This window comes from Corynebacterium nuruki S6-4 (assembly GCF_007970465.1).
GTDB classification, from domain to species: Bacteria; Actinomycetota; Actinomycetes; order Mycobacteriales; family Mycobacteriaceae; genus Corynebacterium; species Corynebacterium nuruki.
Window position 1 is genome coordinate 1730148 of record NZ_CP042429.1, and the last position, 57671, is coordinate 1787818.

44 protein-coding genes, 1 tRNA gene, 1 other RNA gene and 1 pseudogene (2 of these 47 cut by a window edge) are annotated in these 57671 nt (G+C 70.6%); 14 read left to right on the forward strand and 33 right to left on the reverse strand.

Going from position 1 to position 57671, the window contains the following annotated elements; translation table 11 throughout:
• Nucleotides 1-1274, forward strand: the 3' portion of a protein-coding gene (gene betT / locus FSW06_RS07775; RefSeq protein WP_010121095.1) for a choline BCCT transporter BetT. It extends 931 nt beyond the left edge of the window; 1274 of the gene's 2205 nt are visible here — the last part of the coding sequence; the start codon falls outside the window, past its left edge; it ends in the stop codon at nucleotides 1272-1274.
• Between the two features lie 196 nt (nucleotides 1275-1470).
• Entirely contained in the window at nucleotides 1471-2571 is a 1101-nt protein-coding gene (trpS, locus tag FSW06_RS07780; protein WP_010121097.1) for a tryptophan--tRNA ligase, read from the forward strand.
• Between the two features lie 23 nt (nucleotides 2572-2594).
• On the opposite strand, the gene FSW06_RS07785 is transcribed toward trpS, so the two are convergent.
• Nucleotides 2595-2843, reverse strand: a complete 249-nt coding sequence (locus FSW06_RS07785; RefSeq protein WP_010121099.1) for a hypothetical protein — start codon at nucleotides 2841-2843, stop codon at nucleotides 2595-2597.
• Entirely contained in the window at nucleotides 2840-3640 is an 801-nt protein-coding gene (locus FSW06_RS07790; protein WP_010121100.1) for a nucleotidyltransferase family protein, read from the reverse strand. The genes FSW06_RS07785 and FSW06_RS07790 overlap by 4 nt, the downstream gene beginning before the upstream one ends.
• A 388-nt stretch (nucleotides 3641-4028) precedes the next feature.
• Here FSW06_RS07790 and FSW06_RS07795 point away from each other — a divergent pair, with 388 nt between their 5' ends.
• A complete protein-coding gene (locus FSW06_RS07795) occupies nucleotides 4029-4430 on the forward strand; it encodes a hypothetical protein (RefSeq protein ID WP_010121101.1) in 402 nt (133 codons plus the stop codon).
• A 155-nt stretch (nucleotides 4431-4585) separates the two neighbouring features.
• On the opposite strand, the gene acpS is transcribed toward FSW06_RS07795, so the two are convergent.
• The 12 genes from acpS to ffs all read right to left on the reverse strand — a co-directional run bounded on the left by acpS (nucleotide 4586) and on the right by ffs (nucleotide 26938).
• On the reverse strand, nucleotides 4586-5098 hold the full coding sequence (gene acpS / locus FSW06_RS07800; protein ID WP_010121102.1) for a holo-ACP synthase AcpS: 513 nt from the start codon (nucleotides 5096-5098) through the stop codon (nucleotides 4586-4588).
• Nucleotides 5095-14472: a type I polyketide synthase gene (locus FSW06_RS07805; protein WP_010121104.1), complete on the reverse strand. Its 9378-nt coding sequence runs from the start codon at nucleotides 14470-14472 to the stop codon at nucleotides 5095-5097. Before FSW06_RS07805 ends, acpS begins: the two co-directional genes overlap by 4 nt.
• A 71-nt stretch (nucleotides 14473-14543) precedes the next feature.
• On the reverse strand, nucleotides 14544-16082 hold the full coding sequence (locus FSW06_RS07810) for an acyl-CoA carboxylase subunit beta (RefSeq protein WP_010121106.1): 1539 nt from the start codon (nucleotides 16080-16082) through the stop codon (nucleotides 14544-14546).
• Nucleotides 16083-18050: an acetyl/propionyl/methylcrotonyl-CoA carboxylase subunit alpha gene (locus FSW06_RS07815; RefSeq protein WP_010121108.1), complete on the reverse strand. Its 1968-nt coding sequence runs from the start codon at nucleotides 18048-18050 to the stop codon at nucleotides 16083-16085.
• 351 nt (nucleotides 18051-18401) lie between these two features.
• Nucleotides 18402-20015, reverse strand: a complete 1614-nt coding sequence (locus FSW06_RS07820) for a GMC oxidoreductase (protein ID WP_476580424.1) — start codon at nucleotides 20013-20015, stop codon at nucleotides 18402-18404.
• A 189-nt stretch (nucleotides 20016-20204) separates the two neighbouring features.
• Complete coding sequence (locus FSW06_RS07825) at nucleotides 20205-20762, reverse strand: HutD/Ves family protein (RefSeq protein ID WP_238525976.1); 558 nt, start codon at nucleotides 20760-20762, stop codon at nucleotides 20205-20207.
• 234 nt (nucleotides 20763-20996) lie between these two features.
• A complete protein-coding gene (gene recR, locus FSW06_RS07830) occupies nucleotides 20997-21641 on the reverse strand; it encodes a recombination mediator RecR (RefSeq protein ID WP_010121113.1) in 645 nt (214 codons plus the stop codon).
• A 10-nt stretch (nucleotides 21642-21651) separates the two neighbouring features.
• Nucleotides 21652-21966, reverse strand: coding sequence for a YbaB/EbfC family nucleoid-associated protein (locus tag FSW06_RS07835; protein ID WP_029449712.1), 315 nt, complete (start codon nucleotides 21964-21966; stop codon nucleotides 21652-21654).
• 47 nt (nucleotides 21967-22013) lie between these two features.
• Complete coding sequence (locus FSW06_RS07840) at nucleotides 22014-24692, reverse strand: DNA polymerase III subunit gamma and tau (RefSeq protein WP_029449713.1); 2679 nt, start codon at nucleotides 24690-24692, stop codon at nucleotides 22014-22016.
• A gap of 30 nt (nucleotides 24693-24722) precedes the next feature.
• Nucleotides 24723-25352, reverse strand: coding sequence for a hypothetical protein (locus tag FSW06_RS07845; protein WP_010121116.1), 630 nt, complete (start codon nucleotides 25350-25352; stop codon nucleotides 24723-24725).
• 16 nt (nucleotides 25353-25368) lie between these two features.
• Nucleotides 25369-26637 carry an aspartate aminotransferase type Ic gene (locus FSW06_RS07850; protein WP_010121118.1) on the reverse strand — a complete coding sequence of 423 codons (1269 nt, stop codon included), beginning with the start codon at nucleotides 26635-26637 and terminating at the stop codon, nucleotides 25369-25371.
• A gap of 206 nt (nucleotides 26638-26843) precedes the next feature.
• Nucleotides 26844-26938, reverse strand: an RNA gene (gene ffs / locus FSW06_RS07855) — signal recognition particle sRNA small type.
• A 238-nt stretch (nucleotides 26939-27176) separates the two neighbouring features.
• On the opposite strand from ffs, the gene FSW06_RS07860 reads away from it, so the two are divergent.
• Together FSW06_RS07860 and FSW06_RS07865 are read left to right on the forward strand one after the other, a co-directional pair.
• Nucleotides 27177-27265: transfer RNA gene (locus tag FSW06_RS07860), tRNA-Ser, on the forward strand.
• Nucleotides 27266-27622: 357 nt separating this feature from the next.
• Nucleotides 27623-28528, forward strand: a complete 906-nt coding sequence (locus tag FSW06_RS07865) for a GDSL-type esterase/lipase family protein (protein ID WP_010121119.1) — start codon at nucleotides 27623-27625, stop codon at nucleotides 28526-28528.
• Between the two features lie 22 nt (nucleotides 28529-28550).
• On the opposite strand, the gene FSW06_RS07870 is transcribed toward FSW06_RS07865, so the two are convergent.
• Nucleotides 28551-30617 (reverse strand): NAD(+) synthase, encoded by a 2067-nt coding sequence (locus FSW06_RS07870; RefSeq protein WP_029449714.1) that lies wholly within the window; start codon nucleotides 30615-30617, stop codon nucleotides 28551-28553.
• Nucleotides 30618-30789: 172 nt separating this feature from the next.
• Nucleotides 30790-31170 (reverse strand): type II toxin-antitoxin system HicB family antitoxin, encoded by a 381-nt coding sequence (locus FSW06_RS07875; RefSeq protein WP_010121121.1) that lies wholly within the window; start codon nucleotides 31168-31170, stop codon nucleotides 30790-30792.
• A 467-nt stretch (nucleotides 31171-31637) separates the two neighbouring features.
• Between FSW06_RS07875 and FSW06_RS07885 the strand changes: the two genes are divergently transcribed.
• On the forward strand, nucleotides 31638-32348 hold the full coding sequence (locus FSW06_RS07885; RefSeq protein WP_010121122.1) for an NADPH-dependent F420 reductase: 711 nt from the start codon (nucleotides 31638-31640) through the stop codon (nucleotides 32346-32348).
• A gap of 72 nt (nucleotides 32349-32420) precedes the next feature.
• Here the strand turns inward: FSW06_RS07885 and FSW06_RS07890 are convergent, their stop codons facing one another.
• The gene (locus tag FSW06_RS07890; protein ID WP_010121123.1) at nucleotides 32421-33923 is read right to left on the reverse strand and encodes a carboxylesterase/lipase family protein; all 1503 of its coding nucleotides are present in this window, start codon (nucleotides 33921-33923) and stop codon (nucleotides 32421-32423) included.
• Nucleotides 33924-33971: 48 nt separating this feature from the next.
• Nucleotides 33972-34610 (reverse strand): cyclase family protein, encoded by a 639-nt coding sequence (locus FSW06_RS07895; RefSeq protein ID WP_010121125.1) that lies wholly within the window; start codon nucleotides 34608-34610, stop codon nucleotides 33972-33974.
• Between the two features lie 283 nt (nucleotides 34611-34893).
• Here FSW06_RS07895 and FSW06_RS07900 point away from each other — a divergent pair, with 283 nt between their 5' ends.
• On the forward strand, nucleotides 34894-35223 hold the full coding sequence (locus FSW06_RS07900; RefSeq protein ID WP_158005221.1) for a DUF805 domain-containing protein: 330 nt from the start codon (nucleotides 34894-34896) through the stop codon (nucleotides 35221-35223).
• A gap of 74 nt (nucleotides 35224-35297) precedes the next feature.
• On the opposite strand, the gene FSW06_RS07905 is transcribed toward FSW06_RS07900, so the two are convergent.
• The gene (locus FSW06_RS07905) at nucleotides 35298-36020 is read right to left on the reverse strand and encodes a TetR/AcrR family transcriptional regulator (RefSeq protein WP_010121127.1); all 723 of its coding nucleotides are present in this window, start codon (nucleotides 36018-36020) and stop codon (nucleotides 35298-35300) included.
• 362 nt (nucleotides 36021-36382) lie between these two features.
• Nucleotides 36383-36817, reverse strand: coding sequence for a hypothetical protein (locus FSW06_RS07910; protein ID WP_040430369.1), 435 nt, complete (start codon nucleotides 36815-36817; stop codon nucleotides 36383-36385).
• A gap of 247 nt (nucleotides 36818-37064) precedes the next feature.
• On the opposite strand from FSW06_RS07910, the gene FSW06_RS07915 reads away from it, so the two are divergent.
• Nucleotides 37065-38276, forward strand: a complete 1212-nt coding sequence (locus FSW06_RS07915) for a cation:proton antiporter domain-containing protein (RefSeq protein ID WP_010121129.1) — start codon at nucleotides 37065-37067, stop codon at nucleotides 38274-38276.
• Nucleotides 38277-38306: 30 nt separating this feature from the next.
• On the opposite strand, the gene FSW06_RS07920 is transcribed toward FSW06_RS07915, so the two are convergent.
• From FSW06_RS07920 to FSW06_RS07945, 6 genes are all read right to left on the reverse strand, one after another.
• Nucleotides 38307-39107, reverse strand: coding sequence for an ABC transporter ATP-binding protein (locus FSW06_RS07920; RefSeq protein WP_010121130.1), 801 nt, complete (start codon nucleotides 39105-39107; stop codon nucleotides 38307-38309).
• On the reverse strand, nucleotides 39104-39865 hold the full coding sequence (locus tag FSW06_RS07925) for a FecCD family ABC transporter permease (protein ID WP_029449716.1): 762 nt from the start codon (nucleotides 39863-39865) through the stop codon (nucleotides 39104-39106). The genes FSW06_RS07920 and FSW06_RS07925 overlap by 4 nt, the downstream gene beginning before the upstream one ends.
• Nucleotides 39866-39951: 86 nt before the next feature.
• A complete protein-coding gene (locus FSW06_RS07930) occupies nucleotides 39952-41046 on the reverse strand; it encodes a FecCD family ABC transporter permease (RefSeq protein ID WP_010121133.1) in 1095 nt (364 codons plus the stop codon).
• A 9-nt stretch (nucleotides 41047-41055) separates the two neighbouring features.
• A complete protein-coding gene (locus FSW06_RS07935; protein WP_010121135.1) occupies nucleotides 41056-42105 on the reverse strand; it encodes an iron-siderophore ABC transporter substrate-binding protein in 1050 nt (349 codons plus the stop codon).
• Nucleotides 42106-42233: 128 nt separating this feature from the next.
• On the reverse strand, nucleotides 42234-43034 hold the full coding sequence (locus FSW06_RS07940; RefSeq protein ID WP_010121137.1) for a helix-turn-helix transcriptional regulator: 801 nt from the start codon (nucleotides 43032-43034) through the stop codon (nucleotides 42234-42236).
• Nucleotides 43035-43265: 231 nt separating this feature from the next.
• Entirely contained in the window at nucleotides 43266-44312 is a 1047-nt protein-coding gene (locus FSW06_RS07945; protein WP_010121139.1) for an MsnO8 family LLM class oxidoreductase, read from the reverse strand.
• A 120-nt stretch (nucleotides 44313-44432) separates the two neighbouring features.
• On the opposite strand from FSW06_RS07945, the gene FSW06_RS07950 reads away from it, so the two are divergent.
• Complete coding sequence (locus FSW06_RS07950) at nucleotides 44433-45455, forward strand: ABC transporter substrate-binding protein (protein WP_010121141.1); 1023 nt, start codon at nucleotides 44433-44435, stop codon at nucleotides 45453-45455.
• An 8-nt stretch (nucleotides 45456-45463) separates the two neighbouring features.
• Here the strand turns inward: FSW06_RS07950 and FSW06_RS07955 are convergent, their stop codons facing one another.
• On the reverse strand, nucleotides 45464-46273 hold the full coding sequence (locus FSW06_RS07955) for an SDR family NAD(P)-dependent oxidoreductase (protein WP_010121143.1): 810 nt from the start codon (nucleotides 46271-46273) through the stop codon (nucleotides 45464-45466).
• Nucleotides 46273-48756 (reverse strand): alpha/beta fold hydrolase, encoded by a 2484-nt coding sequence (locus tag FSW06_RS07960; protein WP_010121144.1) that lies wholly within the window; start codon nucleotides 48754-48756, stop codon nucleotides 46273-46275. Before FSW06_RS07960 ends, FSW06_RS07955 begins: the two co-directional genes overlap by 1 nt.
• A gap of 103 nt (nucleotides 48757-48859) precedes the next feature.
• On the opposite strand from FSW06_RS07960, the gene FSW06_RS07965 reads away from it, so the two are divergent.
• Both FSW06_RS07965 and FSW06_RS07970 read left to right on the forward strand, forming a co-directional pair.
• Nucleotides 48860-49753, forward strand: coding sequence for a crotonase/enoyl-CoA hydratase family protein (locus tag FSW06_RS07965; RefSeq protein ID WP_010121145.1), 894 nt, complete (start codon nucleotides 48860-48862; stop codon nucleotides 49751-49753).
• A gap of 35 nt (nucleotides 49754-49788) precedes the next feature.
• Nucleotides 49789-50388, forward strand: coding sequence for a TetR/AcrR family transcriptional regulator (locus tag FSW06_RS07970; RefSeq protein ID WP_139024506.1), 600 nt, complete (start codon nucleotides 49789-49791; stop codon nucleotides 50386-50388).
• Between the two features lie 29 nt (nucleotides 50389-50417).
• Here the strand turns inward: FSW06_RS07970 and gluQRS are convergent, their stop codons facing one another.
• Nucleotides 50418-51374 carry a tRNA glutamyl-Q(34) synthetase GluQRS gene (gene gluQRS, locus FSW06_RS07975; protein ID WP_010121147.1) on the reverse strand — a complete coding sequence of 319 codons (957 nt, stop codon included), beginning with the start codon at nucleotides 51372-51374 and terminating at the stop codon, nucleotides 50418-50420.
• Between the two features lie 104 nt (nucleotides 51375-51478).
• Here gluQRS and FSW06_RS07980 point away from each other — a divergent pair, with 104 nt between their 5' ends.
• Both FSW06_RS07980 and FSW06_RS07985 read left to right on the forward strand, forming a co-directional pair.
• Nucleotides 51479-52159: a PadR family transcriptional regulator gene (locus tag FSW06_RS07980; protein ID WP_010121148.1), complete on the forward strand. Its 681-nt coding sequence runs from the start codon at nucleotides 51479-51481 to the stop codon at nucleotides 52157-52159.
• Nucleotides 52156-53925 (forward strand): ABC1 kinase family protein, encoded by a 1770-nt coding sequence (locus tag FSW06_RS07985; protein ID WP_010121150.1) that lies wholly within the window; start codon nucleotides 52156-52158, stop codon nucleotides 53923-53925. The genes FSW06_RS07980 and FSW06_RS07985 overlap by 4 nt, the downstream gene beginning before the upstream one ends.
• A gap of 79 nt (nucleotides 53926-54004) precedes the next feature.
• Here the strand turns inward: FSW06_RS07985 and FSW06_RS07990 are convergent, their stop codons facing one another.
• From FSW06_RS07990 to FSW06_RS08000, 3 genes are all read right to left on the reverse strand, one after another.
• Nucleotides 54005-54442 (reverse strand): MOSC domain-containing protein, encoded by a 438-nt coding sequence (locus FSW06_RS07990; RefSeq protein WP_010121152.1) that lies wholly within the window; start codon nucleotides 54440-54442, stop codon nucleotides 54005-54007.
• Between the two features lie 5 nt (nucleotides 54443-54447).
• Nucleotides 54448-55458 carry an NADP-dependent oxidoreductase gene (locus FSW06_RS07995; protein WP_010121154.1) on the reverse strand — a complete coding sequence of 337 codons (1011 nt, stop codon included), beginning with the start codon at nucleotides 55456-55458 and terminating at the stop codon, nucleotides 54448-54450.
• A gap of 231 nt (nucleotides 55459-55689) precedes the next feature.
• Entirely contained in the window at nucleotides 55690-55986 is a 297-nt protein-coding gene (locus FSW06_RS08000; RefSeq protein WP_010121155.1) for a hypothetical protein, read from the reverse strand.
• Between the two features lie 212 nt (nucleotides 55987-56198).
• Here FSW06_RS08000 and tgt point away from each other — a divergent pair, with 212 nt between their 5' ends.
• A complete protein-coding gene (gene tgt / locus FSW06_RS08005; protein WP_010121156.1) occupies nucleotides 56199-57497 on the forward strand; it encodes a tRNA guanosine(34) transglycosylase Tgt in 1299 nt (432 codons plus the stop codon).
• Between the two features lie 25 nt (nucleotides 57498-57522).
• On the opposite strand, the pseudogene FSW06_RS08010 reads toward tgt, so the two are convergent.
• Nucleotides 57523-57671, reverse strand: a pseudogene (locus FSW06_RS08010) (MMPL family transporter) (it continues 2331 nt past the right edge of the window).

Below are 57671 nucleotides of genomic sequence, written 5' to 3' on the forward strand. Positions count from 1 at the left end.
GGGTCGCCGGCGCGATGATCCTCTACATCATCATCGCCGGGAAGACGTCCTTCCTGCTCAACACGATGGTCGCCAATGTCGGCCGGTTCGTGAACACCCTGCCGGAACGCACGATGGAGACCATGGGCTACCAGCCCGACGGTGCCGAGTGGATGGGCGGCTGGACCCTGTTCTTCTGGGCCTTCTGGCTGGCCTGGGGGCCGTTCGTCGGCGTCTTCCTCGCCCGCATCTCCCGCGGCCGGACGCTGCGCGAGTTCATCATCGCCGCCATCACCGTCCCCGTCATCTGCGACTTCCTCATCGTCACGACGTTCGGCAACTCGGCGATGTACGAGGTCCTGCACGGCAACACCTCCTTCGCCGAGGAGGCGATGGATTCGCCGGAGCAGGGCTGGTACTCACTGCTCGAGATGTTCCCCGGCGCGACGTTCATCATCGGCCTGGCGACCCTGTCCGGCCTGCTGTTCTACCTGACCAGCGCGAACTCGGGGGCGATGGTGATGAGCACCTTCTCCGCCTCCATCCCCGACCCCTCCCAGGACGGGCCGAAGTGGCTGCGCATCTTCTGGGCGCTGGTCACCGCGGTGCTCACCGTCGCCATGCTCATCGCCGGCGGCGTCTCCACGATGGAGCACGCCACCCTCATCTTCGCGCTGCCGGTCACGGTGATCGCCTACCTCGTCATGGCGTCCTTCTCGAAGGCGCTGCGCATGGAACGGGTGCAGATGGACGGCACCGTCGCACCCCGGCGCGGCGCCGGCGGCGGCCGGGAACGCACCTGGCGGCAGCGGCTGGCGGGGATGCGCCATTACCCGGACGCCGCGGAGGCCCGCCGGTTCGCCGAGGAGACCGTCGGCCCGGCGATGGCGGAGGTACACCGCGAGTTCACCCGGCTCGGCTACGAGACCTCCCTCACCGAGGGGCAGGACGCCGCCACGGGGCTGCCGACCCACACCCTGCTGGTCGCACTGGAACACCACCGGGGTTTCCAGTATCTCGTGGCCCCGGTCGCCACCCCGGTGCCGTCGTTCGGCGGGCGACGGGCCCAGCCCGAGGAGACCTACTACCGGATGGAGGTCTTCGACCAGACCGGGACGCAGGGCTACGACCTCATGGGTCTGACCGCCCAGCAGGTCGTCGACGACATCATCGACCGCTACGAGTCGCACCTGTCGTTCCTCACCGCCTCGACGGACACGGACACGAAGTCGCGGCTTACCCCGCCCGCCCCGCCGGTCGCCGAGCCGGCCCTCGTCACCGACGGGGAGGAGTAGGTCTACACTCGTCACCGTGAGTTCATCCGGATCCCCTGTCGCGCATCGCGCATGGTGGTGGCTGTCCTAGAGGCAGCCGCCGGATGACCTGAACCCAGATACCGGACGCCGCCTCCCCGCGAGGCGGCGTCCCTCTTCTTTTCCGGTGGGCGCGACTCGTCGGGGCGGGCGGCCCCACGACGAAAGAAGACCCACCATGACGAACACCTCCTCCCTGGCCACCGCACGCCGGCGCAGTGACCGGCTCCGGAACCTCATCGACCACCCGGACTCCACCGATCCGGCGGTCGCCGCCGAGCGGGCGCAGCTGCGCGTCCTCACCGGCGACCGGCCCACCGGACCACTGCACATCGGCCACTACCTGGGGACCGTCCGCAACCGGGTGGAGCTGCAGGACAAGGGTGTGGAGACCTTCCTGCTCATCGCCGACTACCAGGTCATCACCGACCGCGACGCACTCGGCGACATCCGCGGCAATGTCCTCGGACTGCTGGCCGACTATCTCGCCGCCGGGATCGACCCGGCGCGCAGCACCGTGTTCGCCCACTCCGCGGTGCCGGCGGCGAACCAGCTGATGCTGCCGTTCCTGTCGTTGGTCACCGAGGCGGAGCTGCACCGCAATCCGACGGTGAAGGACGAGCTCGCGGCGAGCATGGCGAAGAACGGTCGGCCGATGTCCGGGCTGCTGCTGACCTACCCGGTGCACCAGGCCTGCGACATCCTGTTCTGCCACGGCAATGTGGTGCCGGTGGGTCAGGACCAGCTGCCGCACATCGAGCAGGCGCGGGTCATCGCCCGCCGGTTCAACGAGCGGTACGCCGGCGGGGAGCAGGTCTTCACCGAGCCGGAGGCGTTGCTGACCTCCTCGCCGATGATCACCGGCACCGACGGGCGGAAGATGAGCAAGTCGCGGGGCAACACGGTGCCGCTGGGCGCGACCGCCGACGAGACGGCGAAGATCTTCCGGAAGGCCGTGACCGACGGGGAGCGGCGGATCACCTTCGACCCGGAGCGGCGTCCCGAGGTGGCGAACCTGCTGACGATCGCGGCGGAGTTCACCGGACGCCCCGCCGCGGAGATCGCGGAGAGCATCGGGGACGCCGGTGCCGGGGAGCTGAAGCGGGTGGTGACCGAGGCGGTCAACGACGGTCTGGCGGGGCACCGTGCGCGGCGCGCGGAGCTCATCGCCGATCCGGGGTACCTGCTGTCGGTGCTGCGGGAGGGCAACGCCCGGGCCAACGAGGTCGCGGACGCCACGCTGGCCCGGGTGCGGGAGGCGATGGGGACGGTGTACTGAGGAGTGCTCCCCCTGCCGGATGCCTACTTCACGTGGGAGACAGCCTGGATGTCGCGGTTTCTTCCGGCGAAGTAGCGGCTGTGGGTCCGCTTGACGGCGTCGAGGTTCTCGGCGCTGATCGTGGCGACCTCCACATCATCGTCTCCCCGGTGCTCGTCCTCCAGCTCGAACTGGCGCTGGATCGCCTCCCGTGGTTCCCCGAACTCCTCGACCGACAGTGCACCGTTACTGCGCCGGTACTCCATGACGTACACCAGGTCAGTCACAGTCATCGCTGTGCCTCCTTCAGTCTCCGGAAGTGGTCTTCCGCATAGGACAGCAAGTCTACCAGGGCGTTTCTGTGCCTCACGATGAATTCCCGGTAAGCCTTCACCCCGCCGAACACCTGGAGCCCGGGGTCGACCGGTACCACGGACTCACGCTGAGCGTCCTCCCAAACCTGGACCGACTTTTCCCATTCATACGTCGAGTCCGAGGTCATCTGCATCCAGGTGACGACGCCCGCCATCGGCCCACTCAGCGAGTTCTCCCCGTACCGCACCTCCCGGCCGGTGAGGTCGGCGAGCAGCTCATAGGCGTTGGCCCACTGTGCCTGTGTCTCGGTCCGGAGCTGCACCTCGGTGCGTCCTGCCTCCGCCGTGACATGCAGGTGGACCGCCCGGTATCCGCTGTGCGGCACGTCGAGGATCTCCTTCACCCTGACACTTCTCGCGCCGGCCTTTTCGAATGCCTCCACCACTGCGGCGACGGCGTCCGCCTGTTCGCGGAGTCCACCGCGCAGCGTGACCCGCGCACCCGCGAAGTCCTGCATCTGCGACAGCTTCATGGACTGCCGCTGCAGCTTCTGCCGGGTCGAGATCTCCGTCTTCACCCGCTTGGTGATGCTGAAGTACCCGATATCCGCTCCGGACAGGGCAGACTCCAGGATTCCCTTGACCTCGTCGAGCAGGTGGAAATGCCAGGCCCTGATGTCAGTCGCCAGTTCCCTGTCGAACTCCGTCCCGTCACGGATCGAGCGGCCGTACCTGTCCATGTCTCCCCTGGACCACGGGTGCTTCTCGGTGAGCATCGGGGTTCTCCTCCCCCACTGCGCCGAACCCTTCGGCGCTCCGGGTGGTACGCACCCTATCTCCCCCGGCGGACAGGAGCGCGCCGGCTATACGGGACGCCGGACGCTGCGCCACCGGCCGGTCGCCACCGGCTCGGCGACGAACATGCTGCGGTGGACAGGGGCGACAACAGGACGGGACCCGGCAGGGGAACTCACCGGGCGGGCGGGTCGGCGGAAACGGTTGCGGAGATGGCGGGGCACGGGTCGGGTCCTCTCTGATGGGGGTCGTTTGGGGGTCGTTCTCGGTGACGGCCCCCAGTGTCGGCGTCGCGGCTGACACCTCCCCGACGGAAACCCACGATGTGCCGGACGGTCCGCTGCCGGTTCGCTGGCAGCACCGGTCACCGTGCGTTTCAGCACCGACCCCGCCACCGGCGACACGACCGCGACGGTGAACCCCCGGTACTTCACCGGGATCATCCTCCCCCTTCCACAGGTCGCCGACCACCAGTACCGGACGGCGGTCATGGTGCAGGACGCCCTGTCGACCGCCTCCCCCGCACACCCCACCCTGGTCACGCGCATCCAGGCGTCCCGACGGGAGCACGACCGGAGCTGGCTGTCGTCCTTCACCGTCTTCACCGTCACGATGCTGGTCGTGCTGGGAATCATCGGGTTCTTCACCGGATGGCCCGTGTGGACGACAGCCGTCGCAGCGTTCGCCGGCGGGCTCGTCGGCAGCGGATTGCGCGGACTCTCCAACCGGCCGGCGAAGGACCGGCAGCCCCCGGTCATCACACTGTCCTAGGTGTACTTCCCGGGGAGGTCGGTGGAACGAACCCAGGTGCTGCTCCGGGGCGGATTTTTCGACCTGCCGGTTCGTGATCTCGACATGGGGCCGGGCCGTCGACCTGTCGGTTCGTTCCGCGGACATCCGGGGCGGCCGGCGGGACGCCGTCGGCGTCAGTCCAGCCGCCACTCCCCGACCACGAAGGCCTGGGCCACCGGCCCGTCGTGCGACAGGCTCAGGTGCCACACCGCATGACCGGCGGCACCGAACCGGTTGGCCAGTGCCCCTGCGACCCGGGCCTCCAGCGCCGGAGCCAGCCGGATGAACGGCCGACCCCAGCGGTCCTTGACCACCTCGATCTGTGACCAGTCCATCTGTGCACCCGGGATCTCGTCCCCGGCGTCGGCGAGGGTCCAGGCCTTGTAGAAGGCCTCCTTCGCCGCCCACCGGGCCGCCAGGTGCTGCGCGAGGTGTCCACTGGTTTCAGCCAGCCTCCGGCACTCCCGCCGCTCCGCCCCGGTGAAGGACGACGCGAACTTCGACCCGGGCAGCTCCAGCTGCTCGGCGAAGGACGGGATGTCTACGACATCCACGCCCACGCCCAGCGTGAACGGCCGCGACGGCACCGGATCCACCGGGTCCACCGGACCACGCACACTCAGCGGGTCGTTCACCGGGTCAGTCACCGGAACAGTCCGTCCTCACCGGCGCGGGTCGCCGGGTCGAGCAGCATCGCCGGCTCGACCTCGTCGATGTCCACACCGTCGGCGAACCGTCGGTGGTCGATCTCCTCGAACAGTGCCTTGTGGCCGAGCATGCCCGCCTCGCGGCGGCGCACACCGGCACGCAGCCGTGCGGACGCCCGCTCGACCCACTGCGCGGCGGCGTCCTCACCGAGCTGGGACGCCACGGCGACCCGGAACGCCTCCGGGTGGACCAGGGCGAGCAGCGCGGAGACGTGACCGAAGCCCAGCGAGGTGAGCAGACCGGCCTTCACCGTGCGGTGCAGCTGCATCGGCTCGCGCAGCCACACCAGGTCCGGCGAGGCCGCCATCTCCGGGTCCACACAGTCCAGCGACCGGTTGGCGGGGATCCGCGCGGTGCGGAACATGTCGCCGAGCCCGGCGGTCTGGAAGACCGCGGCGCCACCCTTGGCGTGGCCGGTGAGCGTCTTCTGGGACACGACGTAGAGCGGGTTGCCCTTCGTGCGTTCCAGCGCGCGGGCCAGGCGGGTGTGCAGCTTCGACTCGTTCGGGTCGTTGGCGTTGGTGGAGGTGTCGTGCTTGGAGACGACGGCGATGTCGTCGGCGCTGACACCCAGCGTCGCCAGGGTGCGGGCCAGACGGGAGTCCGTCCCACCGCGGCCGGCGGCCAGCGCACCCATGCCCGGGGCGGGGATGGAGGTGTGCGCACCGTCGGCGTAGGAGGCGGCGAAACCGACCACGGACTGCACCGGCAGACCCATCTTCGCGGCGACGGAGCCGCGGGCCAGCAGGATGGTGCCGCCACCCTGGGCCTCGACGAAGCCGCCGCGGCGGCGGTCGTTGGCCCGGGAGTAGAAGCGCTCGTTGAGGCCCTTGCCCGCCATCTTGTCGGAGTCCGCGGTGGCGTTCATGTTGGCGAAGCCGGTGATGGACTCCACCGAGATGTCGTCGGTGGCGCCGGCGACGACGAAGTCGGCCTTACCGCAGTGGATCTTGTCCACGCCCTCCTCGACGGAGACCGCGGCGGTGGCGCAGGCGCCGACCGGGTGGATCATCGCACCGTAGCCGCCGACGTAGGACTGCATGGTGTGGGCGGCGACGACGTTGGGCAGCGTCTCCTGGAGGATGTCGGACGGGATGTCCTCCTCGAGGAAGCGGTCGAGGAAGAGCTTGCGCATGGAGCTCATCCCGCCGAAGCCGGTGCCCTGGGTCATGGCGACGTCGGCCGGGTGGACGTACTGCAGGATCTCGGCCGGGGTGAAGCCGGCGGAGAGGTAGGCGTCCACCGCGGTGACGAGGTTCCAGATCGCGATGCGGTCCACGGCCTCGACCATGGCGGCCGGGATGCCCCAGCGCTGCGGGTCGAAGTCGGTCGGGAACTGGCCGCCGACCTTGCGGGCCAGCGTCGCGCGGCGCGGCACCCGGGTGCGGGCGCCCGGCAGCCGGGTGACGGACCATTCGCCGGTCTCCTCGTCCTGCGTGGCGCGGGTGAACGCCGGGTCGTTGTCGACGAAGGAGGCGGCGTCCTCGGCGGAGTCGACGGCGAAGGTGACCTCGCGGTCGAGGAAGATCTCGACCTCCTGCGGGGTGTGGAGGTCCTCGAGCGCGTTGTCGTCGACGAAGGTGCGCACGCCGGCGCGGGCGGCGACCTCGTCGCGGTAGCGGGTGAAGATCTCCTCTTCGGGGACGATGTCACCGTCGGTGTTGTACCAGCCGGCGACGGGGGTGTCCTTCCAGGTCAGCAGGCCGGTCATCCAGGCGAGTTCGAGCACGCCGGCGGCGGTCAGGTCGACCGAGCCGTCGGAGCGGATGCCGTACTCGGCCTCGAAGCGGGTGCGCCCGGAGCCCCAGGCACTGATCTCGCCGAGGCCGACGATGACGACCATGTCCTCGAGGGACTGGGTGACGGTGCCCCACCTGTCACCGGAGGCGTCGGCGCCGGCGACCGGCTGGCTGACGCGCACCGGGTTCGGCAGGGCGTCGACGGTGACCGGGGCCGTGCCGGACGCCGCGGCGGCACCGGTGGTGCCGTCGGTGGCGGCGGCGTCGGCGAGGGCCTTCTCCCGCAGGGCGGGCAGGTCGATGGCGCCGAGTCCGCCGGTGAGGTCGGCGTCGACCGGGCCGGCCAGCGCCTTGTCCCGGGTCTGCGCGGAGCACAGGTCGACGAGCTCGCCGGCGATCTCCGCCGGGGTCCAGACGTGCACGCCGGCCTCGGTGGCGGCGCCGACGAGCGGGTCGTTGCCGCCCATCAGACCGGTGCCGGAGACCCAGCCGATGCGCGGGTGCGCGATGGTGACGCGTCCGCCGGCACCGCCCCAGGGCTCGTTGTGCCACTTGTTGCAGATGGCGTCGAAGGCGGCCTTGGCCTCGCCGTAGGCGCCGTCGCCGCCGAAGGTGCCGCGGTTCGGGGAGCCGGGCAGCACGACGTGCAGGCGGTGGGCGAGGTCGGCCTCGTGGCCGATGCGGGACAGGGCGGTGAAGGACCGCTCCACGCTCCACAGCAGCAGGCGGGCCTGGGTCTCGGCGTTCGCGCCGGCGTCCTCGACGGTGCCGGTGACGGACGGGGCGGCGAAGGGCAGGAACAGGTCCGGCACGAGGGCGGGCTTGATCTGCTTCTTCTCGGAGCCGACGGTCTCGGTCTGCTCGGTGCCGATCCACTCCACCAGCGCGTCGATGTCGCGGTAGGAGGAGAGGTTGGCGGGCACGAGCCAGATCTGTGCGGCGGCGGACGCGCGCTCGCGGTAGAGCTGCTTGACGAAGGCCAGCCGGGCGGCGCTGATGCGGGAGGCGGTCATGACGACCGTGGCACCCTCGGCGAGCAGGTCGCCGACCACACCGCCGGCGATGGAGGCGGGCGTGACGCCGGTGACGACGGCGACCTGGCCGTCGAACCGGCCCGGGGTCGTGTCGCGTGCCTCCTCGGCGATGGCGCGGAAGCGGGCGGCCAGGGACGTGTCGCCGGCCGCGTCGGCGTGCGCGGCGCGGAACTCGGCGTGCTTCGCGACGGTCTCGCCGGTGCCGGCGAAGGTGACGGTCCCGGCCAGTTCCTCACCGTTGGCGATGCGGGCGATGTCCTCGCGGGCGGTGGCCCACCGGTCGTCGACGAGGACGGCGCGTGCCGGGTCGAAGACCGGGGCGACCAGCTGCGGCCAGTTCGAGCCGAGTTCCTCGCTGACGGCCTGGATGACCGTGGCGTTCTCCTCGGCCTCCGGGTCGGTGAACGGGGTGGCCTCGGGGACGTCGAGGTCGAGGTCGTGGAGCAGGTGGCGGGCCAGGTTGGCGAGCACACCCTCGTCGCCGGTGACCTCGGACGCGAAGGCGTCGAGGGCGGCGGAGTCCACGGTGCCGCCGCCGGCGGCGCCACCGGCGGCCGGCATGGCGACCGGGATGCCGTGGGCGGCACCGACCTGGGCGACGGCCTCGTCGATGAGGGCGGTGACGTCGGCCATGGAGGTGGCGGCGGTCGGCAGGGTGGCCAGGTCGCCGCCGCGGGAGGACGCCCCGTCGCGGGATCCCAGCAGGATCTGCGCGGTGGTGTGGTCGACCCAGCCGGGGCCGAGCTCCCAGGTGCCGGTGACGCGCTCGGCGATGGCGGAGGCCTTCGCCCCGGCGGCGCCGAACAGCTTGCGCAGCCGGTCCTTGACGGCCTCGCCCAGCACCGGCCCGAAGGCGGAGTAGTTGTGGGCGGCGGCGTCGACGGTGACGGAGAGTGTGTCGACGTCGGCCTCGGCGGCACCCTCGACGCTGGACAGGCCCAGCTCGGCGGAGATGTCCATGAGCAGCTGGTTCAGCCGCGAGGACACCCCGTTGGTGAGGGTTCCGGTGGTGTCGGCGCCGCCGATCTGCTCCGGGCGCAGCTTGTTGGCGTAGGCCAGCAGCGTCTTGATCGCGTCGGAGGCGTGGTACGGCAGGTCGGCGGGGCGCTCGACCGAGCCGGCCGGCGCGTGGACGGTCTGCGCGGCGGCGGTCGGGACCGGCTCCTGCACCGGCTCGGGGACCGAGGAGGACGGGGCGGAGGTGTCCGCCTCGGCCTCGGCGACGGCCTGGTCGCCGACCGGCACGGCGGTCGGCTCGGCGACGGTCTCGTCGGCCGGGGCCTCGATGGTCTGGACGTCCTCGTGGTACACGAGCTTCTCGTCGCGCTGGACGTTGCGCACGGCGACGTCGGCGGCGGTGAAGCGCGGCAGCTTCAGGGTCTTGGTCGCCAGGTTGGCCAGCGTCGGCGAGGCGCCGAGGCCGACCTCGACGACCTCGTCGACGTCGAGGCGGTCGGGGGCGAACAGCAGGTCCTGGGTCTCGATCCAGCGGACCGGGGAGGCGAACTGCCAGCACAGCAGCTCGATGAACAGCGTCCGGGCGGTCGTCGCGACGGCGGCGTCGTCGGCGGTGGCGGCGTCCCAGTTGTCGAGCAGGGCCTGGGCCGGCTCGGAGGGGACGACGTCGAGGATCGAGGACACGAACTCACGGCTCAGCTCGAAGGGCCGGGCGACGAGGTTCGGGATGTAGCGGCCGATGAGCATCTCGTGGTTGATGCGCGCGGGCAGCAGGTCGTCGAGCTTCTCCCGGAAGTCCGGCACACCGGGGTGCAGGACGCGGGAGTGGAAGGGCACGTCGATGCCCGGGACCATCATGAACGAACCCTTGCCACCGAAGTCGGCGGTGCGCTTCTTCGCGTCCTTCTCCAGGGCGGCGAGGCCGGCGACGGTGCCGGCGATGGAGTACTGCTCACCGGCGAGGTTGAAGTTCACGATCTCCAGGAACTCGCCGGAGGCCTCGGCGACGGAGTTGACGTACTCGACGACGTGGTCGTCGTCGACACCGAACTGGTTGGGGCGCAGGGCACCCATCCGGTAGTCGGAGCGGCCGTTCTCGTCGCGCGGGATGAGGTGGTGCATCGTGGAACCGCGGTGGAAGACGACCTCCAGCACGGTCTCCAGGTCGATGGTCCCGGCGTAGGCGGACAGGGCGGTGTACTCACCGAGCGAGTGGCCGGCGTAGTAGGCGTCGGAGACCAGGGCATCGGCCTCACGCAGCCGCGCGGTCTGGGCGAGCGCCAGGGTAGCCAGCGCCACCTGGGTGAACTGGGTGAGGTACAGGACGCCGTCCGGGTGGTGGTAGGTCACACCCTTGGCCGTCAGGGAGGTGGGGTTGTCGCGCACGACGGTGAGGATGGAGAAGTCCAGTGCCGCACGGGTGTGGGCATCGGCCCGCTCCCAGACCTCGGCGGTCGCCTTCGAGGCGGCACGCTCGTCGAGGCCCATGCCCTTGGCCTGGATGCCCTGGCCGGGGTAGACGTAGGCGGTGACCGGGGCAGCGGTGACGGCGGTGCCCTGGGAGACCAGCTCGTCGCCGATGCGGCAGGTGACCTCCAGCAGCAGACCGCCGCCGGCGACCCGGCCGGCGCGCTCGACCTGGATGTCCACCGGGTCGCCGAGCTGGACGAGCCCGAACATGCGGTAGGTCCAGCCGAGGATGGTGTGCCCGGCACCGGCCGCGGACGCGGCGTGCTGGGCGGTGGCCGACAGCCACATGCCGTGGACCAGCGGTGCCTGCAGTCCGGCGACGCGGGCGGCGACATGGCTGGTGTGGATCGGGTTGAAGTCACCGGAGACCCAGGCGAACGGGGTCATCTCGGCCGGGGCGTTCACCCGGGTGCGCAGCAGGGTGGAGCGCGGGGTGTCGGTGATACCGCCGTCGACGGCCGCGGCGATGCCGCCGGCGGGTGCCGGGTCGGCCGGCGGGGTGGTGCCGAAGGCGCGACCGCGGATGGCGAAGCGCTCGGTCTGGATACCCAGGTAGGTGCCGTCGGCGTCCCGCATCTCGTGGTGGACGGTGACGACGCGGCCGGAGGAGGATTCCTCGATACCGGCGGCCCAGCTGGTGATCTCGACCGCCAGGCCCGGCTTCCCCGCCTTCTCGGCGGCGGCGGCGCGGGCGGCGAGGTCCTCGGCGGACACCTCGAGGGCGGCCGAGTGGTCGAGGTGGACCGCGTTGAGCAGGCCCTCGATGACCGGGAAGTCGTCGACGTTCGCCGAGCCCAGGGCGGCGTAGATCGCCGGCCAGCAGGTACCGAGCAGGGCGTCCGGCACGATGGTGGCGCGGTGGTCGCCGGCGCCGCGGCCGGTGAGGTCACCGAGGGCGGCACCGGTGACCCCGGCGTGCTCGGCGCCGAGCGCGGACGTCAGGTGGTAGGTGTAGCTGAACCGGCCGAAGGGGGCGTCGGCGGACTCGGAGCCGTCGATCCGGGCGGGCATCCGGTCGATGACGTCACCGGTGACGGCCGTGTTGCCGACACCGGCGGTGCCGGCGAGCAGACCGTACATGGTCGCCGGCAGGCGCTCCTCGTCGACGACGGGCAGGGCGCCGGTGGTGACGGAGTCCGACAGCAGCAGCGGGATCGGCAGGCGGCGCACGGCGTGGACGCGGTCGGCGCCCTCACCGGCGGCGGTGCCGTCCCAGGCGGTGTCGAGGTGCAGGTCGATGGTGACCTTCACCGGGCTGCCGGCAGCGGCGTCCCCGGCAGGCTCCTCGATGATGAGCTCGTACTTCTCCGCGTCGATGACGTGGGCGGGGTTGTCCATGAGGTGCCCGGTCCAGGAGATGTACGGGGTGGCCTGCAGGTAGGAGGCCACATCCGTGGCGTCCGCGGTGCGCGACCAGGCGGTCACGACCGGGGCGTCCTCGACGTGGTGGCGGCCGGAGCCGGCGACGCGCTCCCGGCAGGCGTCCTCGAAGCGGCCGAGGATGGAGGCGACGGGCTCGTCGACGGTGGTGATGCCGGAGACCGAGACCGGTCCCGGGATGATGCGCACCTGGTCGGCGGTGTAGCGGTCGTCCTGGGCCTGCCACAGGCCGTCCTTGCCCCACCAGCTCAGCAGGTCCTCGTCGATGGCGGGGACAAAGCCCATCGGCTTCGGGTACTTGCGGCACAGCGCGACGAACCAGGCGGTGTCCAGCGGGGTGAGCGTGTCGACCTCGGCCGAGGGGTAGGCCTCGACGAGGGCGGCGATGGCGGCCGCCGGGTCCTCGGCGGACTCCACCGTCGGGAAGAGGGTCTCGACCGGGCCGTACTCGGCCGGGGTGAGGCGCGCCTCGACACGCTGCAGCAGCTCCTGGAAGCGCTGCAGCCAGGACGGGTCGACCCAGGGGAAGGACAGGTCGGCGAAACGGCGGACGACCTGGGCGTAGGTCATCTCCTCCAGCTCACCGAAGTAGGGCTTGGCGGTCTTGTCCAGCGCGGCGATGATCTCGTCGCGGCGGGCGTTGACGGCCTCGAGGTTCGACCCGATCTCCTGGATCAGCCGCATGCACTTCGCGGCGGAGTTGTCGATCTCGTGGATGTCGGCACGCAGGTGCGACAGGCCGGAGGTAGCGCCGCCGGCGGTGTGACCGGGGGCGATCCAGCCGCCGTTGGGGGCGGTGAGGGCGGCGCCGGTCTCGTCGGCGACACCGGGGGTGTCCACCAGCAGCTGCTTGATCTCCGGGGTGGTCTTCGCCTCCTTCGCGGTCATCGCGGCGGTGCCGACCATCACGCCGTCGACCGGCATGGCGGGCAGGCCGAGGGCACGCGACCAGTCACCGGACAGGTAGTCCGCGGCGCGCTCCGGGGTGCCGATGCCGCCGCCGACGCACAGCACGACGTTGGGCTGACGGCGGATCTCCGCGTAGGTGGCGGTGAGCAGGTCGTCGAGGTTCTCCCAGGAGTGGTGGCCACCGGCGTGACCGTCCTCGACCTGGAGGATGAGGCTGGCGCCGGTGTCCTCGATCTGGCGGGCGATGCCCAGGCCGGCGCGGATCTGCGCGACGGTGCCGGGCTTCACGGCGATGTGGGAGAAGCCGGAGGCGCGCAGCGAGGCGATGAGCTCCGGGGCCTCGTCGGGCTCCGGGATGCCGGCGGAGATGACCACGCCGTCGATCGGGGCACCGGACTCGCGGGCCTTGGAGACCACGCGCTGGCCGCCGAAGTGGAGGTTCCACAGGTAGCGGTCCATGAACATGGCGTTGAACTCGGCGGCCCGGCCCGGCTCGAGCAGGCTCTTGAGCTTGGTGAGGTTGTGGTCGAAGACCTCGGCGGTGACCTGGCCGCCACCGGCCATCTCGGCCCAGTACCCGGCGTTCGCCGCGGCGGCGACGATCTCCGGGTCGACGGTGGTCGGGGTCATGCCGGCGAGCAGCACCGGGGACCGGCCGGTCAGCCGGGTGAAGGCGGTCTCCACCGAGCGGCCGCCCGGCAGATCCAGCAGGCGCGGGGCGAAGGCGGACCAGTCGACGGTGCGGGCCGGGTCCTCCCCCGGCGCCGCGAGGGCGTCCACGTCGGTGAGGGTGCCGGCGACGGCGACTCCGGCGCCGGTGCCCTCGATGAGGTCGGCGGAGAGCTTCGAGACGACCCGGCCGGGGCCGAGGTCGAGGAACCAGGCGGCGCCGGCGTCATGGGCGGCGGTGATCTCCCCGACCCAGTCGACATGGTCGGTGAGCACGGCACGGGCCAGGGACTCCACCCCGGCGAGGTCGTCGAGGCCGCAGGTGCGGGCCCAGGCGGTGACCTGGGCGACGGCGTCCTCCATGAGGGTGTGGTGGAACGGGACGGTGACGTCCAGGTACTCCATCACCGGGTTCAGCGGGGCACCGCCGCGGGCCTTGGCGGCCAGCTCGGCGGCGTCCTTCTCGCCGAGGACGCTGATGGTCTTCTCGACCACACCGAGGTCCTCCGGCGTGCCGGAGAGGATGAAGCGACGGTGGCCGTTGCGGATCGCGACCTGCACGTCATTGCCGGACGCACCGCCGGCCTCCTCGCGCACCTCGGCGAGGACGCGGTCGAGGGTGGCGCGGTCGAGGCCGCGGACCGAGAGCATCGGGGTGGCGGCCCCGCCGCCGAGACCCAGGCTGCGGGTCGCGCGGGAGGCGGCGGCACCGATGAGCCGGGCGACGGCGAGGACGCGGGCGGCGTCCCCCTCGGTGACCAGTGCGGCGCCGAGCACGCCCTGGGAGTGGCCGAGGGCGCTCGCGCGACCGTCGGCGACGGCCGTGGTGGCGTCGAAACCGGCGTTCTTCAGCGCGGTGAGCAGGGCGAACTGTGCCAGCGTGATGCCGGGGACCGAGAGGGCGGCGTCCGCGCTGGTGGTGGCGGTGAGGCGCTCGAGGGTGAGCGGGCCGGCCGCGGCGGCGGTGACCTGGGCGGCGACGGGCGCGAGGCGGGCGTCGGTGGCGCTCAGCAGGTCCCGGGCGGCGGCGGCGAGCGCCGGGTCATCGGCGATCTCACCGAGTGCGGGGATCCACGGGGTCGCCTGACCGCCGAAGAGCAGCGCGACATGGTCGGTGCCCGCGGTCAGGCGGGACAGGAAGCTGGTGTGGGGCATGGTTACCTTGGTGTCCTTTACAGGGGAACGGTGACGGGAGGAGGAGTCGGGGGTGTCGCTCGCGGAACCCGTCACAGGGGCCCGTTGGAGTGGTACTTGAACCGGTTGAGGTCGCGGTGCTTGGTGCGCAGCGCGCGCAGGGCGGCGGCGATCGTGTCGCGGGTGTCGATCGGCTGGACGATGCCGTCGAGCTCACCCATCTCGACGGAGAAGTTCGGGTTGATGTTCTTCGCGGCGTATTCGTCGGAGAGCTGCTTGGCCACGGCGGCCTGCTCGTCCTCCGGCGCAGCCTTGATGTCGCGGCGGTTGAGGATCTGCACGGCGCCGTCGGCGCCCATGACGGCGATCTCCGCGTTCGGCCAGGCGTAGGCGTAGTCCGCGCCGATGCCCTTGGAACCCATGACGATGTAGGCGCCGCCGTAGGCCTTCCGGGTGATGACGGTGATCATCGGGACCGTGGCGTTGCCGTAGGCGTAGATGACCTTCGCGCCGCGGCGGATGATGCCGGCCCGCTCCTGTTCGGCGCCCGGCAGGTAGCCGGGGACGTCGACGAGGGTGATGACGGGCAGGCCGAAGGCGTCGCAGCAGCGCACGAAGCGGGCGGTCTTCTCGGAGGACTCGACGTCGAGGGTGCCGGCGTTGTGCATCGGCTGGTCGGCGACGATGCCGACCGGGGTGCCCTCGAGGCAGGCGAAGCCGATGACCATCGACTTCGCCCAGTGCTCCTGGACCTCGACGAACTCGCCGTGGTCGACGAGGGCCTCGATGACGTCGACGACGTCGTAGGGCATCCGCGGGTCGGCGGGGATGATGTCGCCGACGCCCATCGCGGACTCGATGTCCTCGGCGCTGGGCTTGTAGGAGTAGGTCGACTGGTCGGCGTTGCAGTTCTGCGGCAGGTAGTCGAGCAGGCTGCGGGCGTAGTCGAGCGCGTCCTCCTCGTCCTCGGCGAGGTAGTGCGCCACACCGGAGACGGAGTTGTGCATCTCGGCGCCACCGAGGTCGTCGAGGCTGATCTCCTCACCGGTCACGGCCCGGACGACATCCGGACCGGTGACGAACATGTGGGCGTTCTCCTTGGTCATGACGACGAAGTCGGTCATGGCCGGGGAGTACACCGCGCCGCCGGCGCAGGGGCCGAGGATGACGGAGATCTGCGGGATGAACCCGGAGGCCCGGCAGGACGCCCGGAAGATCCGGCCGTACATGGCCAGACCACCCACGCCCTCCTGGATGCGGGCGCCGCCGGAATCGAGCAGTGCGAAGCACGGGACGCCCTGTTCGACGGCGCGCTCGATGAGGTCGGTGATCTTCTCGCCCTCGACCTTGCCGAGCGTGCCGCCGCGGACGGAGAAGTCCTGGGAGTACACGGCGACGGGGCGGCCGCCGACGGTGCCGAAGCCGGTGGCGACGGCGGCGCCGAGGAACCCGGACGCCGGGTCGCCGCCGAAGAAGCGGCCGTGCTCGACGAAGGATCCCTCGTCACAGAGCATCTCGATCCGCTCGCGGGCGGTCAGCTTGCCCTTGGCGTGCTGGAATTTCTTCGCCTTCTCGTCGGCGGCGGCGGTCAGTGCCGCGTAGTCGACGGTGGTGGACTGTGCCGTGGTCATCTACGCCTCCTCGGTGGTCTCGGTGGTGTCAGCTGCGTCGGTCGCGTCTGCTGCGTCTGCTGCGTCGATGTGCAGCAGCGGGGTGCCGGCCGGGACGTTCTGCCCGATCTCGACGTCGAAGGAGGTGAGCACACCGGTCGCCGGGGCGTGGATGTACTTCTCCATCTTCATGGCCTCGAGGACGATGATGACGTCGCCCTCGGTGACCTGCGTGCCGGGCTCGGCACCCATCCGCACGACGATGGCCTGCATCGGGGCGAGCAGCGCGCCGTCGGCGGTGAGGCCCTCCCCGGCCTCGGGGGCGGCGTCCGCCTTCTTCGCACGGCGGCGGGAACCGCGCAGCGGCTGGACGCGACGGCGGGCGTTGCTGCCCAGCTCACCGAGCGAGTCGCCGAGGTTCCCGATGCCCGACTGCATCATCGAGCCGAGGCCGGCCAGGGAGGCCAGGCCCTCCGGCAGGGTGATCTTGTGGCGGCGGCCGTCGATCTGGGCGGTGAAGGTGCGCAGCGCCTCGGCGATGGCGTGACCCACGCCGTCCTCGCCGTCGCCGTCCCCGCCGTCCTTCGCGTCTGTGCCGTCCTTGCCGCCCTTCTTGCCGAGCTTCACCCAGTCCTCGTCGGACAGGCCCGGCAGGAAGGTGTTCTCCAGCCAGCGGGTGCGGACCTGCAGGTCGGCGTGCTCGTTGGTCGCGTCGAAGTCCGGGTGGGCGATGATGAGGTCGAGCAGCGGGGTGACCGTGGCGATGCCCTTGATCTCCAGCTCGGCCAGGGCCCGGCGGGCGCGCGCGATGGCGCGGGCGCGGGTCGGTCCGGTGACGATGAGCTTGGCGATCATCGAGTCGAACTCCGGGGAGACCTTGTCGCCGAGCCGGACGCCCGTCTCGATGCGGATGCCGTGGCCGGCGGGCCAGGTGAGCTCCTTGATCTTGCCGGCCGCGGGGGCCAGGTCGTTCGCCGGGTCCTCGGAGGTCAGCCGCAGTTCGATGGAGTGACCGCGGACCTCGGGGACGGCGGGGATCTCGCCGCCGTCGGCGATGGTGATCTGCGCCTCGACGAGGTCGAGTCCGGTAACTTCCTCGGAGACGGTGTGCTCGACCTGGAGGCGGGGGTTGACCTCGAGGAAGTGGAGGTTCCCCTCGTCAGTGAGCATGAATTCGCAGGTGCCGAGGCCGACGTAGCCGGTCTCGTCGAACAGGGCCTTCGACCAGGCGGTGAGCGTCTCGGCGGCGCCGGCGGGCAGGAAGGGAGCCGGGGCCTCCTCGATGACCTTCTGGTTACGGCGCTGCACGGAGCAGTCGCGGGTGGTGACCACCGCGAAATTGCCGTGCGAGTCCCGCATGCACTGGGTCTCGATGTGGCGGCCCGAGGTGATGAACTTCTCGATGAAGAACTTGCCGAGGTCGCCGCCGGCCATGGCATGGCCTGCGGCGAAGTTCTTCACGTCCTGCTCGTCGCGCATGACCTCGATACCGCGGCCACCGCCGCCGTCGGAGCGCTTGAGGACGATCGGGAAGCCGTGTTCGGCGACGAAGGCGTCCACCTCGGCCATGTCGGAGACCGGGTCGACGGTGCCGGGCACCGGCGCGACACCCGCGGCGATGGCGACCCGGCGCGCACTGATCTTGTCGCCGAGCTGGCTGATCGTGTCGGCGGTCGGGCCGAGCCAGGTCAGGCCGGCGTCCGCGATGGCGCGGGCGGCCTCGGGAACCTCGGAGAGGAAACCGTAGCCCGGGTGGACGGCGTCCGCACCGGAGCGCTCCGCGATGTCGATGATCTTGGCGACGTCGAGGTAGGTCTCCTGGAGGGTGGTGCCCTCCAGGGCGTAGGCCTCGTCGGCAAGGATGACGGCCGGGGACTCGATGTCCTGGTCGGAGTACACGGCGACTGAGCGCAGACCCAGGTCTCGGCAGGTCCGGACGACACGGGCGGCGATCTCGCCGCGGTTCGCCACGAGAATGGTGGACAGCATCAGGCTCCTTTCGGGAGGCGGATGAGAGGGACGTGACGCGCGACAGACCGGACCCGGTGTTCACGGGATTCACCCCCGGTGCTGCGCGCACGGATAAGCCATCACGCTAGGCTCCCCCACCGATACTGAGACCACTGTGAGTGTCACATAGATACTGTTTCACCCCCGGGACGGCACACCCCCGCTCCCCCACCGCGCCGGGATTCCACCGTCATTTTCCATGTCAGACGGGAAACATATTCTTTCTGAAAGTTCCTTCACCACTCCTCCGCCGCCACCCCCTCCCCCTGAGAGGACGGCGGCACAGAGTGTGTCCCGCATCACTGTATTGCGAAAGCATTAACTACATAGTCATGCGACGGAAGAAACGATCTCCGGGACGAGGGACTCCATCGCCCGCTCCGCCACCGCCGCGATCGTCATCGACGGATTGCACGCCGCCGTCGTCCCCGGGATCAGTGCCCCGTCCAGCACATACAGTCCCGGCTGCCCGGACACCCTGCCCTCCAGGTCGCAGACCGGCCCCATGCACGCCCCACCGAGGGAGTGCCAGGTCGAGTTCACCATCGTGTTCGTGTCCGTGAGCATGCCGTGGGCACCACCGGCGGTGATGATCCGGTCCGCCGTGGGACGGATGTACCCGGTGATGAGCTCACCGTCACCGCCCTCGGGCCACTGCAGCACCGCCTGCCCCTCCCCCTTGTCCCAGACGAACCTGCCCCGGGTGTCACTCACGCCGTAGCCGACCATCATCGTTGAGGCGATGTCCGTCCCCATCCCGGGCATGGACGCCTGGATGACCGTGTGGGCGTGGTTGACGTCGTCCCACAGCATCGTGCCGTAGACCACCGGACCGCCCTGCACCGGGCCGAACCCGGCACCCGGATCACTCCAGACGTAGATGCGGTCGCCGTTGGTGCCCCAGCCCTCGCCCAGGGCGTCCGGCAGATCGGGGACGGTGCCGGTGTTCTTCGCCCGCAGCAGCAGCCGCGTGGTGTTGATGCTGCCGGCGCCCATGATGACCCGGTCGGTGGTGATGACCTGGTGCTGCAGCGGGACGCCCGCATCGTCGGTGTGGTCGGCGTGGACCCGCCACCGGCCGTCCTTCAGCCGCTCGATGTCCGTGACCTCGGTGCAGGTACGGATCTCGGCGAGGCCGGTGGCCTCCGCCGCGGCGATGTAGGTGACGTCGACGGAGTGCTTGCCGCCGTTGTTCACGCCCATCGCGCCGGAGCCGTCGGTATAGGAGGGCTTCATCTCGCCCCGCAGTTCCCGGCGCGCGTAGTCCCAGTCGATGGGCATCGGGATCTTCTCCGGGGTCAGGCCGGCATCACGGCAGCGCTGGGCGAAGACGCGGGCGACCTTGTAGTTGTCGGAGGCGATGATGTCGTCCGGGCAGGTCTGCAACTGCAGCATCCCGGCCACCCGCGGGTAGTGGACCCGGTGCATCCGGTCCCAGTCGAGTTCCTCCGGGAAGTGCGCGTTGAACAGGTCCTTCGTCGGCTCCAGCGACATGCCCTGGTACACCAGGGACCCGCCGCCGAGACCGGTGGGGCACAGTGCGGTCATCGTCGGGGTGGCGACCGCCTCGAGGATGCCGACATAGGGGTCGACCGGGAAGTACCGGCCGAACAGCTGCGGGGCGGACCGGTGCCACAGGAACCGCTTGTCGGGGGCCGTGGCGCTGGGGAAGGTGTCCGCGTCCGGGCCGGTCTCCCACCGGCGACCGCGTTCCAGGACGGTGACGGGGACGCCCGCCTCGGTCAGCCGGAGTGCGGACACTCCCCCGCCGAAGCCGGAACCGACGATGACGACCTTCCGGTCCTCGGCGACGGTGGGGGCGTTGTCGTCCCCGGTGCCGGGGCGGGGCGCGGGGCCGGAGGACCCGATGATGCCGCCGCTCCCGGCCGAACCCGTCTGGGCGGACGCCGTTGCGGTGGCGGCGGCACCGAGCGCACCGGTGATGCCGAGGGCGGCGGAGCGGATGAGGAACTGGCGGCGGGAGGAGGACAGGGCGGGTCCGGCAGGATCTGTGGAGGGGTGTTCAGTATGTTTCACATAACGTTTTATATCCGACAGCATCGGTGCTGTCCCGGGTATCGCGGAACCGGGTCAGCGGATCCCGGGTCAGCAGCCGGGGTCACGGCAGCGGGCTCACGGCAGCCAGGTCACGACGAGCAGTCGCGCTCCGCCGTCGGTGCGCCGGACCTCCCCCATCCCCTCGCGCCACGGGACGAGGACGTCGAAGGTGCCGTCGAGCAGCACGGCGGCCAGGGCGTTGTCGACCGGCATCGCGGCGTCCACGACATGGACCTCGAGCCGGCCGGCGGCGGGACTGTCCCGGTCCACCATGAGGTTGAGCGCCTGCGTCCGGCGTGGAAGTGCACTCAGCGTGACCTCCGCTTCGCCGGGGAAGGCGTACGAGGTCAGCGCGGTGACGGGGACGTGCTCGCCGTCGACGGTGAGCCCGATCCCCTCGACAGGTGTGTGGATCCGGTCGATGCCCGGCATCGGGGAGTAGGGCCCCGTGGAGGTCAGGGAGGCGAGGCTGAGGCGCCAGCGGCCGTCGACCGGGAAGTCGCGGCGGTAGAACAGAGCGCTCTCGTCAGCGGAGATGAGCTCGGTGGTGCTCCCCCTGCCGTTGATCCAGGGCTGCGGCGACAGGTCAGTGGTGTGGCGCAGGGTGCGCCAGGCGGTGGTTGTGGTGGTCACGGTGTCCAGTATGCCTGCGGGGGCGGACGTGGCGCCGCCGGTGACGGGTGGCTGTCGCACTGTCGGCGCGGGTGCCACCTTCGTCGGGCGCAACCGGTTCCGGCGCAACCGGTGTCCGCATCGCGCGACGCCAGGATGGTCCGGACCGAGTCAGACCATCCTCACGTCGCGCGATGCGGACATACGGCGGACATGCAGGGGTGCGGTCCCGGATGTGCCGGACGTCCCCGGGGTCTACCGCACCGGCGTCCGACCCTCGAAGGCCCGCGACAGGGTCAGCTCGTCGACGAACTCCAGGTCCCCGCCCATCGGGATCCCCGAGGCCAGGCGCGACACGGTCAGCCCCGGGAAGTCCTTGAGCAGCTTCCCGAGATAGGCTGCCGTCGCCTCGCCCTCGGTGTTCGGGTCGGTGGCGATGATGACCTCGGTGATCTCCGGCGGATCAGGCAGTTCACCGTCGGCGGCGGGCACATCGTCGATGCGTCCGGCGATGCGCTGGACCAGTGCGGTGACGTTGAGTTCCTTCGGGCCGACCCCGTTGAGCGGGTCGAGGGCACCGCCGAGGACGTGGTAGCGGCCCCGGTATTCACCGGTGCGCTCGATGACCTCGATGTCCTTCGACTCCTCGACGACGCAGACCGTGGAGGTGTCCCGCGAGGAGTCCGCGCAGATCCGGCAGACGTCCTCGGAGGAGATGTTGTGGCAGATGCGGCAGAACCGCACACCCTTCTGCAGTCGTTCCAGCGCGCCGGTGAGCCGCTGCAGGTCCTCGGGCTCGACCTGCAGCAGGTGGAAGGCGATGCGTTGTGCGCTCTTCGGGCCCACCCCGGGAAGCCGGGAGAACTCGTCGATGACGTCCTGGAGCGGACCCTCGAACAACTCCGGCCCCCTAGAAGCCCAGGCCGCCGAGGCCCTGGGTCAGCGGCCCCATCTTCTCCTGGGAGAGCTGCTGCAGGTTGTCGTTGGCGGCCTGGAAGGCGCCGATGATGAGGTCCTGGAGGGTCTCGACGTCCTCCGGGTCGACGACGGACGGGTCGACGGTGACGTCCTGGACGGCACCGGAGCCGGCGAGGGTGACCTTGACCAGACCGTTGCCGGAGGTCCCTTCGACGGTGGAGGCCGCGATCTCGGCCTGGGCCTCCTGCAGCTTCTGCTGCATCTGCTGGGCCTGGGCCATGATCTGGTTCATGTCGGGCTGGGGCACGGTTGTTCCTCTCGGTCGGGGTGTTCGGGTGGCGAGTCTACCGGCAGTCACCGGGTGCGCTCGGCACCGAGACTCTTCTCCAGCATCTCACCGGCGATTTCGATCGCGGTGCGGTGGTCGAGGTTGGACTGCGCCGGATCGCTGATCTGGGCGAGCGCCTCCTCCGCCTCCTGCCGGGCCTGCCGTTCCGGGTCTTCCGGGTCTTCCGGGTCTTCGGCGGTGACCTGCGGCGGTGCATCGTCCCACGGATCCGCCGGCGGTTCATCGGGCAGCGGGACGCCGTCGAAGCCGTGGGACTCGTTGTAGTCCCGCTTGGCGGTGCTGCGTGCCATGCGCGCCCGCCAGCCGGTCAGCGGCTGGTCATCAGCGGTGCCGGACGCCTGGTCCGGTGCACTGTGCTGCACCCGGTTCCGGGGTTCGGTGTGGGACGCCGCCCGCGGTGCGGGGCGGTGCTGTTCCTGCGGGGCCTGGTCCTGCTGCTCCCGGGCGCGCTGCAGTGCCACGGCCACCGGATCAGCGGGGCCGGCAGGCTCAGCGGGCTCAGGGGCAGGCGGCTCGGGGGCCGCCTCAGCTTTTCCCGGGGCCTCCTGCGGCGGATGCTGCTGGTCCGGCTCCGGTTCAGGTGCCGGTCGCTGTACCGGTTCCTGGGCTGGTCGCTGTGCCGGGGCCGACGATGGTCCGGGTGCCGGCACGGCAGCATCGGCGGGAACCGTACCGACCACTGCGGTGACCTGCACCGGGTGGCCGGTGACCTGCTCGGCGGCTGCGACATAGGACGCCGCGTTGCCGGGCGCGTTGATGAAGTTCGCCAGCGCTCCGGTGTGGTGGTGCAGGACGATGGTCGGGACACCGTCCGCGGTGACCGGCCCGGCGACAGGGGTGGCGCCGCGGGCGGCGATCCAGGCACTGAGGTTCGTGGACTTCAGGGTGTCGAGGATCTCCGACCAGCGGACCACGTCATCCGACTGCTCCTGCCGGTCCGGCTCCGGCTCCGGCGCGGTGGCCTGCTCCGGCTCCACGTCCTGCGCCGGTTCCGGCTCCGGTTCCGGCACCGGTGCCGACGCAGGTTCCGCCTCGGCCTCCGGCTCCGGTTCGGGCGCGGGTGCCGACGCGGCGGCAGCCACGGGCCCCCGCTCCTCGACGGCTCGCCGCCGGTTGCGCCGCATGATCTCGCGGGCACGATCGGCCTCGCTCATCTCCTCGTCCGCCGCGGCGGCGGACTCCTGCACCCGTTCCGGCGCCGGTTCCGGCGCCGGCTCCTGCGGTGCCGCGGGCCGGGTGGGCTGCGTCGGATCCTGGGTCTGCCCCGCGACCTGCTCCCCGGCAGGCTCCCGGGCGGGGGCGGGCGCCGGTGCCGACTGTGCCGGGGCGTCCTGTGCAGCAGGGGTCTCTGCCGCCGCCCTGCGCTGCGCAGCTTCCCGCTGCGCAGCTTCCCGCTGTGCAGCCTCCCGCTGCGCCGCTTCCCGCTGGGACTTGCGCACGTAGCGGGTCCCACCGGAGGCCGCGGCCACCGCCGGGGCGACCGAGGCGTCCTGCCCCGGTGCGGTCGCGCCCGCGGCGGACCCGGCCGGAAGAGCCTTCCCCGCCTCGAGCGCCTCCACGCGCTGCGCGAGTGCCTCCACGGTCATTCCGGCGGCCGGCAGTGCCATCCGGGCACAGAGGATCTCCAGCAGCAACCGCGGGGAGGTCGCCCCCCGCATCTGCATCAGCCCCTCATTGACCAGCGCCGCACAGCGGGTCAGCGTCGCCTGGCCGAGCTCCCCGGCCTGGCGTTCCAGTACCTCACGCTGCCCGGCGGGGGCGTCCACCAGGCCGTTGTCGAAGGCGTCCGGCACCGCCTGGACGACCAGCAGGTCCCGGAACCGGTCGAGCAGGTCGGTCGCGAACCGGCGGGGATCGTGGCCGGCGTCGATGACGTCCCCGACCACCGAGAACAGCCCGGCCTGGTCCTGGGCGGCCAGGGCGTCCACCGTCGTGTCGAGCAGGGCCGCGTCCGTCACCCCCAGCAGCGACACGGCGCGGGAGTAGGTCACCCCCTCCGGGCCGGACCCGGCGAGGAGCTGGTCCATGATCGACAGCGAGTCACGCGGGGACCCGCCGCCGGCACGGATGACCAGCGGATAGACCGAATCCTCGACCTGCACACCCTCCTCGCCGCAGATCCGCGACAGCAGACCGCGCATCGCCGGCGGGGTGAGCAGCCGGAACGGGTAGTTGTGGGTGCGCGACCGGATGGTCTGGAGCAGTTTCTCCGGCTCGGTCGTCGCGAAGATGAAGATGAGGTGCTCCGGCGGCTCCTCGACGATCTTGAGCAGCGCGTTGAACCCCGCCTGGGAGATCATGTGCGCCTCGTCGATGATGAACACCCGGTAGCGCGATTCTGCCGGGGCGTAGAACGCCCGGTCCCGCAGCTCACGCATGTCGTCGACACCGTTGTGCGTCGCCGCGTCCAGCTCGGTGACGTCGAGGGTCCCCGGCCCGCCGGGTGCCAGGGCGATACAGGAATCGCACTTCCCGCAGGGCGTCGACGTCGGCCCCTCGACACAGTTGAGGGAACGCGCCAGGATCCGCGCCGACGACGTCTTCCCGCAGCCGCGCGGGCCGGAGAAAAGGTAGGCGTGGTTGATACGGCCGCTGTCCAGTGCGTTGCACAGCGGCTCGGTCACATGTTCCTGCCCCACGACCTCGGCGAATGTCGCCGGCCGGTACTTCCTGTAAAGAGCCACGGGCACCAGCCTACAAGGCCCCCCGGACAGCTACCGCCAGACGTCGTTGAGGTTGACCCCGTTGACCGCGAGGACCTGCTGCAGCGCGCCGACGCCCTTCTCCGAGGCGATGCGGAACTCCGGCTCGGAGATCATCACGAGCTGGGCGACGACCGTCATCCGGCCCGGGTGGGTGTACTCCTGCCGGGGCCCGGAACTGTGCCGGCCGGCCGCATCCCTCTCGAGCACGTGGGGGACCCCGTCCTCCCACAGGAACGGCGGCACGAGCAGCCCGTGGACCGTCGTCATCGTCTCGTCGACGTGCCAGCCCAGGTTCGGCAGCAGCAGGCCCGGCTGCGGCGACCGCTGCATCGGGTCCATCGCCACCATCGAGGCGGCGGCGGTGACCAGATCCGCGGCGGCGCGGCTGTGCCCGCTGGTCACCGTGATGAACTCGACGCGCAGGTCCGCACCGTCCGCGGTGACGAGCCCGGGTTCGATCCGGGCGGCGTCCAGCGTCATCGCCACGGTCTCCTCCGGCACCTCCGGATCGGACGCCCCTCCCAGCGGGACGGCCGCGACGGTGAACTCCGGGAAGCCGGTGTTCACCCGCCGGGTGCTGATCTCGGGGTCGCCGGGGAGCAGGTCACCGGCCCAGTACGTCGTCTCCTGGAGGTTCACGGGTGCGCCTGCTCCCCTACTTCGCCGACTCGACGGCCGCGAGCAGGATGCAGGTCGCCACCCCGTCCATCGCGACCTCGACCTCGTCCAGCGGCGGCATCGACGGTGCCAGGCGCAGGTTGCGGTCGTTCGGGTCGTGGTGCAGCGGGAACGACGATCCGGCACCGGTCAGCGCGATGCCGGCCTCCTTCGCCAGGGCCACCGCGCGGGCGGCGGTGCCGTCGACCATGTCCACCGAGATGAAGTAGCCGCCGGCAGGGTGCGTCCACTCGGCGACGCCGGTGCCGCCGAGACGGCGCTCCAGGATGTCGGTGACCGCCCGGAACTTCGGGGCGAGGATCCCGGCGTGCTTGCGCATCACCGCGTACACCCCCTCGGTGGAACCGAAGTAGCGGGCGTGGGCGAGCTGGTTGACCTTGTTCGGGCCGATGCCGCGGACGTTCGCGATGGAGCGGTACCAGTCCAGGTTCTCCTTCGAGGAGTGGAAGAAGGCGACGCCGGAGCCGGCGAACGTGATCTTCGAGGTCGAGGACATCACCCAGAACCGGTTCGGGTTCCCGGCCGCGGCGGCGAAGCCGACGACGTCGATGATCTCCGGGAACTCGTCGGTGAGGGTGTGCACCGCGTAGGCGTTGTCCCAGACGATGCGGAAGTCGGGGGCCGCGGTCTCCATCGCCGCGAGACCTTCGGCGACCTCGCGGCTGACCGAGTGACCGCTGGGGTTGGAGAACACCGGCACCGTCCACATGCCCTTGACCTGCGGGTCCTTGACGAGTTCGCGGACGGCCTCCAGATCGGGGCCGGTCTCGGTCATCGGGACGGTGAGCATCTCGAAGCCGAAGGTCTCGGTGATGGTGTGGTGGCGGTCGTAGCCGGGGACCGGGCAGATCCACTTGACGGTCTCCCCCGCGCCCCACGGCTGCGGCGAGTCGTTGTTGCCGAAGGTCACGGACCAGGAGATGAGGTCGAACATGATGTTCAGGCTGGAGGAGTCCGCGGCCATGAGCAGTGCGGGATCGATGCCCAGCACACCGGCCCACAGGTCACGGATGTCGGCGATGCCGTTGGCGCCGCCGTAGTTGCGGACGTCCACGCCGTCGCTGGTGCGGTAGTCGTCGGCGCCGGGCAGGGCCAGCAGGTCGTGCGCGAGGTCCAGCTGCTCGACGGAGGGCTTGCCGCGGGTGAGGTCGAGAGACAGGTTCCGGTCCTTGAGCTCCTGGTAGGACGCCCTGATATCGGCCTCGTGCGCGAGCAGGTGTGCGATGTTTTCGGTGGTCAGCTTCATGGGCCCGGAGGTCCTCCTCGACTGTGACTTCGGCAGGCGGACGGCGACGACGGTGCTGCCGACGTCCACGGGAGTTGTTTCGGTCCCCGAGTCTAGCCTTACCCGCACATCCGCACCGGCAGGTGCTCCCTCGTCCGGTAGCCCCGGGCCAACCGTGATGTACCCCGCCCCGGTCCCCGTGGGAGTTCCCCTGAAGCCCCCTGAAGTTTGAAGGACCCCGCGCACCCGTCAGAGCTCGCTGACCCTTGCTGCATTCCTGCCCTGGGGGAGTTCACAAGATGCACGCCGCACGGGATCCGGGGGTCATAGTATCGCAGCCGCGCGCAGAGGTCCAAGACCGGGAGGACGAGGGGATACCGGGAGGACGCCGAAGGGTGCCGCCCCTGTCCCACCGGGGCCCCTGCGCCTGTCCGGCCACTGTCCCGCACCTTGTCCCGCTCCTTGTCCCGCCACCTCCCCGACCCCGGCCGTTTTCCGCAGATATGTCCGGCCACCTGCGCTTTTGTCCGGGCTGGACACGATGTGTATAGTTTGGCGACGGAGGATTCGACTAGCGGCCTATGTCACACGCCTGGAACGCGTGAGGGAGTCACATCCCACAGGGGTTCAAATCCCCTATCCTCCGCCAACGGGAACCCCCGGTCCGATGGACCGGGGGTTCCGTCGTATGCGGATACTCCCCTTCATGGTGCCGGGACCGCATACTGCGCTCGCAGATACGGCAGATACGGCTTAATCGGGGGTCAACGGCAGATACTGCACCCGCTGTCACCGCCGACGGGGCGGAAACGGTGACAGGCGGGGCAGTATCCGCCGTTCACCCGCTGCTGCCCCCGCCGGTGGCGGTGACGGGTGCGGCGCGAGGACTGCGCGAGGACGACACGGAGTCGGCAGGAACACCCCCGCAGGAGAGCACACGAAGGCATCCTGCCGCAGATCCGCATTCCTTTTTCTCCACCGTCGGGAACCGGTAGGATCTGACCACATGTCGCAGCACCGCAGTCGGACCATCAGCCGTCTGTCGAACCGTCTCTCCCAACGCACCACCACCGGCGTCCTCGGTGGTGCCGCCATCCTCGCCACGGGACTGACCCTCGCCTCCATCGCCGGCGCCGATTCGGACCCCGGCGCCTCACCGGACACCGGTCACGGCGCCGACTACACCGTCGCGGCGTCCACCGATGACCCGGCCGACCCGCCCCGCACCGGCCCGGTCGTCGCCTTCGGGGACTCCTACTTCTCCGCCCCGTCAGTGCCCGAGGGTCTCGGCCCCTGCGGCCGGTCCTCCGGCAACTGGACCCGCCTGGCCGCCGCCGAAACCGGACGCGACATCCACGACTACAGCTGCGCCGGGGACACCTCCACCACCATGCTCGACCGGGTCGACGACGCAGTCAGGTCCGGCGACCTCGACACCGGGACCGCCACCGTGGTCCTCGCCATCGGCGGCAACGACTTCAGCCACCAGAAGGCAGTCCTCGGCGACACGGTCGGCGACCTGCCCGAAACCCGCGGAAAGGTGCTGGCGAACGTCGCCGAGGCCGTGTCCCGGATCCGGGCGGCCGCACCGGACGCCAGACTGGTCTTCACCGGCTACCTGCCCTCCACCGACGGCCCGAAGGTCTGCCGGGATGCCGGGGCCTCGGTCGACGACGGGCCGCTCAACGACCTGGAGGCCTACATCAGTGCGACGATGGCCCGGGCCGCGGAGGCCGCCGGGGCGTCCTACGTCGACGTGAGGGACGCCGCCGCCGGCAACTCCACCTGCAGCCCGGTCGGCACCCGCTATGTCTCCGGGTCGGACGACGGATCGTCCGATGTGCTGCTGAAATGGCACCCCACCCAGGCGGGCAACCGGTTCATGGCCGACCAGCTCATCCCGGAGCTCTAGACCGGCCCCGGCCCGGTGCGGCTCAGTCCCGTGCCGCGGCCGGGTAGACGGCGTCCAGTTCGGCGAGCCAGGCCCGCGCATTGCCGTCCGACGGTGCCCGCCAGTCCCCGCGCGGTGACAGCGCGCCCGCCGGGGAGACCTTCGGACCGTTGGGGATCGCACTGCGCTTGAACTGCGAGAAACCGAAGAAGCGCTGCAGGAAGGTCCGTTCCCACCGCACGATCGTCGCCAGGTCGTAGGCGTAGCGGTCGGCGTCGGGGAAGCCGGCCGGCCATTCGCCGGCGTCGGCGTCCTGCCAGGCGTGCCACGCGAGGAAGGCGATCGTGGTGGGCCTCCGGCCCTGCAGGATGTGCCACAGGGTGAAGTCGTGCAGGGCGTACGGCCCGATCGTGTCCTCGGTGGACTGCACCTGGCCGTCCGGGCCGGCCGGGACCAGTTCCGGGCTGATCTCGGTGTCGAGGACGGACTGCAGCACCGCGGCGGCGTCCGCCCCGACGACCGTGCCGTCGGCGATGACCCAGCGGATGAGGTGCTGGATGAGTGTCTTCGGCACACCCGGATTCACCGCATAGTGGCTCATCTGGTCGCCGACACCGTAGGTGCACCAGCCGAGCGCGATCTCGGAGAGGTCCCCGGTGCCCACCACGATGCCGCCGAGCTGGTTGGCCAGGCGGAACAGGTAGTCGGTGCGCAGCCCGGCCTGCACGTTCTCGAAGGTGACGTCGTAGACCGGCTCACCGTCGCCGAACGGGTGGTGCATCTGCCTCAGCATCTCGGTCGCCGCCGGGCGGATGTCGAGGGTCTCCACACTCGCCCCCATCGCCTCGGCGAGCTTCACCGCGTTCGACTTCGTGTGCTCCGAGGTGGCGAAACCGGGCATCGTGTAGGTGAGGATGTCGGAGCGCGGCCGGCCCATCCGGTCCATCGCACGGGCGATGACCAGCAGTGCATGGGTGGAGTCCAGTCCGCCGGAGACCCCCAGCACCGGCTTCGGGTCGCCGATCGCCCGCAGTCGCTGCACCAGCCCGGAGACCTGGATGTTGAAGGTCTCGTAGCAGTCCTGTGCCAGCCGGGCCGGGTCACCGGGGACGAAGGGGAAGCGGGCGATGCGGCGGCGCAGGCCGATCTCACCGGTCGGCGGGTTGAGGGTGAAACCGACGGTGCGGAAGGTGGCGTCCCGCCCGCCGGCGACCGCGCGCCGGTTGTCGTCAAAGGTGCCCTGCCGCCGGCGGGTCGCGACGATGCCGGCGACGTCGACGTCGGCGACGGACCAGCGGGCCCCGTCGGGGAACCGCTCGGTCTCGGCGAGCAGTTCCCCCCGCTCGTGGATCATCGTCAACCCGTCCCAGGAGACGTCGTTGGTGGATTCCCCCTGGCCGGCGGCGGCGTAGACGTAGGCGGCGACGTTGCGTGTCGAGGCGGAGCCGGCCAGCAGGTGCCGGTCGTCGGCGCGCTGCACGGTGACGGGGGAACCGGAGAGGTTCAGCAGCACCGTCGCGCCGTGGAGGGCGGCGAGCGACGACGGCGGGACCGGCACCCACATGTCCTCGCAGATCTCCGCGTGCACGGTCAGTCCGGCGACGTCGGTGGCCTCGAACAGCAGGTCGGTGCCGAAGGGCACCTCGCGCTCCCCCACGCGGATCATCGCGCCGTGGACGTCGTCGCCGGGCGCGTACCAGCGGCGTTCGTAGAACTCGCGGTAGGTCGGCAGATTCGACTTCGGTGTCACACCGAGAATCTCGCCGCGGTGGATGACCACCGCACAGTTGTAGAGCCGGTTGCGCCAGGCCAGCGGGGCGCCGACCACGAGCACCGGGAAGAGCTGTTCGGACGCCGCGCGCACGGTCTCGAGTGCGCCCCGGGCCGCCTCGAGGAGTGTGTCCTGCAGGACGAGGTCGTCGATGGCGTAGCCGGTGAGGCAGAGTTCGGGGAACACGGCGACGGCGACGTGGTCGTCGTGGAGTTCACGGGCGGCGGCCAGCACGGTGCGGGCGTTGGTGGCGGGGTCGGCGACGGCGACCGGGACGGTGACGGCCGCGACGCGGGCGAAGCCGTGGGCGTAGATGCCGGCGGTGGGCTGATCAGGCATGTCCACCAGTGTGCCAGGCGGGTGGTGCCCACCGACCGCCACGGCGTGAAAACCCGGTACTGCGGGTGCCATGTCCGCATCGCGCGACGTGGGGACGGTCGCACCGGGCCCGGACCATCCTCCCGTCGCGCGATGCTCACGTCATCGCTGCGGGGGATCGCGGAGACCGGCCCTACCGCACGGCGAGCTTCTGGGCCTGCTGGTAGCTGACGCCGAGCAGCTTCCCGATGTCGCGGAACGTGAGACCGTCTGAGGAGAGCGCCCGGGCCACGGCCTGCATCGAGGCCGTGGCCTGTGCCTGTGCTTCGCGTGCACGGTCTTTCAGTTCAGCCGCCTCCTGTGCCGCATCCGCAGCCGGCCCTTCGGGGACGACAGTCACCTCCGCGTCTCCGGCGTCCCCGGTGATGTCCGGGAACAGGGCGAGTGCGTCCCGGACCATATCCGGGATCTGGTCGAGCCGACGGGTCTGGGTGAACAGTCCGGGGACCTCGTCCACGGTGACGGTCCACCATCCCTCGTCACGGTTGGCGCGGGCGGTAAAGGTGTTGTTCATGGTCATGCTCCGATCTGTCGCAGAATCTCGATGGCGAATCTGTCCGGAATCTCCCGGTGACGCGGGACCGTCGTGTAGCGGTCACCGATCCAGACTCTTGTGTGGTTGCGTCCTTCCTCGATGCGCAGGGGTTCTCCCAGTGTCTTCGCCCGTCTTCTGATCCTGCGCATGATGTCGCGCCGTGTAGTCATGAGACTAGTCCCCCTGATGCGACGTCTCTAGTCGCTGTAATGCGATTTTTCTGGGCCGCCAACGAACTGTTCATGCCTTATCTGACTCCGCCCGGCTCCGGAAGGTTCCCCGCCGGCGCTGCGGGTGCCATGTCAGCATCGCGCGATGTGGGGATGGTGGCACCGGCCCCGGACCATCCTCCCGTCGCGCGATGCCGACACGGCGGGTCAGTCACCGGACGCCGGCGAGGTTCACGGCGCGGGAATTCCGTCCTCCCCGCGCGTGTTACAGCTCCCATGAGCACACAGGGAAACACCGTCGGAATCATCGGGGCCGGTCTCATCGGGGCCACCGTCGCACGCCTGGCCGTCCAGGGCGGCCATGAGGTCGTCATCAGCAATTCGCGCGGTCCGAGAACACTGCTGCCGCTGGTCGCGGCCCTGGGCCCGAACGCCCGCGCCGCGACCGTCGAAGAGGCTGCGGAGGCCGGGGACATCGTGGTGGTCAGTGTCCCGCTCGGTGCCCTGGCGGACATCCCCGCTGCTGCGCTGGCGGGCAAGACCGTCATCGACACATCGAACTACTACTGGCAGCGCGACGGCCACATCGCCGCCCTCGGCAACCGGGAGATCACCACCTCGCAGCTCCTCCAGGACCGGGTGCCGGACGCCCACGTGGTGAAGGCGTTCAACAACATCAACTTCGCCCATCTCGGACGCCTCGCCCGCCCCGCCGGCTCCCCCGACCGCACCAGCCTGGTCATCGCCGGCGACGATGCGGACGCCAAGGCGCAGGTCACCGCGTTCCTGGACTCGATCGGCTACGGAACGCTGGACGCCGGCCCGCTGTCCGAGGGACGCCGCTTCGACAACGGCCAGCCCGCCTACGGTCGGCCGTACCTGACCCCGGACGCGGACCCGACCGACATCCTGACGATGGGCCCGGGTCAGGCCGCCACCGACGACCAGCTGCGGGCGGCACTCACCGCCGCGGACCTGCCGGACTGAGTTGCCGGGCCTGGTCACCGGGCCTGGTCACCGGACCTGGTCACCGGACCTGGTCACCGGGCCGGGACGCCGTCACACCCCGGTCATGTCCGCCGCCACCGCTTTCGAGTCGACGTCGAGGTGACTGCCCGCGGCGTCGTAGACCCGCGCCTGGCGCACCCCGGCCTCCTCGACCGTCGGCCAGTCGAGGGTGCCGTCGGTGATGAACCGCACCCAGTCGCCGTGCATGGCGTCCGCGAGCTGCTGCGACGGAGCAGCACCGAGGACCGGCTCCACCCCGGGGGCGTCCAGCAGGTCGAAGGAGTAGGGGATGTCGGTGCAGTGCGGGGACAGGTTGCCGCGCGCGGTGCGCCCGTTGAAATCGTAGAGCCAGGTCCCCGCGCCCCCGGCCCGGCGGCGGGCGTCTGCGACCCGGATCGTCCCGGTCCCGAACTGGAGTTCCGAGGCGACGAGACTGTCGGCGAAGGCGTCCCCGATGAAGTCGAGTTCCGCCCCGAACCGGGACAGGGCCGTCTCCCCCACCCCGGCGGCGCGCAGTGCGTCCACGATCTGTGCCCGGGGCCGCGGTGAGGGCATCGGGAATTCCGTCCGATTGCCGCCGAGCAGCAGGGGGATGTCCGCGCCGTGTCCGTCGGCGACTGCGGTGGTGACCGGGGCGGGGAACAGTTCACCGTCGACGGTCGGGGCCCACGCCATCGTCGACGGTGGGGCTGCGCCGGCCCGCAGTGCGCCGGTCACCGACCGGATGTCCGTCGGTTCCGGCGGGTCGAACATGCTGAATCCACCGTACGCGGCGCCGCTGCGCTCGACGTCGAGGATCTGGTCCGGGGTCAGTGACCGCCACCCGTCGGGGGTGCAGGGGATGCCGAGCGTCCCGGCGAGTGTGCCGGATGCCCGGATGACCTCGTCGGCGGGGATGTCGTTGAGCGCCGGCGACTGGGCGATGGCCCGGCGGAACAGTCCGGTCGCGCGGGGGACCGCGAGCAGGTCCAGCACGGAGGTGCCGCCGGCGCTCTGCCCGGCGACGGTCACCCGGTCGGGGTCGCCGCCGAAACCGGCGATGTTGTCGCGTACCCACTCCAGCGCGGCGAGCTGGTCGAGCAGGCCGCGGTTGAGACTGTCCGGGCCGTCGCCGCCGACCCAGCCGAAGCCGTCGAATCCGAGCCGGTAGGAGATGCTGACGGTGACGATGCCGTCGCGGTTGAACGATCGGCCGTCGTACCAGGGGCTGGACGGTGTGCCGGAGATGTAGGCACCGCCGTGGATCCACACAAGTACCGGGAGCCGTGCACCCGGGTCATCCGGTGCGGGGGTGAAGACGTTGAGGTTGAGGGTGGCGTCCCCAGGGATGACGGGTTCGGGGATGGTGGGGGTGTCCGAGAAAGGACGCCGCTGAGGTGTCGGCCCCGGTCGCGTCGCATCGCGGACGCCGGTCCACGGGTCAGGCGGGACCGGGGCGGTGAACCGGAGGTCGCCGACGGGGGCGGCGGCGTAGGGGATGCCGAGGAAGGCGGCGGACCCCTCCCGCCACACGCCGTCCACCCGCCCGGCGGTGGTCTGTGCGCTGACTGTCATGGTTCCACTGTGCCAGCATCCCGCTCGCGTCACCGCCGAATGCCACGGTCAGGACATGGCGACCGCACGCACCGGAGCCCCGTCCGCTCCCGCCACCGGCAGCGGCAGCGCGGTGAATTCCGCCACCGCCGGCAGTTCCGTGAGGCCGCGGAGGTTCTCGATGATCAGGTGGTCCGCCCCCAGGATGATCCTGTGCACCGCGAGGTCGTCCGCTCCGTCCGGGGAGGCCGTATCCACTCCGATCACGTGCACTCCGACCGCGACCAGGGCGGACGCCGCATCCGTGGTGAGCACCGGATGCCGCTGATAGTCGTCGGTTCCCCAGTACCGGTCCCATCCGGTGGCGACGAGCACGACCGGTGGGTATCCACCGGTTTCCCCCCACGCCGCCGCGAGCATCGCCGCGTCGATCCGCTGCCCCGGCACGAGGTCCGGTAGCTGGAGGACGGCGGCGGGCCCGGTGAGTTCCCCGGGCAGGACGCGGTCGACGGTCCGGCCGTCGGGGATGACATGTGCGGGGGCGTCCAGGTGGGTCCCGGAGTGGGTGCCGAGGTGGACCGACCGCACTGAGCAACCGTCGGCGGGGATCGTCAGGACCTCGTCGACCTCCACCTGCGGGTCACCCGGGTAGACGGGCATGCCGGCGCTGAGCGGGTAGGTGAGGTCGTGGAACACGGTACCGGTCATGGCCGCGAGCCTACCGGGATCGACAGTTTTTCCCGGAAACGGATTTCCCGGATTCACCACCCCCGGCCACGGGGAAGCCATCTTCATGAATGGAGCGCCCCTGCCGGGGCCGTCACCGACACATTAGATTAAATGGACCAGGAGAATTATTCCACCGATGATCGGAGTTCCCGTGACCACCGTCAGCGCATCCCGAGACGTTTCCGCCGCCGAGCCGCTCTACGGGGCGAGTTTCGGTCAGGCGGTCCAGAGGTTTTTCTCCCGTTACGCACGATTCAAGGGGATGTCATCCCGCAGTGAGTACTGGTGGGTAGTACTTTTCCAGATTATTATCGCCGCGATTCTCGCCATTTTACAGTCGGCGACCGACAATTCGACCGGCGCGAACATCGTGACAATCATCGTCGAACTCGCCCTGCTCATCCCCTACCTGTCCATTCACTGGCGGCGACTGCATGACGCGGGGTTCGCCGGTCCCTGGTGGTTCATCACGGTGCTCCCGGTCATCGGCAGCATCGTCCTGCTGATCATGTGCCTGATGCCCACCCGTCCCCAGAAGCAGAAGGCCTCGTGGGACGACCCCCAGCGTCCCACGCAGCAGGCCCGCGGGTGACGGCCCCGTAGGGCCCGCGGCCTGAAGCTGGTCGGCGCTGATCGGCGCCGACATGCGCTGGCCTGCATCGGCTCTCAGCCCGCGTGCTCCGCCATGTCGTTAGCCTCCGGCCAGTGGCGCTCGAGCCCTTCGATGACGATCTCGATCTTCGACTGCACGCTCGGCGTGGTGGTCCACAGGTCCTCGACCGGGATGCCGCTCCGGTGGCGTTCCTGCCACCGCCAGTCCCCCGGATCACCGACGAGCTCGGGGCTCGGGGCCCCCTCCGTCCGCAGGCCGGCGCCGATATCGATGTCAGCGATGATCCGCAGTGCGAAAATGACCTGACCCCGGGTCCGGCCGGACGCCAGCAACGACTCAGTGTAGGCCGTCCACAGGTTGCTGATCAGCCAGCCGCTGTACTCGTACTTCATGATGATGACCGCCAGGCCGTCGAACGTGCCGATGAGGCGCCAGATCTCGGAACCCCACAGCCGCAACGTGTCCTGCCAGGTCATGTCCGGGGACGGTGTGCGGCACTCGGCGATGACCTGCTGCAGGCACCTCTCGACAACCATGTCCCGGTTCGGGAAGAGCCGGTAGAGCGCGGAGGTCACCACCCCGAGCCGCTCCGCGATACCGGTGAGGGTGAAGCAGTCGAGCCCCATCGCCATCGCCTCGCGGAGAACGTCCTCCTCCCGGAACTTCGGTTTCCGGCCGGGACCCGTGACACGTATCGGCTGCGTGACGGCTACTTCCGCCGACGGGTCAGGAACGCACTCTGTCGGCTGTGCCACGCCGTTGACCGGTCCACCCATGGGTATCTCCTCCCGTCCTGCCGGGTACCCACTGCCGTCAGCGACCATCCCGGGGATTTATCATCGATACAATGTATGTATACCATCACTAAAGCTAGTGACGTCACAAGGGCCGCCGCGGGCACTCATGAAACCTGAAGGTATGTCTCCCCCATGCCGGGGGTATCTGGCGACGCCTCCCGATCCCCGCCCTGTCAGTCCCCCGCAACCTTCCGACCACGCCGCCCCCCGCCTGCCACCCCGCACACCGTCGACCCCGCCGACATCCGGAGTCGACGGGGTCGACACGGTTGTTGACGGGGTTATTGACGGTATTGGCAGAGGCCGCCCCGGTACCCGCAGTGCGGCACCGGGGATCACCACTAATGACGCGGAGCGTCCCCGGTGATCTCACAGATCCAGCCGCTTCCGGACTCGTCCGGAATGTAGTGGCCGGGGGCACCGCTCTGGTCGGTACACGGGTGTCCCCCCGGATCATCGTCATGGGTCCCGCCGTTACCGCCCTGCGGATTCTGCTGGCCCTGCTGGCCCTGCTGCGGGTTCTGGTGGCCCTGCTGCGGGTTCTGGTGGGGAACGGGGGCCGGGACCGGTTCGGTGACGCTGTCGTTGTTCCCTCCGGCACCCTGCTGATGAGGTGCCGAGCTCGACGGCGCATGCGAGGTGGTCGTCGCCTTGGTCGTCGTGGTCGTCGTGGTCTTCGATGTCGATGTCGATGCGGCGTCGTCGTCACCGGAACAGGCGGCAAGCGCCAGGGGCAGTGTCGCGGCGGCTGCGAGGACCGCCATTCGGGTACGCATGAGATGTCTCCTCTGTTCACGTCGTCACCCCACCGACACCGGCAGGATGTCCTGTCGATGCTATGTGGAACAGTTATCCCCGACAGTCCACGACTAATTATGACAGCATGTCACCCCGACAACGGGGTGGGAATACCGGAAAGTATTTCAGCGAAAGTTCTTCATTAAACGTTTTCGGTATCCCTGCCGTGCAGGCCCGTCTCCGGTCGATAAAATCCAGGATGTGCAGGAAGTTATCAGAGCCGGAATGATCGCGGTCATTCTGTGGGCGATGGCGTCCGCCGGACTCCGCCGTCACCACCTGTCCGGCACCGTGGCCATGGTGCTGTGCGGCCTCGTGTCCGGAATCTTCCTCATCGGGGACCTCGAGGCCCATCTGGACACCGACCTGGCGGAACACATCGTCGAACTCGTCCTCGCCGTCCTGCTGTTCCTGGACGCCACCGAGGTCCGCGGCGGATTCCTCGCCGGCGAACGGAGCATCGTCACCAGGCTGCTCGCCGGTGCGCTCCCCCTGTCACTCCTCGCCGCGGCCGGGACCGCCGCGCTGATGTTCCCGTCCGTCCCGGTCGCCGTCGCCCTGATTCTCGCCTGCGTCGCCATGCCCGTCGATTTCGCACCGGCCCCCGACCTCATCCGCGACCGGCGGTGGCCCCGCCGGCTCCGGCACGGCCTCGCCGTGGAGAGCGGCTACAACGACGGCATCTTCTCGCCCGTGTTCGCCGCCGCCCTCTTCCTCGCGGCCGGATCCGGTCAGGAGGACGCCGCGACCGCCTCACTCGGTCACGCGGTGCCCGCCATCGGCTGGGCGGTTCTCGTCGGCGCCGGGACCGGGGCCGTCGTCGGCGTCCTCGCCCGGGTTGCGACGGACCGCGACTGGACGACATCACACGGCCTGCGCGTGGTGATGCTGCTCCTGCCCCTCACCGTCCACGGCTTCACCGTCCTGGTCGGCGGCAACGGATTCGTCGCCGCGTTCCTCGCCGGACTCGTCTACCGGCGCACCCGCGTGACCGGGACCGACGACCAGGGCAACATCCCCCGTGACGAACTCCTCCTCGTCGACGACGTCGGACAGGTGATGTCACTGTTCATGTGGTTCGTGGTGGGCGCGGTGGCCACGCTCCTGTTCCAGGATCCCGTCGACTGGCGCGCCGCCGTCTTCGCCCTGCTCGCACTGACCGTCCTGCGGGTCGTCCCCGTCTTCCTCGTCTTCCTCGCCTTCCCCGGCAGTGGTCTCCCGGCACGGGAGCGGCTCACGCTCGGCCTGCTGGGGCCGCGCGGGACCTCCACGATCGTGTTCGGCCTGCTCGCGTTCAACGCCCTGGACGACGCCAACGCCTCACTCGTCCTCCAGGTCACGGTGCTCACCGTCCTCGGCAGCAGCATCCTCCACGGCGTCCTGGCGACCCGGGTCCCGCCGGCACCGGCCGCGGAGAACCCGCCGGCGCACCGGTGACCGGACCCGCAGTGCGGAACCCGGGCGCGGTCACAGCACCCGGTGGCGTCCGATGGGCAGGACCAGCGGCGTGCCCGAGACCGGGTCGGTGATGATCCGCGACCGCAGCCCGAAGACCTTCTCCACCCGCTCCTCTGTGAACACCTCGGCCGGCTCCCCCACCGCCTCGACCTTCCCGTCGGCGATCATGACGATCTCGTCGCAGTAGCGGGCGGCGAGGTTCAGGTCGTGCAGCACCATGACGACCGTGATCCCGGACGCCTCGTTGAGGTCGGTCAGCAGGTCGAGGACCTCCACCTGGTGGGCGACGTCGAGGTACGTCGTCGGCTCGTCGAGCAGCAGCAGGTCGGTCTGCTGCGCCAGGGCCATGGCGATCCACACCCGCTGCCGCTGTCCGCCGGACAGTTCGTCGACCGCCCGGTCCGCCAGATCGGCGGTGTGGGTCGTGTCGAGGGCGGCGGCCACGGCCTCGTCGTCCTCCCGGCTCCAGCGGGACAGGATGCCCTGGTGGGGGTGGCGTCCGCGTCCGACGAGGTCGGCGACGGTGATGCCCTCCGGGGCGATGGGCGACTGCGGCAGCAGCCCGAGGGTGCGGGCCAGTTCCTTCGGCGGGACGGTGTGCACGTCCCTGCCGTCGAGCAGTACCACGCCCCCGGTCGGCTTGAGCAGCCGCGACATGGACTTGAGGAGGGTGGACTTGCCGCAGGCGTTCGCGCCGATGATGCCGGTGACCCTGCCGGGCAGGACCGACAGGTCGATGCCGTGGATGACAGCGTGGTCGGCGTAGCCGAGCGAGAGCCCTTCGGCAGTCAGTGAATGGTCGGCGGTCACAACGAGCCTCCGGAGCGGTTGGTGCGGATGATGAGGTAGATCAGGTACGGGGCGCCGAGCACCCCGGTGACCACACCCACCGGGTAGCGGGTGTCGAAGGCGAACTGGCCGCAGAAGTCGGCGACGACGACGAGCAGCGCACCGACGAGGGCCGCGGCGACGAGGAGGACGTCGGTCCAGGAGGCGCTGTTGAGACTGCCGGTGAGCCACCGCATCGCCTGCTGGGTGTTCCAGCTGTCCGCCCGCGCGAGCTGCCAGTTCGTGACCGCGGTGAGCATGGCGGCCACCCCGATGCCGATGAGGATCAGGCGGGTCCCCGCCACCCCGCCCTTCCAGGACAGTCCGAACACGACGAGGGCGACGAGCAGGGCGGCGACGATGGCCACCGCCGAGGTCGCGGTACGGCTCAGTGAGAGGGTGACGATGGAGAACACGGCCGCGGCGGAGGCCCCGGAGCTGATGCCGATGATGTCGGGGCTGGCCAGCGGGTTGCGCAGCATGGTCTGGAAGACCACACCACCGAGGCCGAAGGCGAGACCGCAGACCAGCCCGAGGCTCGCCCGCGGCAGGCGGAGGTTCCCGACGGTGAAGGACGCCCCGGAGACGTGCTCGCCGAGGATGACCCGCCACACGTCGGCCGGCGGATAGTAGGTGCGTCCGAAGACCAGCGAACAGCACCAGGCGGCGAGGACGAGGACGACGAGGATGCCGACGACGGTCCACCAGCGGCGACGTCGCCGAAGCCGGTCGCGGCGCACCGCGGCGAGGGTGGTCGGCTCGGCGGCGCCGGTGGAGCCGGCAGTGCCGGCACTGCCGGTGGCACCTGCGGTGATACGGGTGGAGCTCACAGGGCACGCACCTTCTGGCGGCGGACGATGGCGATGAACACGGGGGCGCCGATGAGGGCGGTGAGGATACCGACCTCGAGTTCGGCGGGCCGGGCGACGATCCGGCCGAGGATGTCGGCGGCGGTGAGCAGCGCGGCCCCGGCGACGGCGGAGAACGGGATGAGCCAGCGGTGGTCGACCCCGATGAGCAGCCGGCAGGCGTGCGGGACGACGAGCCCGACGAAACCGATCGGCCCGGTGACCGCTGTCGCGGCACCGCACAGCACCACCGCGCCCGCCGCGGCACAGATCCGGGTCAGCCAGACCTTCTCGCCGAGCCCGGCGGCGAGCTCGTCGCCGAGGGCCAGTGAGTTCAGGCCGCGGGCGGACAGCAGGCAGGCGAGGAACCCGACGACGAGGAACGGGGCGATGAGCCGGACCGAGTCCCACGTGCCGCCGCCGACCCCGCCGATCTCCCAGTCGCGGGCGAGGTCGACGATGTCGTTGCGGGTCAGGGTGACCGCGCTGATGAAGGAGGTCAGCGCGGCAGCCGTCGCCGAACCGGCGAGGGCGAGTTTCAGCGGTGTCGCCCCACCGTGGCCGAGGGACCCGATGAGGTAGACGAAGACGGCGGTGACCGCCGCGCCGCCGAGCGCCAGCCAGATGTAGTCGGACGCCGCGGACATGCTGAGGTAGGTGATGCCGAGGACGACGGCGAGGGAGGCACCGGTGTTGATGCCGAGGATGCCGGGGTCGGCCAGCGGATTGCGGGTGACACCCTGCATCACCGCACCGGTGACGCCGAGGGCGGCGCCGGTGACGACGGCGAGGACGGTCCGCGGGATGCGTTTGGCGACGGCACCGCGGTCGATGCCGTCACTGTCGCCGAGGTAGGCGGCGAGGATGTCGCCGAGCCCGACGTGCCGTGATCCGACGGCGGTGGACAGCACCATGATGACGAGCAGGACGACGACGCCGACGATCAGCCAGCCGGTCCGCGCCACCGCCGACCGGTGGAGCCGTTCGGCGGTGGACCGGGCCGTCTCCCCGGCCGTGCCGGCTGTGCCAGTAGTGTCCTGCCCGGTCGTCTGCGCGGTGTCTGGGACGGTCACGGCAGCAGGTTACTTCGCTTTCTGGGCGGCCTGGTCCAGGACGTCGACGTACCGGTCGAGGATGTACGGCAGGCCCAGCGGGGTCGGGTTGGCGGCGGTGCCGAGCTCGTCGTCGCCGAGGAGGACGACCGCGTCGTTCTTGATCGCGGGGATCTGGCCGAGTACCGGGTCCTTCCTGATGGTGTCCAGCATGGCCTTGTCGCCGTAGGTGACGATGATGTCGACGTCGGAGAGCGTGTCGGTCTGCTCGGCGCTGATCTTGCCGGAGAACTCGTCGTGCTCCTCACCGAACTTCCGGATCTCGTCGGGGACGCCCATTCCCAGGTCCTCGAAGAACTGCGGGCGGGTGTCGTGGGTGGTGTAGAAGGAGACCTGGCTCAGGTCGCTGGGGTCGACGTGGGTGAGGAACATCGTCTTTTTACCCTTGATGTCCGGGTGCGCGTCGGCGGCCGCGGAGATCCGCTTCTCGAGGTCGGCGATGAGATCCTTGCCCTCCTGCTCCTTGCCGATGGCCTTGGACTCGATCTCGATGTTCTCGCGCCACGGGGTGCCCCAGGCGGTCTGGCCCTTCGGGAAGGCGACGGTCGGGGCGATCTCGGAGAGCTTGTCGTACTGTTCCTGGTCGAGTCCGGAGTAGCCGGCGAGGATGACGTCGGGCTTCGTGTCGGAGACGGCCTCGTAGTCGATGCCGTCGGTCTCGTCGAACAGGACCGGCGCCTTGTCACCGGTGGCGCCCAGGTCGTCGAGCTTGTCCTGCACCCAGGGCAGGATGTCGGAGCCGCCGAAGTTGGCCTTGGCCATGCCGACCGGGACCACGCCGAGGGCGAGCGGGACTTCCTGGTTCTCGAAGTTGACGGTGGCGACGCGCTCGGGGTCGGCCGGGATCTCGGTTGTGCCGAAGGCATGCTCGACGGTGATGTCGCCGCCGTCGGAGCTGTCGTCGGAGGAGCAGGCCGCCAACGTCAGACCGAGGACGGCGGCGATGAGCAGCGCAAGCGGGCGGAGCAGCCGCTGCAGCGGGCCGGAGACCGGCCGGGCGGAGGTGCGGGCAGTGGACATGGCGGACGTGGTCCTTTCACGACAGAGCTGCCGGCGAACGTCAGAAGGCCGGCAGCAGCTTCGGGCTTTAGGAATGCCTTACCAAGTTAGGTCGTCCTGTCCGGCTGCGCAATCACGCAAGAGTGACATCAGCTTTCGTCGATCGGACAGGCGTCCCCGATCTCGCGGAACTGTCCGGGCGTCATCCCCGTGACCCGCCGGAACGCCGTGGTGAACGAACTCGCCGAGCAGTACCCCACGCTCCGGGCCACCTCCGCGACGCTGAGACCGTGACTGAGCATCGCCACCGCGTACTGCGCCCGCGCCGTGGCGATCCACCGGCTGAACCCCAGTCCGGTCTCCGCCTCGAAGGTCCGGGTGACCGTCCTGGTGCTCACGCCCAGTCGCCGCGCCCAGCCCGCCAGGGTGGTCTGGTCCGCCGGGTTGCGGCGCACCGCCGCCACGACGGGCGCGATCAGCGGCGAGGTCGGCATCTGCAGGACCAGTTCCCGGTCGGACGGGGTGATCACGTCGAGGACCATCTGCTCGGTGAGGCGGTGGGACGCCGCGGGGAGGTCGTCGTCGATGAGGCGGACCAGCAGCAGGTGCAGCAGCGGGGTGAGTTCCACCGCCACCGGGCCCGGCGCCAGGGCCGGGGTCTCCAGGGAGAAGTGCACCGCCCGCTGCCGCGAGCCCGCCGGCGTCCGGCCGGTGTGCGGGGTGCCCGCCGGAATCCACAGTGCGACCCGGCCGGTGACCGTCCAGGCGCGTCGACCGATGAACGCGGTGCCCGCCCCGGTCTCGTTCCACAGCAGTTCGTGGGTCGGATGGGAGTGCTCCTCCCAGTGGGTGTCCCGGTCGAAGAACTCGTCGTTGCCGAACGCGAGGACAGGGAAGGTCAGCTCCCCCGCCCCGTACATCGGCAGGCGGCGGGTCTCGGCGGTGTCCATCGGCCCCACCTTAGACGGACGGGCAATCGGACCGCCATGCCTCACACGTTGCTGAAACCTCACGGATATGGGCAGGACAGTGCCCGTAAAGTCGAGCACGCAGCGCGCCACGACCATCCTCACCGGGGTTTCCTGCTCGATTCAACGGACCACACACGCCCCCACGCCCCCGGCCATACACGACACAAGAGCGCGCGCCCGTCTCCGGCAACCGGACCCGATGCGCCCGGGTCAGCCCTCCACGAGCAGCTCATGGGAGCGCCGCCGGTCGACCGGGTCGGCGATGAGGTCCTGGACCATGACCTCGGTCGCGCCAGTCTCCGCCACCATCTGCTCCAGGGTGCCCCGCACCGTCCCGGGTGACCCGGCGACGAACCGGGGCCACCGGCCGTCGACGATGCCGGTCGGCTCATCCCGCTGTCCCGGCGTCATCTCCGCCAGCGCATCCTCGGGGGCGGGGACGGTGACCAACCCGGCGGCCCGGCCCGCCCGCCCCAGTCGCGCGTAGTAGCCCTTCGCCGAGGCGACCAGCCGGGCAGCGTCCTCGTCGGTCTCCCCGACTGTCACATTGACGGCGAGCATCGGGGACGCCGTCTCCGGTCCGAACGCAGCGGGCCGGAACGAGGACCGGTAGGCCGTCAACGCCTCGACCGCCTGCGTCGGGTTGATGAAACCGGCGAAGGTGTAGCCGATACCGAGGGCGCCGGCGAGTCCGGCACTGCCCGGGCTGGAGCCGAGCAGCCAGGGCTCCGGACGGGACGGGACCGACGGGATGAGCTGATTGCCGGCGAAGGGGTGACCGTCGGGGAAGGCGTCGAACAGCCACGCGATCACCTCTGTGACCTGGGCGCCGTGGTCGACCTGGACCGGGTGCTGCCGGTTGAGCTGCATCGCCAGATCGACGACGGGCCCGCCACCGGCCCGGCCCATGCCCAGGTCGATACGCCCCGGGGCGAGGGCCTCGAGCTCCTGGTACATCTCGGCGACCTTGAACGGACTGTAGTGGTTCATCAGCACCGCACCGGACCCCAGGCGGATCCGGGAGGTCCGCTGCGCGGCGGCGGCGATGAGAAGTTCGGGGTGGTGGCTGGCCCCGGACCGGCTGAGGTGGTGTTCGGCGAACCAGATGCGGTGGTAGCCGTGCTCTTCGGCGTGCACGGCGGTGGCGAGGGCATCGGACAGGGCGTCCGATTCGGTGGTCCCCGGGGCGACGGTCCCGAGGTCGACGATGGACAGTGGCAGTTCAGTCAGGTCGGGCAGGTCATTCTGTGCAGGCACGGTGAGTCCTCCTTCTGGCGGATGTCTCACCCACCGAGGCTAGCTGCTCTGTCCGGGGGGCGGGAATGCCCACACTGCAGGTCTTCTGCCTTACGGGTCTTTAGGATAGGCTCACCATTTATGATTTCGACTCCGATATCCCCGACCCGGCGCGCCGTCACCCGTGCCACCACCGTCCTCGCCGCCCTCAGCCTCACCGGCGGACTGCTCACCGCCTGCGGTGACAGCGACGACAGTGCAGACAACGACAGCAACAGCAGCTCCACCGGCGCCGCGGCCACCCCGGTCTCCGTCACCCACGCCATGGGCACGACCGAGATCCCCGCCGACCCGGACAAGATCGTCAGCTTCTCCAGCGCCTTCACCGACGCCTTCAGCGCCCTCGGCGACCCGGTGGACGTCGAATTCCGCTCCGACTACTACCACGGCGCCGCGCCCTGGGAGAACGGCGATTCGGGCGAGGTCGTCAGCTCGCCGACGGCCGGGACCCCCGACGTCGAGAAGATCGCCCAGCAGGATCCGGACGTCATCTTCGCCGGGTATGTCCCGGACAAGGCGACCTACGACCGCCTCAACCAGATCGCCCCCACCGTCGCCACCGTCGGCGGCTCCACCCAGACCGATGACTGGCGGGAGGCCACGACCATCGCCGGCGAGGTACTCGGCAAGAAGGACGAGGCGGAGAAACTCGTCGCCGACGCCGACAAGGCCATCTCCGACACGACCGCGAAGTACCCGGCCCTGAAGGGTGCCACCGGCGCCTTCGGCCAGATCAGCGACCGCGGACTCGCCGTGGTCACCGGCGACAAGGACCCCGCCAACCGGTTCCTCACCGACCTCGGCATCGTCATCCCCGACAACATCAGGGCCGCCAGCCAGGACGGCGCCCGCGCCTTCATCTCCGAGGAGAACACCGACCTGCTGAACACGGACATGCTGTTCATGTGGCCGGTCGGCGTCCCGGCCTCGGATGTGCCGGCGAAGGTCAAGGGCTGGCAGGATCTCACCGCCGTGAAGGACGGCACCGCCTTCCTCGCCGACGACGAGGCCGCCCGCGCGCTCGGGACGCCGACGATCCTGGCGGTCAGGTGGGCGCTGGACAAGCTCGACCCCACCTTCTCCGCGCTGCAGGACGCGAAGTAACTGCAGCGCTACCGGCGGCGCATCCGGGCGGCCGTCACCCGGCCGATCAGGCGCACGACCAGCAGATAGGGGATCCGGGTGAACCGCTTCGAGTACCAGGAGAACACCGCCACCGCGTCCGGGGTGATGACCACCCGGCGCGCCTCGATCCCCTTCACCGCCCGGCGGGCGATCGTCGGCGCGGTCAGCCAGGTGCGACCGAGCAGGATCCGGGCGAAGGCGTCCGCCGCAGCGTCGTCACCGGTGAGCGAGTCGGCGAGACCGGAGCGGAAGAACTGGGGGCAGATCACCGAGGTGGTGATGCCGTCGGCGCGCAGTTCCGCGTCGAGGGTCTCCCCCAGTGCGACCGTCGCCGCCTTCGTGGCGTTGTAGGTCGCCATCGACGGTGCGTGGACGAGTCCGGCCAGCGAGGCGGTGAGCACGACCCGGCCACCCCGGCCGAGCTTCGGCACCATGGCCCGGACGCCCCGGACCGCGCCGAGGACGTTGATGTCCAGGGCCTGCTGCCAGGTCGCCACCGAGGTCTCGGTCACCCGGCCGCCGACGGCGATGCCGGCGTTGCTCACCAGGATGTCGAGCCGGTCGGTCTCCGCCGCGACGGCGGCCCAGTCGTCCTCACTGGTGACGTCGAGCCGACGGTAGGACCAGTCGCCGCCCAGTGCGGTGACCGTCTCCGGGGCCTCGTCGTGGAGGTCGGTGAGGGTCACCCGGTCCCCCTTGGCCAGGAACTCCGTGGCGAGGGCGAGACCCAGTCCGGACGCGGCCCCGGTGACGAGCACGTGGCGGGGTCCGGCGGTGTCGCGGTTGCGGCGCAGCATCAGTTCGTCACCTCCGCCGCACGGTGGCGGGCGGTCGACTGCCGGCCCGCCTGCTGATCCGCCTGCTGGTCCGCCTGCTCTTCCCGGGCAGCCCACACCCCGAACAGGAAGCGCTGGTACTGGCCGGCGAACTCGACCGGGTAGTCGAGCTGCGGCATGTGGCCGCTGCCCTCGACGACGACGGCCTCCTCCACCTCGATCTTGGCCAGGGCCGACCGGAAGTCCCGGTAGGGCAGGATCATGTCCCGGTCACCCCAGACCACCATGACCGGGATCCGGCCACCGGCCACGCGGTTGAACCGGTCCAGCAGATCACGGCACCGGTCCTCCCGGATGCCCAGCGGGGTTCCCAGGTGGCGGACCATCCGGTAGTAGGTGCGGGCACGGCCCGGGTGGGCGGCCACGGTGCCGGCGACGGCGAGACGCCGGGCGGTCACCGAGCCGCGGCGCCGCAGGATGACGTGCTCCACCGGCTGATAGACCGCCCGCAGCCGGGTGGTGGCCGCGTTGAGCAGGCCGAGTCCGGGGACGGCGAGCAGGCGCAGCAGCGGGGTCACCCCGGTACCGAATCCGGCCGAGTCGACCAGGGCCACGCTGGCGACCTCATCGGGACGCTGCGCCGTCATCTCCATCGACAGGGCCCCGCCGAGCGAGTTGCCGACCAGGTGGACGGCGGTCTCACCCAGGGCGTCCAGCGTCTTCCAGAGCAGCGCGGCGGTGTCGGGGACGGTGACCCGGTCCGCCGGGTCGCTGAGGCCGAAGCCGGGGATGTCGACGGCGATCCAGCGGGTCTCGTCGCCGAGCAGGGCCGCCTGATCGTCCCAGTCCTCCAGCGAGCGGCCGATGCCGTGGATCATCACCACGGCCCCGGTGCCGGGCGTGCCGGTGCCGCCGCACCGGACGCGGATCCGCTTCCCGTCGACGGTGACGGTCCGGGTGTCCGGCAGGCCGGTCAGGTCCGTCTCCCGGTAGGGGCCGTCGGCCCGCACGACCTGCACGGCAGGGGCAGCCGAGCCGGTGGCGCCGGCCAGGGCAAGTGCCCGGTCGCCGACGGCCATGTCCTCGGTCTGGTCGCCGCGGGCGAGTTCCGGGAGTTCCGAGAGGTAGTTCTGGGTGTAGCGCCACGGGGAGCTCTCACCCTGGGTCGGGAACTGTCCGATACCGCGTCTGACGTAACCGGCCTCGAAGTCGAGGAGGGGCAGGTCGTGCCGGCCGGCCGGCTGCACCGGGGCGTAGAAGTCCTCACCGCGCTTCCACAGCCGGACCATGTAGCGGGAGACCATGTCCGCGCGCAGTGTCCAGGAGGCGTTGATGTAGCCGACGGTGAAGCTGAAGTTCGGCAGACCGGCGAGCATGATCCCCCGGTAGAACACCTGGTCCGGGAGGTCCAGCGGGGTGCCGTCGACGCTCAGCGTGCCGCCGCCGAACGCCTGCATCTCCAGCCCGGTGGCCGTGACGATGATGTCGGCGGGGAGGGTCTCCCCCGAGCTCACCCGGACGCCGTCGGCGGTGAACCGGTCGATGGTGTCCGTCACGACGGTCGCGGTGCGCTGCAGGGCGGTGAAGATGTCGCCGCCGGGGGCCTTGCACACCCGCTGGTCCCACGGCCGGTAGGTCGGGGTGAAGTGCTCGTCGATCTGGTCGGTGGACAGGTAGGGGCGCTGCAGGGTCCGCAGTGCCTTCCGGAAGAGCCACGGGGCGTGCTGCGCGACGGCGTACTGGGCCATGTCGCGGGTCGCGTGGTTCAGCCGCGCCACCCGGTGGGCGGCCTTCGCCGGCAGCAGCCGCTTCCAGACGGCGCTGATGACGTCAACCTCGGGCAACGGGGCGACGAAGCTGGGGCTGCGCTGCAGCATGGTGACGGTCGCCCCGAGTTTCTCGAGGGCGGGGACCAGGGTCACCGCGGTGGCCCCGGATCCGATGACCACGATGCGGGCCCCCTTGCAGTCCAGGTCCTCCGGCCACTGCTGCGGGTGGATGATCTGTCCGGTGAAGTCCTCCTCACCGGGGAAGTGCGGGCGGTGGCCGCGGTCGTGGGCGTAGTAGCCGGAGGCGTAGTGGACGCGCCGCGCCCAGATGGTGCGTTCCCCGTCGGCGGTGACGGCGGTGACGGCGTAGAGGTTGCGGTCGGTGCGCCAGTCGGAGTCCCGGATCCAGGAGCCGGGCCGGAACCGGTCGAGGGCGCCGCAGTCGCGGGCGACGTCCCGGATGTACTCCTTGATGTCGTCCCCCTGTCCGAGGGTGCCCTTGTGCGGCCAGGGGTGGAAGGGGAAGCCGAAGGTGGCCATGTCCGAGTCCGAGCGGATGCCCGGGTAGCGGAAGGTGTGCCAGGTTCCGCCGAGGTCGTCGTGGGTGTCGTGGATCTCCCACGACCAGTCGGGGAAGTTCTCGTTGACGTGGTGGGCGAGGTCGATGCCGGAGAGTCCGGCGCCGACGATGAGCAGGTCGAGCGGATGCTCCTGCGTTCCGGTGGATGTGGTCATGTCGGCAGAATAGTTACGTTTCGACAATATTGTTCCGGAACGGTCATTCCAGTCCATCGGATTTGCGTCCGGCGCCCGCCCGCGCCCGCTACGCTGACACTCCATGAGCACAGCGAGCGCCCCGTCTCCCGCCCCGTCCACCGGCCTGCCCACCCTCACCGTCACCGGCGGTGGCGACAGCACCGCCGGCGACGGCGACGCCGGCCCCCGCACCGCCCACGTCCACCTCAACCGGCCGGACAAACTCAACTCGCTGACCCTCCCCGTCCTCGACGAACTCATCAGGATCGCCCACCGGATCCGGGCGGACCGCACCATCCGCGCCGTGATCATCGCCGGCGAGGGCCGGTCCTTCAGCGCCGGACTCGACTTCGCCTCCGCGATGAAGTCCCCCACCGCACTCGGTGCCGCGTTCCTGCCGCGGCCGTGGCGGGGCACCAACACCTTCCAGGAGGCGTGCTGGGCGTTCCGGCGGCTCCCCGTCCCGGTCATCGCGGTCGTCCACGGCCACTGCTACGGCGGCGGGCTGCAGCTGGCCCTCGCCGCCGACTGGCGCATCACCACCGCGGACGCCGAGTGGAGCATCCTCGAGGCAAAGTGGGGTCTCATCCCCGACATGTCCGGCATGCAGTCCCTGTCCCAGCAGCTGCGCGCCGACGTGCTCAAGCGGCTCACGATGACCGGCGAGACCTTCGACGGTGCCCGCGCGGTGAAGTACGGGGTGGCCAGCGAGGTCGTCGGGTCCGGGGAGAACGGCCGGAAGGCCGCCCTCGCCGCCGCGGACGAGCTCGTCGCCCAGATCGCCGGCCGCTCCCCGGACGCCGCCGCCTACGGCAAGCATCTCGTCGACGAGACCTGGAACCACGGCCCCCGCGCCACCTTCGCCCTGGAGCGGCTCCGGCAACTGCGGCTGCTCGTGGCGTCCAACACGAAGGCCGCGCAGCGGGCGGCGGCGAAGAAGGTGGCGCCGGTGTTCCGGCGGCGCAACGTGCGGTGACCGCACGCGGTTCCGCCCCGCTACAATCGCAGTCCATGGAGAAACAACGTCGCCGGGCCGGGCGACCGGCCCGGACGTCGCTGGCGGAACTGGTGGAGGCCGCGACCGCACTGGGACTGAAGGACTTCACCCTCGGCGGTGTCGCCGCCCGGGCAGGAATCGCCGAAGCCACCGTGTACAACTACATCTCCGGCCGGGACGACCTCTACCGGAAAGCGTGCGACCGGCTCACAGGGACGCTCTCCCTCGACTCGGACGCCACCACCTGGGCCGGCTTCATCGACGACGTCAGTGCCCGGGCCGTCGACCTCGCCGCCGCCCACCCGGGACTCGCCCCCTACCTCTTCTACGGCCCCTACGAGCCGGAGGCGGTGCGGATCTACACCGCCATGGTCGACCGGGTACGGGCACTGCGCCCCGGGACCACGCCGAACCAGGCCTACCTGCTGGCCTCCCGCCCGTTCCTCGGCAGCCTGTACTTCGCCGCGGCCCCGAAGTTCGCCCGCGCCGACGGCTGGCTGCGCCGGGCGATGATGCACGGCATGGAGCGCCGGCTCACCGCCGGGGACCTGCCGGACATCGATCCGGCGCTGGACGGCGACTGGACCACGCTGCTGCGCCCGCCAGAGGACTGACGCAGCAGGCTGACACAGCGGACTGACGGTCAGCTGTCCGACGGGCCCTCCCACGTCACCGGGGAGTGCGACAGCAGTGCCGGGTCGGCCAGGGCGTCCGGCCCGATCGAGGACCCGATCCACGCCCGCGCCGCCGCGGCCTTCTCCCGGTAGGACGCCCCGGGCAGCTGCCGCAGTGTCACCGCCCCGTCGCGTTTCGCCAGCCGCTGCCCGGTCGGTCCGAGCACCAGCGGGACGTGCACGTACTCCACCTCCGGCAGGTCGAGCAGGTGTGCGAGGTACGCCTGCCGCGGGGCGGAGTCCAGCAGGTCGTCACCGCGGACGACCTGGTCCACCCCGGCCAGGGTGTCATCGACGACGACGGCGAGGTTGTAGGCGTAGCCGCTGTCCCCGTCCTGACCGGCCCCGCGTCCGCCGCGACGCAGCACCATGTCGTCGACCGGGCCGGTGAACCGCCCGTCGGTGGCGCGGTCGCTGAACCGCTCCCGCACCGTCCACTGCGCCACCCCGGCGCGCAGCCGCAGCGCCGGGACCCGCCCCTCGGCGGCGAGTTCCTCCCGCTTCCGTTCACGCTGATCCGCCGACAGGTTCCGGCAGGTGCCCGGATAGGTGCCGGGGACGGCGTGCGGGGCCTGCGGGGCGCGGGCGGCGTCCCGGATGTCGCGGCGGGAGCAGTAGCACTCGTAGACCAGCCCCTCGTCGGCGAGCCGTTCGAGGGCGACCGCGTACCGGTCGACGGTCTCCGACTGGCGGGCGACCACCCCGTCCCAGGTCACGCCGACGGCCTCGAGGTCCTCCAGCTGGCGGTCGGCGGAGAGCGCTGAGGACCGCTGGGCGTCGATGTCGTCGATGCGCAGCACGAAGCCGCGTCCGGTCGCCCGCGCCCACACCTGGGCGAGGACCGCGGTCCGCAGATTGCCGAGGTGGAGGTCCCCGCTGGGGCTGGGGGCGTAGCGGCCGTTACCGGGTCGGGAGGCAGGTATCACCCGTCCAGGGTAGCCCGGCGCCGTGACACCGACGGGGCCGCCGGCACCCGCGTAGCGTTGGAGCCGGACACACCAGCCGAATTCTCGCCCAGGGAGGCGCCGACATGGCACAGGACACCAACGAACCGCAGGACTTCGCCGGACTCTTCGACATGCTGCGTGGTCTGCGCGGCGACTTCGCCGCCGCACGTCGCCAGGCCGCCGGGGACGGCCGGCGGGACACCGGCAAGGGCGGGCACGATGTCCGCGCCGCGGTCCTCGGCCTGCTGGCCGAGAGCCCGAAGCACGGTGCCCAGCTCATCCGGGACATCGCCGACCGCAGCACCGACGGCTGGCAGCCCGCCGCCGCGGAGGTCTACCCGACCCTCCAGCTCCTCGTCGACGAGGGCCTGGCCACCGTCGCCGAGGACGACGGCCGCCGGACCTACACGCTCACCGAGGCCGGACGCGACGAAGCCACCGCCGACGACGACAGCACCGGGGACGACGGCGAGGGAACGTGCGGCCGGTTCGCTCCGTTGACCCAGTTCGCCCAGTTCGCCGGCGACCACGGTGACCTGCCGAAGGCCGGTCTCAAGCTCGGCCAGGCGGTGCGCCAGGTCGCCGTCGGCGGGGATGCGGCACAGACCGACCGGGTCGTCGCCCTGCTCGACGAGACCCGCCGGAAGGTCTACGCGATCCTCGCCGAGGACAGCTCTGACAGCTCCGGCAGCACCGACGACGACAGTGACGGCAACGGCGGCGACAGCGACGGCACCGCAGTCGACCCGTCGACCCGCGGGTGACCGACCGCCCCACCGCGCGCTCCGGTCGGCTCCGGGCGCGTGCCCGCTACCGGCGCATCCTGGCCTTCGGGCTGCGCATGATGCTGCAGACCTGGTGGTTCGACCTCGTCCTGCCCCGGCTCGGCCTGCGCGCCTGGAGCCGCCGCGGCCAGACCGCCCGCCTGACCCGCTCGGCCGCCCGGTTCCGCCGGCTCGCCACCGACCTCGGCGGCCTGATGATCAAGGTCGGCCAGTTCATGTCCACCCGCATCGACATGCTGCCCACCGAGGTCACCGACCAGCTCGCCGCCCTGCAGGACGCCGTCCCCGCCGCCCCCTTCGACCGGGTGCGGGCCCAGGCCGAGGCCGACCTGGGCATGCCGCTGGACCGGGCATTCTCCTCCTTCAACGCCGAGCCGATCGCCGCGGCCTCCCTCGGGCAGGCCTACCGCGCCCGCCTCACCACGCGGGACGCCACCGCGGTCGGCTACACCGACGTCGTCGTCAAGGTGCAGCGTCCGGGTATCGCCGAGATCGTCGACGTCGACCTCGCCGCGCTGCGGAAGATCGCCGGCTGGCTGTCCCGGCTGTCCTTCGTCTCCGACCGCGCCGACGTGCCCGCCCTCATCGAGGAATTCGCCCGCACCAGCCACGAGGAGATCGACTACCTCCACGAGGCCGCCGAGGCGGAGCGGTTCAGCGGGGAGTTCGGGGCGGCGTCCGAGGCGGCGTCCGGACGCCGTGACGGGGCCGGCGTGCCCTGCCGTGCCCCGCAGGTCGTCTGGGAGCGCAGCACCCGGCGCGTGCTGACCCTGCAGGACGTCACCGCGGTGAAGATCAACGACGTCGCCGCACTGCGTGATCTGGGGATCGACCCGTCGGCGGTCGCCGGGGCGCTGGCGGAGAGCATGTTCACGCAGCTGTTCGACAACGGCCACTTCCACGCCGACCCGCACCCGGGCAACATCTTCGTCACCCCGGGGCTGGAGCGCGGGGCGTTTTCGCTGACCTTCATCGATTTCGGGATGACCGGCACCATCGACGACACACTGCGCCGCGGCCTGACCGATCTCGTCATCGCGGTCGGTACCCGGGACGGCAAGGGCATGGTCGACGCGATGGCGGGGCTGGGCGTCCTGCTGCCGTCGGCGGACGCCACGGTGCTGGCCGAGGCGATGACCGAACTGTTCGACCGGTTCGGCGGGATGGCCGTCGCCGACCTGCAGCACGTCGACCCGGCGGAGTTCGAGGAGTTCGCCCACCGGTTCCGCGACGTCATCCGGACGATGCCCTTCCAGCTGCCGGAGAACTTCCTGCTGATCATGCGGGCGGTCTCGATGCTGTCGGGCCTGTGCTCCACCCTGGACCCGCAGTTCAACATCTGGGAGTCCGTCACACCCTTCGCCACCCGGCTGATCCGGGACCGGGCCGGCGACTCGGCGACGCAGGTCGCCCGGCGGGCGGTGAGCTCGGTGGCGGCGACCGCGAAGACCGTGGTCGCCCTGCCCGGACGCCTCGACCACGTCATCACCGTCGTCGAGGACGGCGACCTGTCGGTCAACACCCCGCAGGTCGAGCACCAGCTCAAGCGGCTGGAACGGGCGGCGGTGCGGGTCGTCGCCGCGATCGTGTTCGTCGGGCTGGTGGTCGGCGGTGCGGTGCTGCGCGGATCGGCCGGGGCCGGGGACTCGTGGAGCACCGCGGCGAACGTGGTGGGCATCGTGATGATGGGGTGCTCCGCACTGCCGCTGCTCTACGCGGTGTTCGGTGGGCGCCGCGTCCGGTGACCTCCGGGCGACGGCACCCGGGTGCGCGTCGAGGGGGTGGTCTCGCACACCGGGACCAACCTGTGGTCGCGCACCCGGATCAGTCCACGGTGACCGCGTCCCCGACACGGATGACGTCGCCGGTGCCCGCAGTGTCCGCGACCGCTCCAGTGCCGGGCGCCGCCAGACCGGTCACGTCGTCGGAGGCCATGGGCAGCAGGAGGACGCCGAGTGTCGGCTCCACCTGGCCCACCTCCGTCGTCAGGACCTTCAGCAGGTTCGCGTCGCGCACGCCGGTGTCCGGGTTCGCGGTGACCGCCATGCAGCGCACGATGGTCTTCTGCGCGGTGAGCCGGACATCCCCCACCGTCAGGTCCGCCCCGTGGGTGGCCCAGTCCGTCTCCGACCACGCAGCCGCCCCGTCAATGATGACATTGGAGCGGACCCGGCGGTCGTCCGGCTGGACAGTCAACTCCTCGCACGGCTGCGGCGTGAACCCCTTGACCGGGTAACGGTAGAGGGAGGTGACCCGGGGCACGGCGGTCAGGCGACCTTGACCAGCAGCTTGCCGAAGTTTTTCCCCGCCAGCAGACCGATGAACGCCGCCGGGGCGTTCTCCAGCCCCTCGGTGACGTCCTCCCGGTAGGTGATGGAACCGTCGGCGACCTTCGGGCCGATCTCGGCGAGGAACTCGTCGTAGTGCTCGGCGAACTCGGTCTGGATGAACCCGCGGATGAGCACACTCTTGTTGAGGACCGTGGTCATCGTCGCCGGCAGCCGGTCATGGTCACCGAACCCGCCGGTGTTGTACTGGGCGACCAGACCGCACACCGGCACCCGGGAGTACAGGTTCAGCCGCGGGCGCACCGCGTCCCAGACCGCACCGCCGACGTTCTCCCAGTACACGTCCACCCCGTCGGGGCAGGCGGCCTTGAGGTTGCGGTAGAAGTCCGGGTCGCGGTGGTCGACGGCCGCGTCGAACCCGAGGCCGTCGCTCACCCAGCCGCACTTCTTCTCCCCGCCGGCGATACCGACCGCGCGGGCGCCGGCGAGTTGCGCCAGCTGGCCGACCATCGACCCGACCGGGCCGGACGCCGCGGCGACCGCCACGGTCTCCTCCTGCTGCGGCTTCCCGATGAACTTCATGCCGGCCCAGGCTGTGAACCCGGGCATGCCGAGCACGCCGAGTGCGGTGCTCTCCGGGGCACCGTAGGTCTGCACCTTGCGGACCCGGTCACCGTCGACGACGGCGGCGTCCACCCAGCCGGTGCGCCACAGCACCAGGTCGCCCGGCGCGAAGTCCGGGTGCTTCGAGGCGACGACCTCGCTGACGGTCTCGCCCTCCATCACCCCGTCGACGGGGACGGGCTCGGCGTAGGACTTCGCGTCGCTCATCCGGCCGCGCATGTAGGGGTCGAGGGAGAGGTAGTGGACCTTGACCTCGAGCTGGCCGTCGGCGAGCTCGGGGAGGTCGACGGTCTCGAGGCGGAAGTGCTCGGGTCCGGGGGTCGCCTCGGGGCGGGACGCGAGGACGATCTGGCGTGCGGTGGTCATGGGGCTCCTTCGGGTGAGGTCCGGGGAATACGTGCTTCTCCCCGAGGGTAACGGCACCCGACGGTCCGGGTCGGCGTTCCGGGGTAGTCCGTCGGGCGGCAGTCCTCGTGGATGCGTCGCCGTAAAGGTTCCGGGGGATCCTGGAATGTCGGCATCATGGGATCCCAGGTCAGTTCCGCCTCCGGAAAGTGGCCTCCGGTCCCATGATGCCGACAGCCCGACGAGAAGGGGTTACAGACCAGCGTGCCCGGACCACATTCTCCCGGCCTCGTCCGCCGCCCGGCTGATGAGCGTCGTCAGTTTCGGCGACTCCGGCACCCGGAACGACGTGTAGCCGCCCCGACCACCCGCCACCGGGCGTCCGTACGCCTTCGCGGCGAGGGAACCGTCCGGGAGGAGCCGGATGTTCAGCGTCTGCAGGCGGTACTCGACGTCCCGCCGGGTATCCGTCCACTGGAGCTCCTCGGGGACGGCGACATTGATGGCCAGGGCACTGACCTCAGGGGGAGTTCCGGATCCGTTCGGCATACGTGCCAGGGTAACGACGCCTGCCACTCCGGGGCTGTCAGCGTCTTGGGATCCCAGGCCAGTTCCGCCTCCGGAAAGTGGCCTCCGGTCCCATGATGCCGACAACGGTGGACAGGGAGAACCGGGTTGACCGTCCCAGGGTGGTTCAGGGGGTCACCGACCACCCTGACACGGTCAGGTCAGGCCACGGACGCCGGATAGACTGGTCGACCATGACTGACAACGCGCCCGGGACGGCGTCCGACACCACCTTCGACCCCGGCACCCGGATCGGGGAGGTCGACGGCCACCCGGTCCACGGCCGCACCGGGGTGATCCACACCCCGCACGGCGACATCCACACCCCCGCCTTCATCCCCGTCGCCACGAAGGCCACGGTGAAGACCCTCACCCCCGAGCAGGTCCGCTCCACCGGCGCCGAGGCGATCCTCTCGAACGCCTACCACCTCTACCTGCAGCCCGGCGAGGACATCGTCGACGAGGCCGGGGGACTCGCCGAGTTCGAGAACTGGCACGGCCCGACCTACACCGACTCGGGCGGATTCCAGGTGATGAGCCTGGGATCGGGGTTCCGGAAGGTCCTGGCGATGGACCTGACGAACCTCACCGAGGCCGACGTCCGGGCGGCGAAGAAGGAACGCAAGGCCCTCGTCGACGAGGACGGGGTGGACTTCAAGTCCGTCATCGACGGCTCGGCGCACCGGTTCACCCCGGAGAAGTCGATGCAGATCCAGCACCGGCTCGGGGCGGACATCATGTTCGCCTTCGACGAGCTGACCACACTCGTGGACCCCCGCGACTACCAGCGGGAATCCGTCGCCAGGACGCACCGGTGGGCGTCCCGCTGCCTGGCCGAGCACGACCGGCTGACCCGGGAGCGCAGCCACCGTCCGCTGCAGTCACTGTGGGGCGTGGTGCAGGGGGCGCAGTACGAGGACCTGCGCCGTCAGGCCGCCCGCGGGCTGGTGGAGCTGTCCCGTCAGGCGGAGGCCGAGGGACGCCGCGGCTTCGGCGGTTACGGCATCGGCGGTGCCCTGGAGAAGGAGAACCTCGGCACGATCGCCGGCTGGGTGTGCGATGAGCTGCCGGCGGACAGGCCCCGCCACATGCTGGGGATCTCCGAGCCGGACGACCTGTTCACCTGCATCGCCGCGGGGGCGGACACCTTCGACTGTGTCGCCCCGACCCGGCTGGCGCGCCGCGGTGGGGTGTACACGCTGGACGGCCGGCTGAACCTCATGGCGGCCCGGCACAAGCGGGACTTCATCCCGATCGACTCGGAGACCGGCGGCTACGTCAACGCGCACTACACCCGCGCCTACATCCACCACCTGCTCAAGGCGAAGGAGTACCTCGCCGGGACGCTGTGCACGCTGCACAACATCAACTTCATGATGACGCTGACGCGCAACATCAGGACCGCCATCGAGGAGGGCCGTTTCGAGGAGTACCGCGACGAGTTCCTCGGCCGCTACTACGCGAACAAGGCCCCGGAGCTGCGCGGGCGGTAGATCCTGTCCGGCGTTCCCGCGCCCGTCAGGAGCGCGCCGCCGCGGGGGCGTCCGGCACCTTCGCGATCTCGCCGGAGCCGTAGGCCTCCTCCAGCTTCTCGCCCTCGATGTCGAAGGTGGGGAGCACCTTGTCCAACCACTTCGGCATCCACCAGGTGGCGCGTCCGGTGATGA

Excerpts from the sequence above, each read along its gene's own strand:
- trpS (WP_010121097.1), top strand. The coding sequence starts at position 1,471 with ATGACGAACACCTCCTCCCTGGCCACCGCACGCCGGCGCAGTGACCGG.
- FSW06_RS07785 (WP_010121099.1), bottom strand. The coding sequence starts at position 2,843 with ATGACTGTGACTGACCTGGTGTACGTCATGGAGTACCGGCGCAGTAAC.
- FSW06_RS07790 (WP_010121100.1), bottom strand. The coding sequence starts at position 3,640 with ATGCTCACCGAGAAGCACCCGTGGTCCAGGGGAGACATGGACAGGTAC.
- FSW06_RS07805 (WP_010121104.1), bottom strand. The coding sequence starts at position 14,472 with ATGCCCCACACCAGCTTCCTGTCCCGCCTGACCGCGGGCACCGACCAT.
- FSW06_RS07810 (WP_010121106.1), bottom strand. The coding sequence starts at position 16,082 with ATGACCACGGCACAGTCCACCACCGTCGACTACGCGGCACTGACCGCC.
- FSW06_RS07815 (WP_010121108.1), bottom strand. The coding sequence starts at position 18,050 with ATGCTGTCCACCATTCTCGTGGCGAACCGCGGCGAGATCGCCGCCCGT.
- FSW06_RS07850 (WP_010121118.1), bottom strand. The coding sequence starts at position 26,637 with ATGAAGCTGACCACCGAAAACATCGCACACCTGCTCGCGCACGAGGCC.
- FSW06_RS07865 (WP_010121119.1), top strand. The coding sequence starts at position 27,623 with ATGTCGCAGCACCGCAGTCGGACCATCAGCCGTCTGTCGAACCGTCTC.
- FSW06_RS07870 (WP_029449714.1), bottom strand. The coding sequence starts at position 30,617 with ATGCCTGATCAGCCCACCGCCGGCATCTACGCCCACGGCTTCGCCCGC.
- FSW06_RS07875 (WP_010121121.1), bottom strand. The coding sequence starts at position 31,170 with ATGAACAACACCTTTACCGCCCGCGCCAACCGTGACGAGGGATGGTGG.
- FSW06_RS07885 (WP_010121122.1), top strand. The coding sequence starts at position 31,638 with ATGAGCACACAGGGAAACACCGTCGGAATCATCGGGGCCGGTCTCATC.
- FSW06_RS07890 (WP_010121123.1), bottom strand. The coding sequence starts at position 33,923 with ATGACAGTCAGCGCACAGACCACCGCCGGGCGGGTGGACGGCGTGTGG.
- FSW06_RS07895 (WP_010121125.1), bottom strand. The coding sequence starts at position 34,610 with ATGACCGGTACCGTGTTCCACGACCTCACCTACCCGCTCAGCGCCGGC.
- FSW06_RS07900 (WP_158005221.1), top strand. The coding sequence starts at position 34,894 with ATGTCATCCCGCAGTGAGTACTGGTGGGTAGTACTTTTCCAGATTATT.
- FSW06_RS07905 (WP_010121127.1), bottom strand. The coding sequence starts at position 36,020 with ATGGGTGGACCGGTCAACGGCGTGGCACAGCCGACAGAGTGCGTTCCT.
- FSW06_RS07910 (WP_040430369.1), bottom strand. The coding sequence starts at position 36,817 with ATGCGTACCCGAATGGCGGTCCTCGCAGCCGCCGCGACACTGCCCCTG.
- FSW06_RS07915 (WP_010121129.1), top strand. The coding sequence starts at position 37,065 with ATGATCGCGGTCATTCTGTGGGCGATGGCGTCCGCCGGACTCCGCCGT.
- FSW06_RS07935 (WP_010121135.1), bottom strand. The coding sequence starts at position 42,105 with ATGTCCACTGCCCGCACCTCCGCCCGGCCGGTCTCCGGCCCGCTGCAG.
- FSW06_RS07940 (WP_010121137.1), bottom strand. The coding sequence starts at position 43,034 with ATGGACACCGCCGAGACCCGCCGCCTGCCGATGTACGGGGCGGGGGAG.
- FSW06_RS07950 (WP_010121141.1), top strand. The coding sequence starts at position 44,433 with ATGATTTCGACTCCGATATCCCCGACCCGGCGCGCCGTCACCCGTGCC.
- FSW06_RS07955 (WP_010121143.1), bottom strand. The coding sequence starts at position 46,273 with ATGCTGCGCCGCAACCGCGACACCGCCGGACCCCGCCACGTGCTCGTC.
- FSW06_RS07960 (WP_010121144.1), bottom strand. The coding sequence starts at position 48,756 with ATGACCACATCCACCGGAACGCAGGAGCATCCGCTCGACCTGCTCATC.
- FSW06_RS07965 (WP_010121145.1), top strand. The coding sequence starts at position 48,860 with ATGAGCACAGCGAGCGCCCCGTCTCCCGCCCCGTCCACCGGCCTGCCC.
- FSW06_RS07970 (WP_139024506.1), top strand. The coding sequence starts at position 49,789 with ATGGAGAAACAACGTCGCCGGGCCGGGCGACCGGCCCGGACGTCGCTG.
- FSW06_RS07980 (WP_010121148.1), top strand. The coding sequence starts at position 51,479 with ATGGCACAGGACACCAACGAACCGCAGGACTTCGCCGGACTCTTCGAC.
- FSW06_RS07995 (WP_010121154.1), bottom strand. The coding sequence starts at position 55,458 with ATGACCACCGCACGCCAGATCGTCCTCGCGTCCCGCCCCGAGGCGACC.
- FSW06_RS08000 (WP_010121155.1), bottom strand. The coding sequence starts at position 55,986 with ATGCCGAACGGATCCGGAACTCCCCCTGAGGTCAGTGCCCTGGCCATC.
- tgt (WP_010121156.1), top strand. The coding sequence starts at position 56,199 with ATGACTGACAACGCGCCCGGGACGGCGTCCGACACCACCTTCGACCCC.